The organism is Pseudarthrobacter ribosi (assembly GCF_055412865.1).
This window is the reverse complement of record NZ_JBVAYZ010000014.1, coordinates 1-56,728: the sequence shown is the minus strand read 5'-3', so window position 1 is coordinate 56,728 and position 56,728 is coordinate 1. Positions and strand designations below refer to the sequence as shown.

The 56,728-nt window shown below is 68.3% G+C and carries 49 protein-coding genes and 2 riboswitches (1 of these 51 cut by a window edge); of the genes, 30 read left to right on the top strand and 19 right to left on the bottom strand.

Annotation, left to right across the window (positions count from 1 at the left end):
* Positions 1-368 carry the 3' end of a dihydrodipicolinate synthase family protein gene (locus ACZYZ5_RS14220; protein ID WP_463902459.1) on the top strand. The gene continues 847 nt to the left of window position 1, outside the view, so only the last 368 of its 1,215 coding nucleotides appear in the window; its start codon lies off the left edge, out of view; the stop codon is at positions 366-368.
* Entirely contained in the window at positions 365-1,204 is an 840-nt protein-coding gene (locus tag ACZYZ5_RS14215) for a sugar phosphate isomerase/epimerase family protein (protein WP_463902457.1), read from the top strand. The genes ACZYZ5_RS14220 and ACZYZ5_RS14215 overlap by 4 nt, the downstream gene beginning before the upstream one ends.
* 112 nt (positions 1,205-1,316) lie before the next feature.
* Here ACZYZ5_RS14215 and ACZYZ5_RS14210 read toward each other — a convergent pair whose 3' ends face one another.
* Positions 1,317-1,847 (bottom strand): heme-degrading domain-containing protein, encoded by a 531-nt coding sequence (locus tag ACZYZ5_RS14210; protein WP_463902456.1) that lies wholly within the window; start codon positions 1,845-1,847, stop codon positions 1,317-1,319.
* 208 nt (positions 1,848-2,055) lie between these two features.
* Positions 2,056-2,199, top strand: a riboswitch (TPP riboswitch).
* A gap of 67 nt (positions 2,200-2,266) precedes the next feature.
* Between ACZYZ5_RS14210 and ACZYZ5_RS14205 the strand changes: the two genes are divergently transcribed.
* From ACZYZ5_RS14205 to ACZYZ5_RS14185, 5 genes are all read left to right on the top strand, one after another.
* Positions 2,267-2,956 (top strand): ECF transporter S component, encoded by a 690-nt coding sequence (locus ACZYZ5_RS14205; RefSeq protein WP_463902455.1) that lies wholly within the window; start codon positions 2,267-2,269, stop codon positions 2,954-2,956.
* Between the two features lie 16 nt (positions 2,957-2,972).
* A complete protein-coding gene (locus ACZYZ5_RS14200) occupies positions 2,973-4,625 on the top strand; it encodes an ABC transporter ATP-binding protein (protein WP_463902453.1) in 1,653 nt (550 codons plus the stop codon).
* On the top strand, positions 4,622-5,425 hold the full coding sequence (locus ACZYZ5_RS14195; protein ID WP_463902451.1) for an energy-coupling factor transporter transmembrane component T family protein: 804 nt from the start codon (positions 4,622-4,624) through the stop codon (positions 5,423-5,425). The genes ACZYZ5_RS14200 and ACZYZ5_RS14195 overlap by 4 nt, the downstream gene beginning before the upstream one ends.
* A 96-nt stretch (positions 5,426-5,521) precedes the next feature.
* Positions 5,522-7,045, top strand: coding sequence for a UDP-N-acetylglucosamine 1-carboxyvinyltransferase (locus tag ACZYZ5_RS14190; protein WP_463902450.1), 1,524 nt, complete (start codon positions 5,522-5,524; stop codon positions 7,043-7,045).
* 123 nt (positions 7,046-7,168) lie between these two features.
* A complete protein-coding gene (locus ACZYZ5_RS14185) occupies positions 7,169-8,362 on the top strand; it encodes a glutamate--cysteine ligase 2 (RefSeq protein WP_463902448.1) in 1,194 nt (397 codons plus the stop codon).
* An 18-nt stretch (positions 8,363-8,380) separates the two neighbouring features.
* Here the strand turns inward: ACZYZ5_RS14185 and ACZYZ5_RS14180 are convergent, their stop codons facing one another.
* The 4 genes from ACZYZ5_RS14180 to ACZYZ5_RS14165 form a co-directional block, all read right to left on the bottom strand.
* A complete protein-coding gene (locus tag ACZYZ5_RS14180; RefSeq protein WP_463902446.1) occupies positions 8,381-9,589 on the bottom strand; it encodes an O-succinylhomoserine sulfhydrylase in 1,209 nt (402 codons plus the stop codon).
* The gene (locus tag ACZYZ5_RS14175; RefSeq protein ID WP_463902443.1) at positions 9,590-10,000 is read right to left on the bottom strand and encodes a rhodanese-like domain-containing protein; all 411 of its coding nucleotides are present in this window, start codon (positions 9,998-10,000) and stop codon (positions 9,590-9,592) included. It abuts the gene before it with no gap.
* Positions 9,997-10,224: a DUF1737 domain-containing protein gene (locus ACZYZ5_RS14170; RefSeq protein WP_463902527.1), complete on the bottom strand. Its 228-nt coding sequence runs from the start codon at positions 10,222-10,224 to the stop codon at positions 9,997-9,999. Before ACZYZ5_RS14170 ends, ACZYZ5_RS14175 begins: the two co-directional genes overlap by 4 nt.
* Positions 10,225-10,318: 94 nt before the next feature.
* Positions 10,319-10,432: riboswitch (SAM riboswitch) on the bottom strand.
* Between the two features lie 153 nt (positions 10,433-10,585).
* Positions 10,586-11,545 (bottom strand): aminodeoxychorismate lyase, encoded by a 960-nt coding sequence (locus ACZYZ5_RS14165; protein ID WP_463902442.1) that lies wholly within the window; start codon positions 11,543-11,545, stop codon positions 10,586-10,588.
* 93 nt (positions 11,546-11,638) lie between these two features.
* Here ACZYZ5_RS14165 and cls point away from each other — a divergent pair, with 93 nt between their 5' ends.
* Complete coding sequence (cls, locus tag ACZYZ5_RS14160; protein WP_463902440.1) at positions 11,639-13,114, top strand: cardiolipin synthase; 1,476 nt, start codon at positions 11,639-11,641, stop codon at positions 13,112-13,114.
* 62 nt (positions 13,115-13,176) lie between these two features.
* Here the strand turns inward: cls and pabB are convergent, their stop codons facing one another.
* The 4 genes from pabB to ACZYZ5_RS14140 all read right to left on the bottom strand — a co-directional run bounded on the left by pabB (position 13,177) and on the right by ACZYZ5_RS14140 (position 17,136).
* Positions 13,177-15,240 (bottom strand): aminodeoxychorismate synthase component I, encoded by a 2,064-nt coding sequence (gene pabB, locus ACZYZ5_RS14155; RefSeq protein WP_463902438.1) that lies wholly within the window; start codon positions 15,238-15,240, stop codon positions 13,177-13,179.
* On the bottom strand, positions 15,237-15,806 hold the full coding sequence (locus tag ACZYZ5_RS14150; RefSeq protein ID WP_463902437.1) for a low molecular weight protein-tyrosine-phosphatase: 570 nt from the start codon (positions 15,804-15,806) through the stop codon (positions 15,237-15,239). Before ACZYZ5_RS14150 ends, pabB begins: the two co-directional genes overlap by 4 nt.
* 148 nt (positions 15,807-15,954) lie before the next feature.
* Positions 15,955-16,578 (bottom strand): LysE family transporter, encoded by a 624-nt coding sequence (locus ACZYZ5_RS14145; protein WP_463902435.1) that lies wholly within the window; start codon positions 16,576-16,578, stop codon positions 15,955-15,957.
* 69 nt (positions 16,579-16,647) lie between these two features.
* Complete coding sequence (locus ACZYZ5_RS14140) at positions 16,648-17,136, bottom strand: hypothetical protein (RefSeq protein WP_463902433.1); 489 nt, start codon at positions 17,134-17,136, stop codon at positions 16,648-16,650.
* A gap of 173 nt (positions 17,137-17,309) precedes the next feature.
* On the opposite strand from ACZYZ5_RS14140, the gene opgC reads away from it, so the two are divergent.
* Positions 17,310-19,799, top strand: coding sequence for an OpgC domain-containing protein (opgC, locus tag ACZYZ5_RS14135; protein ID WP_463902432.1), 2,490 nt, complete (start codon positions 17,310-17,312; stop codon positions 19,797-19,799).
* A gap of 2 nt (positions 19,800-19,801) precedes the next feature.
* Here the strand turns inward: opgC and ACZYZ5_RS14130 are convergent, their stop codons facing one another.
* Complete coding sequence (locus ACZYZ5_RS14130; RefSeq protein ID WP_463902431.1) at positions 19,802-20,617, bottom strand: methyltransferase domain-containing protein; 816 nt, start codon at positions 20,615-20,617, stop codon at positions 19,802-19,804.
* A gap of 99 nt (positions 20,618-20,716) precedes the next feature.
* On the opposite strand from ACZYZ5_RS14130, the gene ACZYZ5_RS14125 reads away from it, so the two are divergent.
* Positions 20,717-22,021 carry an APC family permease gene (locus ACZYZ5_RS14125; RefSeq protein ID WP_463902526.1) on the top strand — a complete coding sequence of 435 codons (1,305 nt, stop codon included), beginning with the start codon at positions 20,717-20,719 and terminating at the stop codon, positions 22,019-22,021.
* Here ACZYZ5_RS14125 and ACZYZ5_RS14120 read toward each other — a convergent pair.
* Positions 21,924-22,451, bottom strand: a complete 528-nt coding sequence (locus ACZYZ5_RS14120) for a MarR family winged helix-turn-helix transcriptional regulator (protein WP_463902429.1) — start codon at positions 22,449-22,451, stop codon at positions 21,924-21,926. The two genes, ACZYZ5_RS14125 and ACZYZ5_RS14120, sit on opposite strands and share 98 nt — an antisense overlap.
* A gap of 216 nt (positions 22,452-22,667) precedes the next feature.
* Here ACZYZ5_RS14120 and ACZYZ5_RS14115 point away from each other — a divergent pair, with 216 nt between their 5' ends.
* The gene (locus tag ACZYZ5_RS14115; protein WP_463902428.1) at positions 22,668-24,893 is read left to right on the top strand and encodes an MMPL family transporter; all 2,226 of its coding nucleotides are present in this window, start codon (positions 22,668-22,670) and stop codon (positions 24,891-24,893) included.
* A 157-nt stretch (positions 24,894-25,050) separates the two neighbouring features.
* On the opposite strand, the gene ACZYZ5_RS14110 is transcribed toward ACZYZ5_RS14115, so the two are convergent.
* Together ACZYZ5_RS14110 and ACZYZ5_RS14105 are read right to left on the bottom strand one after the other, a co-directional pair.
* A complete protein-coding gene (locus tag ACZYZ5_RS14110; protein ID WP_463902427.1) occupies positions 25,051-27,150 on the bottom strand; it encodes an FG-GAP-like repeat-containing protein in 2,100 nt (699 codons plus the stop codon).
* Positions 27,151-27,997: 847 nt separating this feature from the next.
* Positions 27,998-28,957 (bottom strand): NAD-dependent epimerase/dehydratase family protein, encoded by a 960-nt coding sequence (locus tag ACZYZ5_RS14105; protein ID WP_463902425.1) that lies wholly within the window; start codon positions 28,955-28,957, stop codon positions 27,998-28,000.
* Between the two features lie 219 nt (positions 28,958-29,176).
* Between ACZYZ5_RS14105 and ACZYZ5_RS14100 the strand changes: the two genes are divergently transcribed.
* The 11 genes from ACZYZ5_RS14100 (at position 29,177) to ACZYZ5_RS14050 (ending at position 39,623) form a co-directional block, all read left to right on the top strand.
* On the top strand, positions 29,177-29,542 hold the full coding sequence (locus ACZYZ5_RS14100) for a hypothetical protein (protein WP_463902423.1): 366 nt from the start codon (positions 29,177-29,179) through the stop codon (positions 29,540-29,542).
* Between the two features lie 274 nt (positions 29,543-29,816).
* Entirely contained in the window at positions 29,817-31,679 is a 1,863-nt protein-coding gene (gene dnaK / locus ACZYZ5_RS14095) for a molecular chaperone DnaK (RefSeq protein ID WP_463902421.1), read from the top strand.
* Positions 31,680-31,681: 2 nt separating this feature from the next.
* Positions 31,682-32,356, top strand: coding sequence for a nucleotide exchange factor GrpE (locus ACZYZ5_RS14090; RefSeq protein ID WP_463902419.1), 675 nt, complete (start codon positions 31,682-31,684; stop codon positions 32,354-32,356).
* Positions 32,357-32,450: 94 nt separating this feature from the next.
* On the top strand, positions 32,451-33,437 hold the full coding sequence (locus tag ACZYZ5_RS14085; RefSeq protein ID WP_463902417.1) for a DnaJ C-terminal domain-containing protein: 987 nt from the start codon (positions 32,451-32,453) through the stop codon (positions 33,435-33,437).
* A 15-nt stretch (positions 33,438-33,452) separates the two neighbouring features.
* On the top strand, positions 33,453-33,875 hold the full coding sequence (locus tag ACZYZ5_RS14080; RefSeq protein ID WP_463902415.1) for a heat shock protein transcriptional repressor HspR: 423 nt from the start codon (positions 33,453-33,455) through the stop codon (positions 33,873-33,875).
* Between the two features lie 278 nt (positions 33,876-34,153).
* On the top strand, positions 34,154-35,419 hold the full coding sequence (gene urtA / locus ACZYZ5_RS14075) for an urea ABC transporter substrate-binding protein (protein ID WP_463902414.1): 1,266 nt from the start codon (positions 34,154-34,156) through the stop codon (positions 35,417-35,419).
* A 45-nt stretch (positions 35,420-35,464) separates the two neighbouring features.
* On the top strand, positions 35,465-36,349 hold the full coding sequence (gene urtB, locus ACZYZ5_RS14070) for an urea ABC transporter permease subunit UrtB (protein WP_463902412.1): 885 nt from the start codon (positions 35,465-35,467) through the stop codon (positions 36,347-36,349).
* On the top strand, positions 36,346-37,470 hold the full coding sequence (urtC, locus tag ACZYZ5_RS14065; RefSeq protein ID WP_463902411.1) for an urea ABC transporter permease subunit UrtC: 1,125 nt from the start codon (positions 36,346-36,348) through the stop codon (positions 37,468-37,470). Before urtB ends, urtC begins: the two co-directional genes overlap by 4 nt.
* Positions 37,467-38,270 carry an urea ABC transporter ATP-binding protein UrtD gene (gene urtD / locus ACZYZ5_RS14060; protein WP_463902410.1) on the top strand — a complete coding sequence of 268 codons (804 nt, stop codon included), beginning with the start codon at positions 37,467-37,469 and terminating at the stop codon, positions 38,268-38,270. The genes urtC and urtD overlap by 4 nt, the downstream gene beginning before the upstream one ends.
* Positions 38,270-38,962 carry an urea ABC transporter ATP-binding subunit UrtE gene (gene urtE, locus ACZYZ5_RS14055; RefSeq protein WP_463902409.1) on the top strand — a complete coding sequence of 231 codons (693 nt, stop codon included), beginning with the start codon at positions 38,270-38,272 and terminating at the stop codon, positions 38,960-38,962. Before urtD ends, urtE begins: the two co-directional genes overlap by 1 nt.
* 262 nt (positions 38,963-39,224) lie before the next feature.
* Positions 39,225-39,623 carry a hypothetical protein gene (locus ACZYZ5_RS14050; protein ID WP_463902407.1) on the top strand — a complete coding sequence of 133 codons (399 nt, stop codon included), beginning with the start codon at positions 39,225-39,227 and terminating at the stop codon, positions 39,621-39,623.
* Positions 39,624-39,653: 30 nt separating this feature from the next.
* Here the strand turns inward: ACZYZ5_RS14050 and ACZYZ5_RS14045 are convergent, their stop codons facing one another.
* Positions 39,654-43,142 carry a DEAD/DEAH box helicase gene (locus tag ACZYZ5_RS14045; protein ID WP_463902405.1) on the bottom strand — a complete coding sequence of 1,163 codons (3,489 nt, stop codon included), beginning with the start codon at positions 43,140-43,142 and terminating at the stop codon, positions 39,654-39,656.
* Between the two features lie 228 nt (positions 43,143-43,370).
* Between ACZYZ5_RS14045 and ACZYZ5_RS14040 the strand changes: the two genes are divergently transcribed.
* Entirely contained in the window at positions 43,371-44,237 is an 867-nt protein-coding gene (locus ACZYZ5_RS14040; RefSeq protein WP_463902404.1) for a DMP19 family protein, read from the top strand.
* A 32-nt stretch (positions 44,238-44,269) separates the two neighbouring features.
* Here the strand turns inward: ACZYZ5_RS14040 and ACZYZ5_RS14035 are convergent, their stop codons facing one another.
* Complete coding sequence (locus ACZYZ5_RS14035) at positions 44,270-44,809, bottom strand: COG4315 family predicted lipoprotein (RefSeq protein WP_463902403.1); 540 nt, start codon at positions 44,807-44,809, stop codon at positions 44,270-44,272.
* A 186-nt stretch (positions 44,810-44,995) separates the two neighbouring features.
* On the opposite strand from ACZYZ5_RS14035, the gene ACZYZ5_RS14030 reads away from it, so the two are divergent.
* Together ACZYZ5_RS14030 and ACZYZ5_RS14025 are read left to right on the top strand one after the other, a co-directional pair.
* The gene (locus tag ACZYZ5_RS14030) at positions 44,996-45,496 is read left to right on the top strand and encodes a sigma-70 family RNA polymerase sigma factor (protein ID WP_463902401.1); all 501 of its coding nucleotides are present in this window, start codon (positions 44,996-44,998) and stop codon (positions 45,494-45,496) included.
* Positions 45,493-46,197: an anti-sigma factor family protein gene (locus tag ACZYZ5_RS14025; RefSeq protein WP_463902400.1), complete on the top strand. Its 705-nt coding sequence runs from the start codon at positions 45,493-45,495 to the stop codon at positions 46,195-46,197. Before ACZYZ5_RS14030 ends, ACZYZ5_RS14025 begins: the two co-directional genes overlap by 4 nt.
* A 199-nt stretch (positions 46,198-46,396) precedes the next feature.
* Here ACZYZ5_RS14025 and ACZYZ5_RS14020 read toward each other — a convergent pair whose 3' ends face one another.
* Positions 46,397-47,203, bottom strand: a complete 807-nt coding sequence (locus tag ACZYZ5_RS14020) for a DUF1206 domain-containing protein (protein WP_463902524.1) — start codon at positions 47,201-47,203, stop codon at positions 46,397-46,399.
* A gap of 161 nt (positions 47,204-47,364) precedes the next feature.
* Positions 47,365-48,288 (bottom strand): tRNA (guanosine(46)-N7)-methyltransferase TrmB, encoded by a 924-nt coding sequence (gene trmB, locus ACZYZ5_RS14015; protein WP_463902399.1) that lies wholly within the window; start codon positions 48,286-48,288, stop codon positions 47,365-47,367.
* On the opposite strand from trmB, the gene ACZYZ5_RS14010 reads away from it, so the two are divergent.
* The 3 genes from ACZYZ5_RS14010 (at position 48,205) to ACZYZ5_RS14000 (ending at position 51,527) form a co-directional block, all read left to right on the top strand.
* Entirely contained in the window at positions 48,205-48,507 is a 303-nt protein-coding gene (locus ACZYZ5_RS14010) for a class I SAM-dependent methyltransferase (RefSeq protein WP_463902522.1), read from the top strand. The genes trmB and ACZYZ5_RS14010 overlap by 84 nt on opposite strands.
* A 55-nt stretch (positions 48,508-48,562) precedes the next feature.
* The gene (locus ACZYZ5_RS14005; protein WP_463902397.1) at positions 48,563-49,870 is read left to right on the top strand and encodes an MFS transporter; all 1,308 of its coding nucleotides are present in this window, start codon (positions 48,563-48,565) and stop codon (positions 49,868-49,870) included.
* 232 nt (positions 49,871-50,102) lie between these two features.
* Positions 50,103-51,527, top strand: coding sequence for an MFS transporter (locus ACZYZ5_RS14000; RefSeq protein ID WP_463902396.1), 1,425 nt, complete (start codon positions 50,103-50,105; stop codon positions 51,525-51,527).
* Here ACZYZ5_RS14000 and ACZYZ5_RS13995 read toward each other — a convergent pair.
* Together ACZYZ5_RS13995 and ACZYZ5_RS13990 are read right to left on the bottom strand one after the other, a co-directional pair.
* Complete coding sequence (locus tag ACZYZ5_RS13995) at positions 51,524-53,008, bottom strand: amino acid permease (protein ID WP_463902395.1); 1,485 nt, start codon at positions 53,006-53,008, stop codon at positions 51,524-51,526. The genes ACZYZ5_RS14000 and ACZYZ5_RS13995 overlap by 4 nt on opposite strands.
* Before the next feature lie 415 nt (positions 53,009-53,423).
* On the bottom strand, positions 53,424-54,098 hold the full coding sequence (locus ACZYZ5_RS13990; protein ID WP_463902393.1) for an SAM-dependent methyltransferase: 675 nt from the start codon (positions 54,096-54,098) through the stop codon (positions 53,424-53,426).
* A 207-nt stretch (positions 54,099-54,305) separates the two neighbouring features.
* On the opposite strand from ACZYZ5_RS13990, the gene ACZYZ5_RS13985 reads away from it, so the two are divergent.
* Both ACZYZ5_RS13985 and ACZYZ5_RS13980 read left to right on the top strand, forming a co-directional pair.
* The gene (locus ACZYZ5_RS13985; RefSeq protein WP_463902392.1) at positions 54,306-54,728 is read left to right on the top strand and encodes a hypothetical protein; all 423 of its coding nucleotides are present in this window, start codon (positions 54,306-54,308) and stop codon (positions 54,726-54,728) included.
* Positions 54,729-55,048: 320 nt separating this feature from the next.
* Positions 55,049-56,728 (top strand): DEAD/DEAH box helicase (locus ACZYZ5_RS13980; RefSeq protein WP_463902391.1); only part of this gene is annotated, 1,680 nt, incomplete at its 3' end.

Below are 56,728 nucleotides of genomic sequence, written 5' to 3'. Positions count from 1 at the left end.
GCACCCGCCACTCGGACGCGCTGCTGGGTATTTTCGCTGCGATCTACCCGGCAGCGTCCGCCGCGCTGCAGGCCTACGACGCCGGAGACGCCGCCCGGGGTCGCGCCATTCTGGATTCCACCCGGGAACTGGGCAAGCACATTTTCAGTGCGCCCACGTTCTACTACAAAACCGGCATCGCGTTTCTGTCCTGGCTCAACGGGCAGCAGCCGGGCTTCCAGATGGTGGGCGGGCTGCATTCCGGCCGCTCAGTGGTCCATTTGGCGAAGACCTTCGAGCTGGCTGACCAAGCCGGACTGCTCCAGCGCCCGGCCCTCGCCGCGTTCCGGATGTCCGATTTCCTTCGAATCAACGGAGTAACACGATGAGCGACTTTTCCCGGCTGTCCCTGAACAGCGCCACCACGAAGAGATGGACCCTGGCCGAGGCGGTCGACGGGTGCGTCCGGGCCGGTATCCCCGCGATCGGCCCCTGGCGGGACATCGTCGCTGACGCCGGGCTGGACGAGGCTGCCAGGCTGATCAGGGACGCCGGCCTGCGGGTGTCCTCGCTCTGCCGCGGCGGGTTCCTCACCGCGGCTGACCGGGAGGGCCAGGCAGCGGCCCTGGCCGATAACCGGGCGGCCATCCTCGAGGCAGTGGCTCTCGACACCCGGGAGCTGTTCCTTGTGGTGGGCGGACTGGCCCCGGGCGAAAAGGACGTGGTGGCCGCGCGGCGGCGCGTTGCCGACCGCCTGGCTGACCTGGTGCCGTTCGCCGCCGAAAACGGTGTCCGCCTGGTGCTCGAGCCGCTGCATCCCATGTACGCCGCGGACCGCGCCCTGATCTCCACCCTGGGCCAGGCCCTCGACCTCGCCGCTCCCTTCGACACGAGCACCGTCGGCGTCGCCGTCGACACCTTCCACGTCTGGTGGGACCCGGAACTGAAGGCGCAGATTGACCGTGCCGGCCGGGAACACCGGATCGCGTCCTATCAGGTCTGCGATTTCAACCTTCCCATCGCCACCGACGCACTGCTGTCGAGGGGATACATGGGCGACGGCGTCATCGACTTCGCCACGATCGGAACCTGGGTCCGCGACGCCGGCTACACCGGCGACATCGAAGTGGAAATCTTCAACCAGGAAATCTGGGACACGGACGGCGACAGCACGCTGGAGACCATCAAAGCGCGTTACGCCGACCTGGTCCTGCCATACGCCTAGCGGGCGCCGGGCGATGCGGGTCCTGGCCGCGGAGGGCGCCCCGGGGGCGGCCCCCGCAGGGGAAGCGCCAGCAGCGTAGCGAGCATGTCCTCGATGCGGTGAGCGGCTGGGTCTAGTCCGACGGCGCGGCGCGGCCCAGGATCTCCGAGAGGGCTTCCACCACCAGCTCGTGGTCGGCCTTCTGCGGCAGCCCGGAGACCGTGACGGTGGCGACCATCCCGGTTCCGCGCAGGTAGATGGGGAAGGCGCCGCCGTGCGCGGCGAACTCCTGCTGGTCGAACCAGGCGTTGTCCTCGATCCTTCCCCCGGCTGCCCGTGCCCGGAGGCCGACCAGCAGCGAGGGGACCTCGTACCGCACGGCAGTGCGCTGCTTGGCCCTGATCCAGCGTTCGTTGTCCGGGGTGGCGCCCTCCAGCGCCGCGTGGAAAAGCACCTGCTCACCTTTGGTGATATCGATGGCGATCGGGTGGGAACGCCGCCGGCCCAGTTCCACCAGGAGGAGTCCCAGGTCCAGGGCGTCATCCTTGCTGAACGACCGGAACTGCAGCTCATTCATTTCGGCCAAAATGCGGCCGATGAGCGCACCCAGGGACCCGTGCGGCTGCGGTTCCGCGGCGTCCGGGTCGTAGTCGGGGGAAGTCACTGGTGAATTGTTCAATTGATTCAGCTTCCGTTTGTAAGCCGCCGCTGTGGCCGGCAGGCCCCGGCGTCCGGCGTTCCCATGCTTTGTGCGACTCTACCAAGCCGGCCGCTGCGGGGCGCGGGCGCCGAAGCCGGCGGATTGTGACGGCGGGCCCGGGAAAACAACCCTTCACGGGTGTAAACTGGTCCACGCCCACAAGGGCGATATTTAGATACGACAGGGGAGCGCCGCCGTCGGGCATCACCGGAGGAATCCGGGGAAACCACAGGTGGGCGCTGAGAGTGCGGACAGCCGCAGACCCTCGAACCTGATCCGGTTAGTACCGGCGCAAGGGAGTCGAGTTCTCAGAGTGCGCGGGACGGCGGCGGAAGCTGTGGGCCCCCGGGTCACTCTCCCCTCCTGTTCCTCAGGAGGACGATATGACTGACACATCAGCCGAGCACACATCTGCCAAGCAAGAACCTGCCAAGCAAGAACCTGCCAAGCACCAACCATCCCCGACGCCCGCCAAGCGCAGCCACAACTGGCGTGTGGTGGACATTGTGGTGGCCGCGTTGATCGCGGTGGCTGGCGGCGTCATCTTCTGGGCCTGGTCCCAGGGCGCCAACCTCATTTCCGCCCCCGTCAACGCGTTCTACCCGCCGCTCACCGGGCTCTACGCCGGCGGCTGGATGATCCCCGCGGTACTGGGCATGCTCATTATCCGCAAACCGGGCGCCGCACTGTTCTGCGAAACCGTGGCCGCCACCGGCGAGCTGATCATGGGCTCGCAGTACGGCACCACCGTACTCATCTCCGGCATGCTGCAGGGCCTTGGCGCCGAACTGGTTTTCGCCGCCTTCATGTACAAGAAGTTCAACCTGCCGGTGTCCCTGCTGGCCGGTGCCGGGGCGGGCCTGTTCTGCGGTTTGAATGATTCGTTTTTGCCCTGGGGCTGGAACATCGCGTACGCCGGCGGGGACAAGCTCGCGTACATCATTTTCACGGCCATCTCGGGCGCCGTGATCGCCGGCGGGCTGTCCTGGCTCGCCACCCGCGGCCTGGCCAGGACCGGTGTGCTGAGTTCCTTTGCCTCCCGCAAAGCCGCCACGGAGCCGGTCTTCTCCTGACGTCCGAACACCGATCATGACATCCTCCGATACGGTCCGCCCGGCCACGGTCACCGCCCGGGGCTGGGGCTGGCGGCACGCCGGCCGGTCCCGGCCCGCGGTGAGCGGCCTAGACCTGGACATCCGGCCCGGGGAGCGCGTGCTGCTGCTGGGACCCTCGGGTGCCGGCAAATCCACGCTGCTCCACGCCCTGGCCGGTGTGCTCGGCGACAACTCCACGGGCGGCGCTCACCCTGCCTCCGGCGCCGCGGCGGAGGCCGAGGATGCGGACGAGTCCGGCAGCCTGCTGATCGACGGTGCCCCGCCGCGGTCCCGGCGCGGCCGGGCCGGGCTGATGCAGCAGGACCCGGAGACCCAGGTGGTGCTCTCGCGCCTCGGCGACGACGTCGCGTTCGGCGCGGAGAACCTGTCCGTGCCCGCGGCGGATATCTGGTCACGGGTCGCGGAAGCGCTCGACGACGTCGGGCTGGGCCGGCTGCCGCTGGACCACCCGACGTCGTCGCTCTCCGGGGGGCAGAAGCAGCGCCTGGCGCTCGCCGGCATCCTGGCGATGCGCCCCGGACTGATCCTGCTCGACGAACCAACCGCGAACCTCGATCCCGCCGGCGTCTTGGAGGTCCGCGACGCCGTCGGCCGCTGCCTGGATAAGACCGGCGCCACCCTGGTGGTGGTGGAGCACCGGGTCTCGGTCTGGAAGGACCTCGTGGACCGGATCGTGGTGCTGCAGCCCGGTTCCGCCACGGACTCCGCCGTGCTGATCGACGGGCCGCCGGACCAGGTCCTGGCGCAGGCACGGGACATGCTCACCGCGGCGGGCGTCTGGGTGCCCGGTTACGCGCCCCCGACCCGCGCGCGCGGCACACGGGACGCCGGGGCATCCGGGAGAACCGCGCCCGGTGCCGGCACCGCGGGGCGGCTGCTGCTGGCCGCGGAGGACCTGGCCGTTTCGCGCGAACGTCCGCGGCGGGCCGGTCTCCGCGGCGGCTTCCGGCCCATCCCGCCGCAGCCCGTGCAGGCCGGCATCACGGCCCAGGTCCGGGCCGGGGAGGCCCTGACCGTCACCGGGCCCAACGGCTCGGGGAAGTCCACCTTCGCCCTCACGCTCGCCGGGCTGCTCGCGCCCGTGTCCGGCAGGGTCTCTGCCACCGTGGAACTCAGCGCCGGCGCCGGGATTGACCCGTACCGGTGGAAGGCCCAGCAGCTGATCGCCAGGATCGGCACCGTGTTCCAGGAACCCGAGCACCAGTTCGTCACCGGCCGGGTGCTCGACGAGCTGATGTTCGGGCCCCGGCACCTGGGCCGCGGCGAGGATCGTGTGGACGAGCTGCTGGAGCGGCTGCGGCTCACGGAGCTCGTGGACGCCAACCCCTACACGCTCTCGGGCGGCGAAAAGCGGCGCCTGTCGGTGGCCACTGTCCTCGCCGCCCATCCCCAGGTGCTCGTCCTGGACGAACCCACCTTCGGCCAGGACGCCAACACCTGGGCCGAGCTCGCCTCCTTCCTCTCCGAACTGCTCGACGACGGCACGGCCGTTGTGTCCGTGACGCACGATGCCGAATTCAGCGCGGTCCTGGGCGGCACCGAGCTGAGCCTCCGGGCCCCGGAACGCCGGGAACCGGGACATCCAGAACCGAGACACCGGCAACCGGGGAAGGTCCCCGCGCCATGAGGCAGGAACTGACGCTGCGCGGCAACCATGCCCTGCTGACCCGCGCCAACCCGCTGGCGAAGTTCGCCGCCGTGATGCTCATTACGATGGTGCTGGCGCTGTCGATCGACTGGGTGTCCGCCTCGGTGGCCCTCGCGTTCGAGCTGGCGCTTCTTCCGCTGGCCGGACTGACCCTCGGCCTGCTCTGGCAGCGGGGCTGGCCGCTGATTCTGGCCGCCGCGCTGGGCGGCTGGAGCACCACGATCCTGGCCCCCGACAGCGGGAGCATCCTGCTCGACGCCAGGATCTGGTCGATCAGCGAGGGCTCCCTCGAACTCGGAGTGGGGTTCATGATCCGCGGCCTGGCCATCGCGCTGCCGGCGGTGCTGCTGATGAGCTGCACAGACCCCACGGACCTGGCGGATGCCCTCGCGCAGAAGGCGAAGCTGCCGCACCGTTTCGTCCTCGGGACCCTTGCGGCGATGCGGCTCGTGGGGCTCATGGGCGAAGAATGGCAGACCATCGGCATGGCACGCCGCGCTCGCGGCGTGGGCTCCCACGGGAATCCGCTGCAGCGGCTCCGCGCCACCCTGGGGCAGAGCTTCGGGTTGCTGGTGCAGGCCGTCCGGCGCGCCTCCCGGCTCGCGGTCACCATGGAGGCCCGGGGCTTCGGCGGCGCACACCGGACCTGGGCCCGGAAATCGAGCTTCAGCGGGGTGGATGCCTGGGTGCTGCTGGGCGGGGTGCTGATTGCCGGTACCGCCGTCGCCGCCTCGCTGGCGGCGGGTACCTGGAACATGGTCTTTCTCGCCCGGCAGTAGCTGCGGTTATCGCACGGAACGGGTATTCCTGTGAGATTGGCGGCATTGCGACCGGAATGCCGCGTGTTGGTAGATCATTCGTGATATTTTCTGGGTATGACTCAAGAGACTGCTGAAGAAGTTGGCGCCCTGCTCCGCGACGCCCGTGGCCAGAAAGGCTGGACCCAGGGGCAGCTCGCCGCCGAGCTGGGCACCAGCCAGAGCGCGATTGCCCGAATGGAACAGGGCAAGCAAAACCTGAGCCTGAAAATGATCCAGCGGCTCGAGTCCATCTTCGGCCGCAGCATCGTCAAGGTGGGCCGGCCGGCCATGACGCACCTCCGGGTCGAGGGCGGCCGCACCCTGTCCGGCTCCGTCGACGTCAACAGCAGCAAGAACGCCGGCGTCGCCCTGCTCTGCGCCAGCCTGATCAACCGCGGCACCACGACCCTGCGGCGGCTCGCCCGGATCGAAGAGGTCAACCGGATCGTCGAGGTGCTGACCAGCATCGGCGTCGAATGCACCTGGCTCAACGCCAGTGACCTGCAGATCCGCCGCCCCGCCGTGCTGGACCTCGATTCGATGGACGTCGAGGCGGCCCGCCGGACCCGCAGTGTCATCATGCTGCTGGGCCCGCTCCTGGATGAATCCAACGCCTACCGGCTGCCCTACGCCGGCGGCTGCGACCTCGGCACCCGCACCGTGCAGCCGCACATGCAGGCGCTGCGCCAGTTCGGCCTCAGCGTCGACGCCAAGGCCGGCTTCTACGCCGTGCAGGCGCCGCCGTCGGACCGGCACGACCGTTCCTTTGTGCTCAGCGAACGCGGCGACACCGTCACCGAAAACGCCATCATGGCCGCCGCACACCGCAGCGGCACCACTGTCATCCGCAACGCCAGCCCCAACTACATGGTGCAGGACCTCTGCTTCTACCTGCAGATGCTCGGCGTCGGGATCGAGGGCGTGGGCACCACCACGCTGAAGATCACCGGCCGCCCCGCCGTCGACGCCGACATCGAATATTTCCCCTCCGAGGACCCGATCGAGGCGATGAGCCTGATCACCGCCGGCATCGTCACCAACTCGGATGTGACCATCCGGCGCGTCCCGATCGAGTTCATGGAAATCGAACTCGCGACGCTGGAACAGATGGGCCAGCGGCTGGAGGTGTCCGGCGAATACCTGGCCCGGAACGGGCGCACCCGGCTGGTGGATGTCACCACCCGGACCTCGGAACTGCGGGCCCCCGAAGACAAGATCCACCCCATGCCCTTCCCCGGGCTGAACATCGACAATCTGCCCTTCTTCGCGGTCATCGCCGCGAATGCCGAGGGCCAGACAATGATCCACGACTGGGTCTATGACAACCGGGCGATCTACCTGACCGAGCTGAACAAACTCGGCGCCAGGGTGCAGCTGCTGGACCCGCACCGGATCTACGTCAACGGACCCACCAAATGGCGCGCGGCCGAGGTGGGCTGCCCTCCGGCTCTCCGCCCCGCGGCCTGCCTGCTGCTGGCAATGCTCGCCGCCCGCGGCGTCTCGGAACTGCGCAACATCTACGTGATCGAGCGCGGCTACGAGGACCTGGCCGAGCGGCTCAACACCATCGGCGCGAAGATCGAGTACTTCCAAGACTGAATCCTCTGGACATTTCCAGGCCACGGGGGTCACTCCGCGCCCATCGGGAGACGCCGCATGCGGTGCGGAGTGACCCCGCGTTGAGGTAGAGCGTTTCGTTGGATCCTGACGCACAATAGAACCATGCGCACCTTCGGCGTGGAGGAAGAACTGCTGATAGTGGACCCCGAAACGGGGATGCTGCTGGCCCTCGCCGACGTCATGCTGCCCAGCCTGGTCCCGCCGAAGCAGGACGCGGGCCCGGTCGACCCGGCACGGCTGCACGACGTCGGCGTCGGCACCGATTTCAGCTACGAACTCAAACTGGAACAGATCGAAACCCAGACGCGGCCGTGCCTGGACTACACCGAACTGCTCCGGCAGCTCAATCAGGGCCGGGCCCACGCGGACCGCGCCGCCCGGGTGCACGGCGGCCGCGTCGCCGCCCTCGCCACCTCGCCGCACGGTTCCGCCACGCACCTGACGCCGAACCAGCGCTATCTGACCATGCAGCAACGCTTCGGACTCACGGTCCGGAACCAGCTGACCTGCGGCCTGCACGTCCATACCTTCGTGGAGTCTCCGGAGGAAGGCGTGGCCGTGATGGACCGGATCCGCGACAAGCTCGCCGTGCTGATCGCGCTCAGCGCGAACTCCCCCTACTGGAACGGCGCGGAGACCGGGTTCGAAAGCTACCGCACGCAGGCCTGGAACCGCTGGCCCGGGTCGGGTCCCACGATGATCTTCGGCAGCCTGCCGGTCTACCGGCGGGTGGTGACCCGGCTGATCGAAAGCGGCGTCCTGATGGACGAAGGGATGGTCTACTTCGACGCACGGCTGTGCCGGCAGCATCCCACCGTGGAGATCCGGGTCGCCGATGTCTGCCTCCGCGCCGAGGACGCGGCGCTGATCGCCGTGCTGGTGCGTGCGCTCGTCGAGTCGGCGTCCCGGGAATGGAACGACGGCGTCGATCCCGCCCCGGTGCCGACCCTGCTGCTGCGGATGGCCGCCTGGCAGGCCAGCAACTGCGGACTCGGCGGGCAGCTGCTGGACTTCGGCACCTTCACCCCGGCTCCCGCCGCGGAAGTGGTCCATGCGCTCGTGGACTTTGTGGCCCCCGTGCTGGAGGAGCAGGGTGAGCTGGAGCTGGTGCGGGCGGGCGTCGGCCGGATCCTGGCGGAGGGCACCGGGTCGCAGCTGCAGCGGGAGCCGTTCCACCCAGGAGGGCTGGCCGCCGTCGTCGAACGGGCCGCCGACGTGACCATTCAGGGAACCGTTACGGGGGACCCTGCGGACCAGGGCTCCTCCCTGGGCCGGGTCCGCCGCGGCCGGCCCTGACGGCGGACCGGCACAGCCCTAGACCTGCTTGAGCGCCTGGCCGAGGTCGCGGACCAGGTCCTCGAGGTCCTCAAGGCCCACGGAGAGGCGCACGACGCCGTCGCCGAGCCCGATCGCCGCCCGGCCCTCGGGCCCCATGGCCCGGTGCGTTGTGGTGGAGGGGTGGGTGATGAGCGATTTCGAATCGCCCAGGTTGTTGGAGATGTCGATGATCCGCAACGCATCGAGCAGCGCGAACGCCGCCTCTTTCGCCGAACGTCCGGCGGACGGGGAGAGCTCGAAGGTCAGCACGGTGCCGCCGGCCTTCATCTGCCGGGCGGCCAGCTCGTACTGCGGGTGGGACGGCAGGAGCGGATACCTGACCCAGCTGACGGCGGGCTGCTCCTCAAGCCATTCGGCCAGCCGCAACGCGGACGCGGAGGAGTGGTTCACGCGCAGGGCCATGGTCTCCAGCCCCTTGGTCAGCACCCAGGCGTTGAACGCGGAGAGCGCCGGTCCGGTGTGGCGCATGAGCTGCTTGACCGGGCCCTCGATGAACTCCTTGGTACCCAGGATCGCCCCGCCGAGCACCCGGCCCTGGCCGTCGATGTGCTTGGTCCCTGAATACACGACCACGTCTGCGCCGAGCTCCCCGCAGCGCTGCAGCAGGGGGGTGGCGAAGACGTTGTCGACGACGACCGTCGCCCCGGCGGCGTGCGCGAGGTCGCTCACGGCGGCGATGTCCACGATTTCCTGCATCGGGTTCGACGGCGACTCGAAGAAGACCGCCGTCGTCGGTTCGGACAGCGCCGCCCGCCACTGCTCCAGGTCCGGGCCGTCCACAAAGACCGTCTCGACGCCCCAGCGGGGAAGGATTTCGTTGAGGATCACGAAGCAGGACCCGAACAGCGAACGGGCCGCGACGACCCGGTCGCCGGCGGCCAGCAGGGCGCCGAGGGCAGTGAAGACCGCGGACATGCCCGAGGCGGTGGCGAAGCAGGCCTCGGTGCCTTCGAGCAGCCGGAGCCGCTCCTGGAACGTGGCCACCGAGGGGTTTCCGTAGCGGGAGTAGACGAAGCGCTCGTCCTCACCGGTAAAGGCACGCTCCGCGGCGGCCGCGGATTCGTACACGAAACCGGAATTCAGGAAGACCGGTTCGGAGGTTTCCTGGAAGCCGGTGCGGTCGAGTCCGCCGCGGACGGCCTGGGTGTCGGCGCTCCAGCCCGTGGCGTCGGGGTTGAAGCTCACTTAGTGCTTTCCGAGGTTGGTGGGCAGGCCCCGGTTTTTCCAGCCGTTGACGGTGCGTTCGCCGTAGCGGTCCGGCTCGCCTTCAAAGCCCTCAAGGACGTTGTAGGAGATGAACCCGGCCTCCGTCGCCGCGATCGCCGCGGCGATGGACCGGGCGCCCGAACGGCACAGGAAGACCAGTTCGGTGCCGGCATTCTCCGGCGTCTGCTGCTTGAGCTGCTCAACGAACTGGGAGTTGGGAATGCCGCCGGCCAGGTTCCACTGGATGAAGAGCGGGTCATTCTCCGTTTCCTTGGTGTCCGGGATGCCGATGTGCGCCCATTCGCCCTCGGTGCGGACGTCCACCAGGATGGCGCCGTCTTCCAGCTTGGCCCAGGCCTCCTGCGGGCTGAGGTCCCCGGCGTAGCTCACGCGTGGCCCTCGCCGTCGAACTCAAGGTCATCCACGGCATTGGCGACGGCGGCATCGGCGCTGGCGACCGCGGCCGGCAGCACGACGGCCTGGGCCACGATTACGCGGCCGCTGTTGGACGTGGCGGCAGGGCCGCCGTGCAGCACATAGCCCTCCGTCAGGGCGGCCGAGACGCGCTCGCAGAAGGCGCGGTCATCGGCGCCGGTGAACAGGCGGTACGCCAGTCTCTCCTCGGCGGCACCGGGGACTGCGGGGGTCGGGGCGGGTGCTGTTACGGGGACAGCGGGGGCGGACGCGTCAGGCACGACGGATCTCCTTCTTTCACGCTTGCAGCTCGAGTGGTCGATATGCCGAGTATTCACCTGAGGCACCCCGCCGCGGAAGGAGGGTTGCCGACCGGCCAGTCAGGGCTTGGCGCCGGTTCTCATTACTCACCAAAAACGTAACACCTGCGACGCCGGCCCGCACCGCCGCCGCCGTCATGTTAAGTAACGGTCCGTCCAGTAACGCGAGGTCGGCTACGGCGCAATTCCGGCGCCCGGCCGGGCGCTAGGCACCCCGCGTTGCCGTTGGGGGCGGGGAAGATCACTGGATCGTGGCGTACAGCGCGTTGAGCTCCGCGGTGAGCTGCCGGCGCAGCTCCGGGGTGCCGATTTCCTTGCCGTCAATATGGTTGACGGGCGCCAGCAGCCGGATGCTGGAGATCAGCCACACGGCGTCGGCGTCGTACAGGTCGCGGGGCTCCAGCGGGCCGTAGCCCAGCTCCCAGCCGGCGGTCTTCGCCGCGGTGAACAAGGCGCCCTGCGAGGTGCCGGGCAGGATCCCGCTGTCGAGCTGGGGCGTGATGAGCCGCCGGACGGTGCGGACCCCGCCGGCGCCGTCGTGGGTCGTTTCCAGGTGCGCGAGCAGCACGGTCGCCGTCGGACCCTCCAGGACCCGGCCGTCCGCGGAGGTGAAGATGACGTCGTCCGCGCCCTGGGCATGCGCGTAGCGCAGCGCGGCCATGTTGACGGCGTAGGAGAGGGTCTTGGCGCCCAGGAGCAGCCACGGGGCCCGTTCCCCGATCTCGCTGTCGTAGCCGCGGTCCAGCAGGATGACGTCGATCCCGGTGTCGCGCTGGCGCCTCCCGGCGGGTCCGGGGGCGGAGGCCTGGACCCAGCAGGTGGGCCCGGAAGCACCTTCGACGCCGCGGGTCACCAGGAGCTTGACCACAAGTTCGTCGTCCGCGACAGTTGCGGCGCCCGGCACGTGCCGGCGCCGGTATTCGCTGATTGCCGTCGCGATGGCCCGGCGCCAGGTTTCCTCGGCCGGGATGTCCAGTTCCAGCAGCCGGGCGGACCCGGCCAGCCGGTCCAGGTGCGCCTGGAACTTGCGGGGCTGCCCGCCCACGGCCAGCAGCGACTCGAAGACCCCGTCGCCGCGGGTGGCGCCCTGGTCCGTCGCCATCAGCTGCGGCCTCGTCGCATCGGCCAGCCGGCCGCCGTCGAACGAGGGATCGAGGAAGACCAGCACCGGGACAGGGGCGGGGGCGGCAGGAGAAGTCATGGCTTCAGCTTAGTGCGGCGGGCTGCGGGATAGGATTTGACGGTTGCCCGTACCGGAACTGTTCCGCGGGTCTGGAACTTGAGGGGTTCGTCTGTGTTGTGGCCTTTTTCCCTGGCGGAATCTCTCCCGTCCTGGGTGCTCCTGATCCTCACCGTCGTTGACCTCGCCATCCGCGTGCTGGCCCTCGGCATCATCCCCGGAAACCGGCGGCCCACCACGGCCATGGCCTGGCTCCTGGTCATCTTCTTCGTCCCGGCCGTGGGCCTGGTCCTCTTCCTGCTCTTCGGCAACTTCCGGCTCTCCCGCAAGCGCCGGGCGCAGCAGGACGCCGTGAACACCCGGGTACGCGCCGGCACCTCCGATCTGGCGATGCTGGAAAGCCGCTACGAGGGCCCGCAATGGGTTTCCTCCGCGGCGGAACTGAACAAGACACTGGGCTCGCTGCCGATGGTGGACGGCAACCACGTGGAGCTCCTGCCCGGCTACCCGCACTCGATCAAGGCGATGGCCGCCGCCGTCCGGGACGCCAAAGAATTCGTCAACGCCGAGTTCTACATCCTGAGCTCGGACCACGTCACGGACGAGCTGTTGACCGCGATGGAGGAGGCCGCCGAGCGCGGCGTCGAAGTCCGCCTCCTGTTCGACCACTTGGGGACCCTGCGCATCAAGGGCTACAGCAAGCTGATCGCCCGGCTCAAGGCCAGCAAGATCCGCTGGCGGCCCATGCTGCCGCTGAACCCGCTGCAGGGGCAATGGCGCCGGCCGGACCTCCGCAACCACCGCAAGATCATGGTGATCGACGGCGAAATCGCCTTCACCGGCTCGCAGAACCTGATCGAGCCCTCCTACAACAACCCGCGTCACCGCAAGATGGGCCGCGAATGGGTCGAGCTGATGGCGTCCCTGCGCGGGCCGATCGTCACCACGCTCAACGTCGTCTTCGCCACCGACTGGCTCAGCGAAACCGACGAATCCCTGGAGGACCAGCTCGCGCGCCGGCCCGAACTCCACGCCGGGCACGTCACGGCCCAGGTGGTGCCCAGCGGGCCCGGCTTCATCACCGAGAACAACCTGCGGCTCTTCAACACGCTGATCTACTCGGCGCAGCGCAAGATTTCGATCTGCAGCCCCTACTTCGTCCCCGATGATTCGCTGCTGTACGCGGTGACGACGGCAGCCCAGCGCGGCGTCGACGTCGAGCTCTTCGTCTCAGAAAAGGGCGACCAGTTCCTGGTCCATCACGCCCAGCAGTCCTACTACGAGGCGCTGCTGGAGGCGGGGGTGCGGATCTACCTGTACAAGGCACCCTTCGTGCTCCATGCCAAGCACTTCACGATCGACAACGAGGTGGCCGTGCTGGGTTCCAGCAACATGGACATGCGCTCCTTCTCGCTGAACCTCGAGGTCTCGGTGATGCTCCTGGGGGAGGACATCGTGCAGCGGATCAGCGCCGTGGAGGACACGTACCGGGACATTTCGCGCGAGCTGAAGCTCGAGGACTGGATGAAGCGGCCGATGGGGGTCAAATACGTGGACAACGTCGCCCGGCTGACGGCGACGCTGCAGTAAGCCTGCGACGCCCGCCGCAGCCCGACGCCCGCCGGCGCCGCGCCGTTGCGGCGGCGCCCGCGTCAGCCGGGCGGGAACTCCGCGCCGAGCGCCGAGAGGACCCCGAAGGCCTTGGTCCGGATCTCCTCGTACTCCTCCTGCGGCGAGGAATCCGCGGTGATCGCGCCGCCGACGCCGAGGCTGAGTCCGGTGCCGCCTCCGGGCAGCTCCCTCAGAACGAGGGTGCGGATCGCGACCGCCAGGTCGGTCGCGCCGTTGAGCGAGAAATAGCCGATCGCTCCGGAGTACACACCCCGGGGGGCGCCCTCGAGCCGGTCCAGGATGTCCATGGTGCTGACCTTGGGGGCGCCGGTCATCGAGCCGGCCGGGAAGCAGGCCGCGACGGCCTCGGCCCGCGGCATCCCGGGCCGCAGCCGGGCATCGATGGTGCTCACCATCTGGTGGACCGTGGCGTAGCTTTCGATCGCGCAGAGCCGGCTGACCGACACCGAGCCGGGCACGGCAAAGTGGCTGAGATCGTTGCGCAGCAGGTCCACAATCATGATGTTCTCGGCGCGGTCCTTCGGGGAGGACACCAGCTCATGCCGCAGCAGCGCGTCCCGTGCGGGGTCCGCGTCCCGGTGCCGGGTGCCCTTGATCGGCTCGGCGCGCATGCCGCCGTCGGCCGTGATGCGAAGGAACCGCTCCGGCGAGGTGCTCGCCACGGTGAGGTCCCCGAACCGCAGGTAGCTCGCGAACGGCGCGGGATTCCTCCGGCGCAGCGCCAGGTAGGCCCGCCCGGGGTCCAGTGCGGCGGGGAGTTCCGCTGCCAGCACGGTGGTCAGGCAGACCTCGTAGGTGTTGCCCTCAGCGATCTCGTGCTGGGCCTGGGTGATTTTGGATTTGTAGGAGACTTCCGAGTCCCGTGCTGCGAAGTCCGGGCCGGGGGCCGGGGCGGACGGTTCGACGGCTCCGCTGCCGCTGGCTCCGCTGTCGGCGGCCCCCGCGGCCGGCCCTGAGCATGTCTCGGTGGCGGTGCGGGCCGTCTGCAGCCAGCCGACGGCGTCCGCGCTGTCCAGGGCCAGCAGCCAGACCGTGCCGTCCACATGGTCCAGCACCACCGCGCGTCCGGCGAACAGCAGGCAGGCGTCGGGGGATTCGGCCGTGACGTCGCTGCCGCCGGTCTCGCGTTTGAGCTCGTAGCCGAGGTAACCCAGCCAGCCCAGGGTGAACTCGCAGGGGTAGTCCGCCGGGGCGCGGAGGTCAGGGCGGCCCCAGACCCCGTCGAGCCAGCGGAAGAACGGCCCCTCGGTCCGGACGCTGGCGTTGCCGACGCTGACGCGGGTGGCGCCCGAACTGTGCCGGACCGACTGGCCGAACGGGCCGCCGTCGTCCGCCAGGATGCTGAAGCGGCTCCGTTCCGCCCCGGCGCTGCCGTCCGGTGCGAGGGAGGAATCGAGCCAGACGGCATTGGCTGAGTGGCCGAACAGGGATTCGAACAGCCGGGGCGGATCCGGGGTGGCGTCGATCCGTTCGGCGCGGAGCTGGAGGGCGCGGCGGGCACCCAGCTCGGGAAGAAGCGCCGGGGCCAGCGCCGGCAGGTATTGGAGCGCCTGCAGCACTTCCGCGGGAGCGGCACCGTCGGCAAGGTTGAGCACCCGGACATCGGCGCGGGCGGGAACGTCGTCCCCGGCCAGCCACGCCAGCTCCTGGGCGGCCCACTCATCCCAGTAGGGTTCGTAGCTTGCGCCGTCGCGGGCCAGGGCCCTGCTGCGCCGGTCGTGTTCGGGCGAATCGGCCCAGACCACCGCGGTGAGGAAGGGGCGGGCGGCCTCCGCGGCGGCGCCCACGCCTTCCACCAGCACGATTTCGGCCGGCTGGGTCGTGCGCATGTCGCCGTCGTAGTGGGCGTTCCAGTCCCAGCTGACCCATTCGGCCGGATCGCCGCGGCGCAGCGGGGCCAGGACGGTCGAGACGTAGCGTTCAATGCCGGCCGCGAGGCCGTTCCAGCCCGGGTAGATGTCCTCAAGATGGAAGAGGGAAACCTTGTGGTGTTCGCGGAGCCGTGCCGCCAGTTCGATCGCCAGGGTGGTCTTGCCTGCGCCGGAGCGTCCGTCGATGGCGATGATGACGGGTGCGGGACTCATGAAATAGAGCGTACCGGCTGCCCTGCGGTGCCGGGGTGCTGGCCGTCCGGCCGTGGACGCCCGGCGAGCTCGGCCAAGACGTGCGCCACGATCCCGGGAAGCGCGGCGTGGATCAGCTTCCAGGTCAGCTCGAAGTCCGCGTGGCCGCCGTACCAGGGGTCTTCGATGCCCTGGTCCAGGGGATCCTTGCCCGCGACGGCCGGGTCAAAGCTGCGCAGCATCCGGATCTTGGACAGCGATTGGCGGTCCGGCGCAGCCTGCTGCAGCCAGCCGAAATGGTCCACGTCCAGGGCCAGGATGAGGTCGCGGGTGTGGAACCATTCAGCCTGCCATTCGCGGGCCACATGGCGGTCCGAGGAGATGCTGTGGGCGGTGAGCTTACGCGCGGCCCGCGGGTCAATGGGGCGGCCCACCTCATAGGCCGTGGTTCCTGCCGAATCCACGACGGCGCCGGCCAGGCCCTCGGCGGCGATGGCCTCCGCCAGCATCAGCTCGGCCATCGGCGACCGGCAGATGTTACCGGTGCAGACCGCGATGATCCGGTACTGGCTCGACGTTGAGGTCATAGTGCAAGCATGAATCATGCGGGTCCTCTTGGCTAGTTTCCGGGCCGCGGATATTACAGACTTGTCACACTTGTATTTCCGACTGTCATGAGCGGGCGGGCGGGGACCTGCGGCCAGCGCCGTGACCAGGGACTGCTGGCCGCAGCGGTCAGTGAATGAGGGCCAGCAGGACGCCGACTGCCATGAACAGCACGCCGAACGTCCGGTTGAGGATCCGCTGCCCCCGGGCATCATGCGTGAAGCGCTGGAAGGACTTGGCCGCGGCGGCGAAGAAGAACCACATGACGAGGACGTCGATCACGATCACGGTGGCGGACAGGGCCAGGTACTGCGGCAGCAGCGGCGCCTCCGGACGGATGAACTGCGGCATGAAGGCCAGGAAGAACACGATCGCCTTGGGGTTCAGCAGGTTGACCCACAGGCCACGGCGGAACATGGCGACGGCCGGCTCGTTGCGCAACGCGGCCGCCTTCTCCTGATCCAGATCGGGTTTGTGCCGGAACTGCTGGATGCCCAGGTAGACAAGGTAGGCGGCGCCGGCATACCGGATCACGTTGAACGCGACCGGCGAGCTGGCCACCAGCACCCCGACGCCGAGGGCCACGATCACGATGTGCACCACCAGCGCGGCCTGCTGGCCAAGGATGCCCCAAATGGAACGCCGGAAGCCGGAGTTCAGGGAATTGCTCATGGTGTTGATGGCGCCCGCACCGGGCGTGAAGCTGATCAGGACGCCGGCGCCCGCCAGGGCCAGCCACAGGGAGGGTTGCACTGATTCAGTGTACTGGCGGGGGAGGGCCTCTTTGGCGGTAACTGCACGAGGAGTCGCCTCGCAACGCCGTCACCCCCCGGCCGTTCCGCATCCGGGGTCACTCCGGGCGCAGACGCACCGGTCCAGCTCCGAATGGGACCAGTGGAGCATGGTCCGGGGAAGACCGTCGTGACTTGGATACTGGTCAAAGTACATGCGCGCGCGGGCCGACATGTACCCCGTTTCGTCGATGGCGATGTGATCGATCAGCTGCATCGCCGCCTTCCATTCCAAGATGCGGGCCTCGTCCAGAACCGGATCCGAGCAACCGAACTCTTCACTGAATCTGCCAGGGTGGGCGATCGCAAAATACCTGGTGTATTCCCGGTCCAGCGCCGTCAGGACAGCATCGTGGAACGGGGCCAGGAAGCCCGCGAAATCGTCGGCGATGACCTCCACGCTGTCCAGCTGCATTTCCGCATCCAGGGCAATCAGCACGAGCCTGGGCGTGAGTTTTCCGTCCTGGACGATGAGCGGGTGGGCGAGTATCACGAAGTCAAAACCTGCTTGGATGATCATGTCTTGATGCTAGAAAACCCGGCTTTGGAGGTCTAGGGCGGAACGCCGCTTTGTGGACAACGGGCGGCCAGATACGCGCCCCGCAAGTCAACCGCTGCTGGTTTCGCCAAAGCTTCCCGGCTGCCCCGCGTCCGAAAGGGGCTGCCTGACGCCGGGTCGCTACTATTGCGACTGTGAAATTGCGCCGCGCGTCAGCCCTCCTGTTGTTCCTGCTGGTCCTGGCGCTCACGGCCGTTTCGGGCGCATCGGCGCAGGCCAGCGCGCCGGGTCCGGTTCCTGTCGCAGCCGGGGCAGGGGACCGCGAACCTCAATCGGAGCCTGGGGCAGGGCCGCTGTGGGGAGTGCAGCTTGACTGGTCGAAGGACTCGGCCGCCGAGTATGCACGGCGCCTGGGGCAACCGGCCGCTCTCTATGCCCACGAAATGTCGCTGCCGGTTCAGGAGGACGAAAAGACCTTCATCCCGCAGTTCCTGGACCAGACGGGGTCCGCCGGCGCCGATGCGCTGATTACAGTCAATCCGAGGGTTCCCTTGGCAAAGGTCGATGCGGAGACCTCGAAAAGGCTGGCGCAGGACCTCAACGTGATGGCTGAGGGGTTCAGCGGCCGGCTGTTCATCCGCTTCGCCCCCGATATGAATGCTGGCTGGGCGGCCTGGGGTCAAAAGCCGGTGGAGTACATCGCGGCGTTTCGTGCCGTGACTTCCGCGATGCGTGGAGCACTGGAAGAGCCGGTGATGGTCTGGTCGCCGTTCCAGGGAAGGGACTACCCCTTTGTCCGGGCTCCGGACGTTGCGCAGCCCGGCAGCCCGGGCTTCGACGCCCTGGACACGAATTCCGACGGCGCCTGGAACCTTGGGGATGCGGCCTACTCGCCGTATTACCCCGGGGACGACGTGGTGGACTGGGTCGGGCTGTCCGCGTTCCATGACGACTCTGCGGGCGGGCCGCCGGTCAACTCCCTCCCTGCAGCGGATGGCCTGACCCGTATGCTGGGACCCGCGCAGCCGGACCGGGCCGCTGCGGACGCGGACTTCTATGCCAGCTATGCCGTCGCCAGGGCCAAGCCGCTGCTGCTGGAAACCGGGGCATTCTTCAGCCCGGCAAGCGGTGGGCCCACTGAAGGGGACATCAAAAGTGCGTGGCTGAGCCAGCTACTCGCGTCCCCGGCTGCCGGGTACAACAACGTCCGGGCAGTGCTGTGGAAGGAAACCGTTGAACTGCGAGCCTCCGGTGAGGTCGCCATCGACTGGCGCCTGACGGCCGACGCGGGCACCGCTTCGACGCTGGCCACCGGGCTCGGCGACGCCGACTTCCTGGCGGGCAGCCCGACGGCGGCGGCGGGCGGGGACGCGGCCAGCAGCCCGTCGGGCGGCAGGGTCGTCGCCGGTGGCTGGGCGTGGCTGGCTGCCGCGGCGGGACTGACGCTGGCCGCCGCTTTGTGGATACTCCCCTTCCGCTGGCCGGCAGCGCGGTCCTGGACCTATCAGGAAGAGCACGTCAGGGACCGGCGAGTGGACATGCTGCGCGGCATGGCGATCCTCTTCGTGGTCGTGAACCACGTAGGCCTCAGCTCCTTGTTTCAGCTGCTGACCCAGGAAACGATTGGCGCGGTGTCCGGCGCGGAATTCTTTGTCCTGCTTTCCGGAGCGGTGCTGGGCATGGTCTACGGGCCAAGGATCAGGAAAAACCCCGGGGACGTGGTGGACAAAACCACCGGCCGTTCCTGGAAGCTCTACGTGACGGCCCTGACCGTCGTCATGACGGTCTTCCTCATCAGTCTCATCCCGCTGATCCAGAGCTCGGTCCTGACCTCCTTCACCGACCAGGGGACCGGTGCGGCAGGTACCGCGGCGGCCGGCCGCAGCTATGACATGTATTCGGAGTTGGAGGGGCTGCTGCAGTTTCCGGTCCCGGCCTGGCTGATCCCGAAAATCCTGCTGCTGGAGTTCGGCCCGTGGCAGTTCAACATCATGGGCCTGTACGTCGTGCTCCTGCTGCTCAGCCCCCTGATCCTGTGGGCGCTGTCCCGCAAGTTGGCATGGCTGGTTCTGCTGGTGAGCGCCGCCCTTTACACGGCGGGGGCCCTGTCCCGCATCCGTCTCCTGCCTTCCCAGTTCGAAGATTCCTTTCCCTTGATGGTCTGGCAGATCCTCTTTGTCCTTGGCCTGACCGCCGGCTACTACCGCAGACCCCTCGTGGAGTGGTTTTCCCGCCACAAGAGCGTGCTGGCCTTCTGCGCGCTGCTGACAGTCCTTTTTGCGCTGTTCGCCTCGTCCAACCCCTACCTGTCCAACGCCTACGATGTCCGCCTTGCCCTGCTGCCGGATGCCCTGCATCAGACGCTTTACAGCGGCTATTTCGGCAGGACGTATCTGGGCGCGGGCCGGCTGATCAATGTCGTGGTGGTCGTCATCACCGCCTACACCCTGTTAACCGCCTACTGGAAGCTGCTGGAGCGGGCACTGGGCTGGTTCCTGATCCCTTTGGGGCAGGCCACCCTGTATGTTTTTATCGTCCACGTGTTCCTGATCCTGGCCCTGGCCAACATCCCCGCGCTGCAGCGGGGCAATATCTGGCTGAACACGGGTGCCTACGTGCTGGTGCTGGGCCTGGTGTGGACGATGGTCAAGACGAAGTTCTTGTTCCGGATCATCCCCCGCTGACCTCACGCCCGGGCGATCACCTCGCCGTTGGGGATCAGGAACCAGCCGTCGTCCGTGGAGCCCCAGCGGTGCCAGCCGGCGGAAATCCGGGCCAGGTCCGCGGCGTTGGCGAAACCGTACTCGAGCGCCTGCTCCGCGAAGGCCGAGTGCAGCACCCGTTCGCCCCAGACCCGCGCCTGCCAGCGGCGCTGCTGGCCGGTGGCGTAGAGCCAGTTGCTGCTGGAGGGGGCGACGTCGGTGAACCCGGCGGACTGGGCCCACGAGACCAGGCGGCGGCCGGCGTCGGGCTCGGCCCCGTTGCGGCGGGCGATCCGCTGGTAGAGCTCCATCCATTCATCCAGTTCGGGGAGGGCGGGGAACCAGCTCATGCCGTGGAAATCGGCGTCGCGCACCGCCACGATGCCGCCGGGCTTGGCGACCCGCCGCATTTCCCGCAGGGCGGCGACCGGGTCCGTGAGGTGCTGCAGCACCTGGTGGGCGTGCACGACGTCGAATGTTTCGTCCTCGAAGTCGAGGTCGTAGATGTTGCCGGCGACGAACTCGGCGTTCTGCACGCCGCGCTCGGCCGCGAGGGCAGCCGCCTGGCCGATCACCTCGGGCGAGCGGTCCAGTCCGGTGACCTTCCCGGGGGAGACGAACCCGGCGAAATCGCAGGTGATGCTGCCCGGTCCGCAGCCGACGTCGAGCACCGACACCCCGGGGATGAGGTGCGGGATCACAAACGCCGCGGAGTTCTCCGCTGTCCGGGAGGCGTGGGCGCGGACCACCGACTCGTGGTGGCCGTGCGTGTACACATCTTCAGGCTGCTGCGCACTCATAAGGAAACGCTACCGCTTTGCGCCGGCAAATCCGCGAAAGGGGAAAGGGCGCAGCGGGGAAGACGGCAGGATTTCGCGTGCGGCCGTCAGTTTTGGGCGATCCTCGGCTCGGGAATCCTGGTGCTCCCGGCCATCGCCGCCAAGGAAGCGGGACCGGCGTCGCTCCTGGCCTGGGCCCTGCTGCTGGTCTTCTGCACACCCGTGGCCTTCAGTTTCGCGGAGATGAGCCGCCAGCAGCCCGACGCCGGCGGGATCGCACACTTCGTCACGCGCGCCTACGGGCGGCGCGCCTCAGCCGTGGCCGGCTACCTCTTCTACTTCGCCATCCCCTTCGGCGCTCCGGCGACGGCCGTGATCGGCGGGAACTACATCGCCCATGCCCTGGGCGGCGGGCGCGGGACGGCGTTGGTCGCCGCCGCGCTGCTGCTGGCCGGCGCCTTTGCGGGCAACGCCGTCGGGATCCGGATGTCCAGCGGCATCCAACTCGTGCTCATGGTGCTGCTGGCCTTGGCCGTGGCCCTGGCTGCGCCGTATGCCAGGGCGGAGAACTTCGAGCCGTTCGCCCCGCATGGCTACTGGGCAGTGGGCGGGGTGGCCAGCCTGCTCTTCTTCTGCTTCGCCGGCTGGGAGGCGGTCACGCATCTCGCGGGCGAATTCCGCCACCCCGAACGGGACCTCAAACGGGCCACCTGGCTCACGCTGGTCGTCGTCGGCGTCGTCTACCTTGGGGTGGTCGCTGCCTCGGTCGCCGTGCTGGGCCCGGCCCTCCCGGGCAGCGATGTGCCGATCGCGCGGCTGCTGGAAAAGGGACTCGGCGGACTCGCGGCCCCGCTGACCGCCGTCGCCGCCGCGGTGCTGACCTTCGGCCCGATCAATACCTTGTCGCCGGCGCCAGCCGGCTGGCTGGGTGCGAGCCTGGCGTCCGACGGCGTGCTTCCGCGGGCGCTCGCGCGGGGCGCCGGTGCGGGCCAGGTGCCCACGGCCAGCCTGGGACTGCTGGCGGTGATGACGTTCCTTTCCTTCGCGGTAGCCGCGGCCGGGCTGAGCGGCCTGCAGTTCCAGATCGCGGCGGCGTCGGCCTGCTTCACCGCCGTGACGGCGTTTGGCCTGGTTGCCGGGATTCGGCTGCTGCCCGCCCGGACGCCGGCCTGGTTCGGCGTGATGGTGGCCGCCGGGGTGATGCTGGCGGTGCTGCTGTTCAGCGGCTGGGCGCTCGCGGTCCCGCTGGGGCTGGCCGCCGCCGCCCTCTGGGCGGGCCGCCCGGCCGGCTGGAGGGTGCTGCGGTCCGGACGTTCGGGAACGTCAATTACCGCGGTGCAGTGGGAGGCGGTCCAGTTGGAGACGGTGCCGTCTGCGCCGCCTCCTGCCCGGCCCGGACCGTGGCATCGATCATCGAGCTCATGAACCGGGTGGCGATCTCCAGTTCCTCCGGGGTGAATTGGGACATCGCGGCGGCCATGTGGCGGGCCAGCGGCTGGAACATGGCGCCGCCGTCGCGGTAGGCCTTGGGGGTCATCCTGAGCTGGACCTGGCGCCGGTCCGCGCCCTGCCGCTCGCGGACCACGTGCCCGGAGTTGTGCAGCCGGTCGATCAGCGCCGTGGTGGCGGGTGAGCTCAGGTGGAGTTCCTTGCGGAGCACGCCGGGCGTGACGATCTGGTTCCTCGCAGTGTGCTGCATGATCACGGCCAGGGCATTGAGGTCAGTCCGGTGCATGTCGTTCCGGCCGCCGGCGGAATCGACGTAGCGGTTGGCCTCCAGGCTGAACTCCTGCAGCAGCCGGACCAGCGGCGGCGGTCCGGAAGATTCCGGGCGTCCCGGGGGATTAACTGTCACGGTGCACCGTCCTCTCTCCCGTGGCCTGTGGCGCCTGCTCCGCAGATGGCGCCCTCCGGAGTTTACTTCAGCGCCACCCGGCCCGGTCTCGGGGACGCCGCGCGGAATTCCCAAGTCTGAGCGGCGGAGGGTTATCCACGTGCATTTATCTCTATCATGGAGATAGTCTATTATGGACTCAATTCTACTCCTCCGAGGCAAGCACCAGAAGGAATCATGAACAAGACTCCACACACCAGTGCCCGTGCCCCCTTCTGGCTGCGCTGGCTGGTTCCGGTCCTGCTCGTCATCACCTGGCTGGCCATCGCCGGGATCGGCGGACCGACCTTCGGCCGGCTGGAGGAGGTTTCCTCGAACGACCAGGCCTCCTTCCTGCCGGCCGGGGCCGAGGCCACAGCAGTCCAGGACTGGCAGGCCAAGTTCCGGGACACCAACGAGATCCCCGCCGTCATTGTCATTGAGAGCGAATCCGCCTTCACTCCGGCCCAGCTCGGCGAGGTGGCCGCACTGAAGGGCGAGCTGGAGGCCGTGGGTGGCGGCAGCACCGTCATCGGCCCCATTCCGTCCGAAGACACCAGAGCCGTGCAGTTTGTGGTCCCGATCGATTCGGCCGGCGAAGTGAAGGAAATCGTCAAGGAACTCCGCAACGAGGTGCAGGCCTCCGCCCCGGCGGGCATGCAGACCTTCGTGACCGGTCCGGCCGGACTGACGGCGGACCTCGTCAGCGCCTTCGCCGGCATCGACGGCATCCTGCTGCTCGCGGCTCTGAGCGCGGTGTTCGTGATCCTGCTGATTGTCTACCGCTCGCTGCTGCTGCCGATCGCCGTCCTCTTCACCTCGGTCTTCGCCCTCTGCGCCGCCATCCTGCTCGTTTTCGGCATGGCCAAGCTCGGCTGGATCCAGCTCAGCGGCCAGAGCCAGGGCATCCTGTCCATCCTGGTGATCGGTGCCGCCACGGACTACGCACTGCTCTATGTGTCCCGGTTCCGCGAGGCGCTGACGCACACCACCAACCGGACGGCCGCCGCGCTGACGGCGTGGAAGAATTCGTGGGAACCCATCATCGCCTCCGGAGCCACGGTCATCATCGCGCTGCTCTGCCTGCTGTTCTCCGATCTCAACTCCAACAAGGCCCTCGGCCCGGTGGCGGCCGCGGGCATCCTCTGCGCGCTTTTCGCGGCGCTCACCCTCCTGCCGGCGATGATGGCGCTGCTGGGCCGCGCCGCGTTCTGGCCGTTCCTGCCCAAGCTGCTCCCGGAGACCGAGCGTGAGCCGGAAATCGTCACCGGACTGGAAGGACAGAAGGGCGTCTGGCGCGGCACCGGCTCCCTCGTGTCCCGCCGGCCCCGGACCGTCTGGATCGCCTCCGTGCTGCTGCTCCTGGTGGCCTCCGCCGGCGTCCTGCAGCTCAAGGCCAACGGCGTCCCGCAGACCGACGTCATCCTCACCGCCTCCAACGCCGTCGACGGCCAGGACGCCCTGGCCCGGCACTTCGACGCCGGCTCCGGCAGCCCTGTGGTGATCGTCGCCGACGAGGCGGCGGCGCAGGAAGTGCTGGAGGAAACCAAAGCGACCGACGGCGTCGGGGACGCCTACCTGCTGGCCGACGGCGGCGTGCCGATCATCACCGGCGCACCTGCTGCCCCCGGCGCACCCCCGGCTCCCGCGGCTCCCGCCGTTCGGGACGGCAAGGTCCTGATCAACGCGACGCTGAACTTCGCCGCGGACTCCAACGACGCCGAAAACGTTGTCGTCGTTCTCCGCCAGGAACTCCAGAAGGTCGACGACGGCACTCTGGTCGGCGGAGTGACCGCCACGGCGCTGGACACGAACACGACCGCCCAGCGTGACCTGGTCACCATCATCCCGGTGGTCCTTGCGGTCATCCTGGTGATCCTGATGCTGCTGCTGCGTTCCGTGCTGGCCCCGGTCCTGCTGGTCGCCTCGGTGGTCCTGTCCTATGGCGCCGCGCTCGGCGTCGCCGCCTTCGTGTTCAACAACATCTTCGGGTTCCCGGGCGCCGATGCCACAGTGCCCCTCTTCGGCTTCGTCTTCCTGGTCGCCCTGGGCGTGGACTACAACATCTTCCTGATGAGCCGGGTCCGGGAGGAATCCCTGAAGCACGGCACCCGGCCCGGCATCCTGCGCGGCCTGGGCGTCACCGGCGGAGTCATCACCTCCGCCGGTGTGGTCCTCGCGGCGACCTTCGCGGCCCTGGGCGTCATCCCCATCATGTTCCTGGTGCAGCTGGCGTTCATTGTGGCCTTCGGGGTCCTGCTGGACACCGTTCTCGTCCGGTCCCTGCTGGTCCCGGCCCTGGCCTACGACATCGGCCCGCGGATCTGGTGGCCGAGCAAGCTGGGGCGCCCCGAGACGGATGCCTCAGTCGGCGCCTTTTCGTCCACTCCGGAGCCGGAAGCTGCAGACGCCGGCATCCGGTAGCCGGCACGCCCGGACGCAGCCCCCAAGCCAGCAGGGTCGTGGTGGTCCTGAATCAGGTTGACATACTCAAAGAGCCCGGGTGATCTGCAGGATCCTGCAGATCACCCGGGCTCGCACTACCCCGCTGCTGCGGGGGTCTTCCGATTGTTGTTGCTGGCTAGAGGATGGCAGTCATCGGGGTCCAGCCCGAGCCCAGGTCGATCCGTTTGAACCAGTCACCGGTCCCATTGTTCGGGTAGAGCCAGAGCCGGCCCGCAAGGTCGCGGGCGATGACGTCGGGCCGTCCGTCGCTGTCCATGTCACCGGGGGCGGTGATGGAGTTCATCGTGTTCCAGCCGCCGCCAAGGTCGACGCGTTTGAGCCACTCATTATTGCCGTTACCGGGGTAGAGCCAGAATTCACCGCTGGTGTCACGGGCCACGAGATCCACGTTTCCATCGTTGTTGAAGTCCCCCGGGGCGGCGATCGAGTTCATGATGTTCCAGCCGCCGCCCAGGTCAACGCGCTTGTTCCAGTCGCCGGCCCCGTTGTTCGGATACAGCCAGAGCTCACCCGAGGAATCCCGAGCGATCAGGTCCGGCTTGCCGTCGCCGTTGAAGTCCCCAGGCGCGACGATGGAGGTCATCACGTTCCAGCCGCCACCGAGATTCTGCCGCTGCTGCCAGTCGCCGGTCCCGGTGCCCCGGTAGAGCCAGAGCACACCGCTGGTGTCCCGGGCGATGACGTCGGCCTTGGTGTCGCCGTTGAAGTCGCCGGCGCTGACGATCGAGGTCATCACGTTCCAGCCGCCGCCGAGGTCGATCCGGGTGGCCCAGTCACCCGTCCCGGTGCCCGGGTACAGCCACAGCCGACCTGAGGCGTCCCGGGAGATCAGATCAGTCTTCCCATCCCCATTGAAATCATTCAACCGTTTCGGCGCCGTCGGAACAGGCGTCGTCCCTGCGCTGAGCTCCAGCATCTCCATGTTGTCCACGTAGGCCGTGATGCCGGTCCCATCGACGATCACCTGGAGCCTGGCCTTGGCCACGTTCGTCGAGCTCGGCGTGTAGGTGAAGTTCATCGACTCCACCCACCGCGAGCCCTCCCGCTTGAGGTACCGCCCGGAGAGCCAGGTTCCCGCCGCGTCGTACTCGTCGACGTAGTACCCGATCTCGCCCGAGGTCAGCGCGGAGACGTTGAGGAAGGTCTTGTACAGGTAGTTCGTCCCCGGGGTGACGGCGACCTGCGGTGAGAACAGGTGTGACGGGGTAGCGCCGGAGACGAGCTTCACCGACCGCGTGGGGTCGGGGTAGCTGCCGTTACCGCCGGTGTCCGCCGTGATGGTCGCGGGAGCGTCGGTCAGCCATCCCTCGGCGATGCCCGAGTTGAAGCTGGCGTTGGGCATCTTGTTGGGGCTTCCGTTCACGAGGCCCTTGGAGACGTTGACGTTCTTGATCTGGCCGGCCGCCACCTTGGTCTGCACGTACGCGGCCAGCTGGTCCAGCTCCGCCGTGCCGTACTCGTAGTCATCCGGGACCTGGCTCGGCGTCGGCCTGATGTCGTGGAAGGTGAACACGGCCCACGTCTTGTTCGTGATTGCCTGGTCGACCTGCGCCTTCAGGGCGGCGACCGGGGTGGTGACCTCCTGCACGGGAATGTCGCGGAGCAGGTAGTCACCGAGCGGCCACGTGTTTTGGCCCGTGTCGGCGAAGCCGCGCATCGAGCTGTAGTGCTTCGCCACGCTGGCCAGCACCGCCGGGTCGTAGTCGCCATACGGCGGAGCGAAGGCGGTCGCGGTGATGCCCTGCGCCGCCAGGGCAGACTTGCTGTTGGCAAGTTCGGCATCCACCTGTGCGGTCGTCAGCTTCGCCGCCTGGCAGTCGCCGCCGACGGAGGTGAGGCACTGGTGGCTGGCCGTGTGCGACCCGATCTCCCAGCCGTACTGGGTCTGCAGCTGTTTGATCTGCGCCCAGGTCATGTACGGGACGTCAGTGTTGGCGCGGCAGGTGTTCGGCACTGCCGTCATGCCGACGCAGTCGGTGACGACGTAGCTGGTGCCGGTGAGCCCGTACTTTTGGAGGGTCGGAGCGGCCAAGTTGAGGGCGCTGGTGTTGCCGTCGTCGAAGGTGAATGAGACGAGTGCCGACGGCGCCGGGTTCTCCACCGCGGCGTTCGCCACCCCGGGAGTCAGCAGTGTGGCGGCCATGGCCACGACCGCCACCCCGATGGTCACGAGCTTGACGCGCGCCCGCGCCAAGCTGGATCTGCTTCTGGTCATGAGTTTTTCCGTTCTTTTCGGGTGGCTGACGGCACCTGGTTACACCGCCGAATGGTGATCACGGTCCCTGCAACTGCTTGAACGCCTGCGCGACCGGCTGGACTTCGATGCCGCTTTCGTCGATGAGCTGCAGCTGGGCGGCGAGGAAGTGGCTGGTGATGGTGCTCCGGTCCGCCGCAGGGGTGCGTCATCGGAGGCCCTCCCCTGCCGCACGCCTGAAAGCCGCTGCGGCGCGGCACCCAGCGCCGTCAGGCGAACCAACGGCAGCGCAAGTAAACCCGCAACGCAAAGCCTCAGGAACCGGTTCATGTGTCAGCCCTCCCGCCCAGTGGTCAATTCACGCCCCGTCGGCGGTCCGGGATTTCACCTGTGGACCGAGTGGTGAGGGTGCGCTAGCACACGGTACTGCCCGGGACCTTGGAAAACCTTGAGAGGTCCATGGGCGGAGGCTCCGTGAGGTATTCGGCCATCGTGATTCCGATGCGGCCAGTGACCTGCCGCGGCCGAGGCAGCGTGCGGCCTTGTCCACCCGGGCCCGATTGTCAGCACCCTTGGCCCCGGCGACCAGGACCAGTACGACGCCGTTAACCAGCAGTGCCGCAAGGGCGACGGCAACGACCGTCGACTGGACGGGCCACGGCACCGGGCCCTTGACCAGCCCGGCGATCAGATCAATCGGGGGCGCGGCAATGCCGGCCATCACGATCCGAGGTGAAACCCAGAGCCACCCCCAAGGACGACAACTTCGACGATGGCCAGCCAGATTTCCAGCCCGTCGCTGAGGCCGGTTCCTTTGCCGTTCGGGGCACTCATGCGGCTCCTTCTTCCCGGATCGGAGCCGGCGCGTTCAGCAGGGTTTCTGCCACCAGGCAACCGTGGCCGCGGCTGCCTCTGTAAGCGGGGTGGGCTGCAGCCCTAGGGCAACCTCGCTGGCGCGCGAGTCCAGCACGAAGGGGCGGTCGAACTGGTACAGGGTCTCGGACAGTTCCCGGGCGGCCGGGGAGAGGACGGCCATCGTCCGCAGCACCCAGCCGGGGATCCCGGTCACCCGCGGGGTCCGCGCGTCGGCAGCGGCGGCGAACGCCTCGGCGATCTTCCGCTGGCTCAGCGCAGGGCCGGTCGGTGCATGCCACACCCGGTTCCAGAGCCCCGGATCCTGCGCGCCCCTGATCATGGCCGCGGCCAGATCCGGCACATACGTGAACGAATGCGGCAGCCCCGCGTCGCCGATCACCATCAGGGATTTGCCTGCCAGGACCGGCTTCACCATGCGCTCGCCGGCATGCGAGGTGCGGACCCTGGGACCGAAGAAATCGCTCGCCACCACACTCACCGTGTCCGTCGCGGACGCCGCCCGGGCCTTCAGTAATTCGGTGCGGATGCCGCGCTTGCCGCCGCGGGCATCGCGCGGGCCCTCCTCGGTCATCGGCCGGTCCGGCTCGCTGTAGGAGTACAGGCTTTCCGGGAAGGCGACGACGGCGCCGGCCTCGCCCGCCGCGGCCAGAACGGTGGCCTCGGCACGGGGGAGCTCCTCCGCCCAGGTCCTGGCGCTGTACTGCGAGCCGTGGATGCAGTGGAACACGGCCTTGGCGCCGCGGAACAGCCCGCCGAGCTGCGCCGGGTCCGACACGTCCGCGGCCTCCTTCTCGACGCGCGGGTGGTCGGGGCCGCCGCCGGAGCGGGTGAGCACCCGCACCCGGTGGCCCGCCGCGGCGAGCTGTTCGGCGACCGTCCAGCCGACCGGGCCGGCGCCGGTGACGACGTACAGGGCCGGGGCCTGGACCGCTCCGGATTCGGACTGGGGCATGGTGTGCTCACTTTCGCTTGTCCAAAGGCGTGCGGCTGGGCTGGGCCTGCCCTCGCCGGCACTGCCCTGCGGTGAGGGCAGGGCTCCCCGAGACCAGCATGCAGCCAGTCCCTCTGCGCGGTCTACCGCTGTCCGACCCCCTGTTGCCTCCCGGCGGCGCTCGATAGACTGCCCGTGCGCCTGCCTGGGCGCGCCGAGGCTTCCAGGAAGGATCCAACCATGTCCGAAAACAACGAGTCTGATCGAGCGGCAGCGGAATCCGGCGACGAGGCCGCCGAGGGCCAGTACGCCGAAGGTGACTACGGCACGGCCGGCACCGCCGGGGAGAACCCGCCCGAGGCCGCGGAAGGCGAATACCCCACCGGTGACTACGGGGCAGCGGGCGTCAGCGGCACCACCGCCGTCGGCGCGGAGGAGGGCGACTACCCCGAGGGCGATTACGGCGTGGCAGGGGCCGGCACGACGCCGCCGGCCGCCGTCGAGGGCGAATACCCCGAAGGTGACTACGGAACCGCCGGCGATGCGGGCGAAAAGGCGCGCAAGCGGGACGACTCCACCGGCGAAGCGGACCGCCGGGACCGGTAAGCGGCGGACTTCGCGCACAGCGAAATTGGCGGCGGCCGGCGTGGCCGCCGCCTGAAGAGTGCCGGAATTCCGGGGGAACGGGCCATTGCGATCGGCCGCCCGCTCCGCTTGTCATCCAAAGTTGAGCGTACGGCGCTCAACTTTGGATTGACTTTGAAATGCGTCTGAGTAAAGTTGAGTGCAGATCGCTCAATAACGGTCGGACCCATGCGGTTGATACCACTGCGGTCCGCAGCCATCTCAGCAAGTTTCCACGGAAAGAAGGACGCAACACATGTCACGTGCAGTAGGTATTGACCTCGGAACAACCAACTCCGTCGTCTCCGTTCTCGAAGGTGGCGAGCCCACCGTCATTGCCAACGCCGAGGGTGGCCGGACCACGCCGTCGGTTGTTGCATTCTCCAAGTCCGGCGAAGTGCTGGTTGGCGAGATCGCCAAGCGCCAGGCCGTCAACAACATTGACCGCACCATCGCTTCCGTCAAGCGCCACATGGGCACCGACTGGAGCGTCGCCATTGACGACAAGAAGTACACGGCGCAGGAAATCTCCGCCCGTATCCTCATGAAGCTCAAGAACGACGCCGAGTCCTACCTCGGTGAAAAGGTCACGGACGCCGTGATCACCGTTCCGGCGTACTTCAACGACGCCGAACGCCAGGCCACCAAGGAAGCCGGCGAAATCGCGGGCCTCAAGGTCCTGCGCATCGTCAACGAGCCCACCGCGGCCGCACTGGCCTACGGCCTGGACAAGGGCAAGGAAGACGAGCTCATCCTTGTCTTCGACCTCGGCGGCGGAACCTTCGACGTCTCCCTCCTCGAGGTGGGCAAGGACGAAGACAACTTCTCCACCATCCAGGTCCGCTCCACCGCAGGTGACAACCGCCTCGGCGGCGACGACTGGGACCAGCGCGTCGTCAACTACCTGCTGAACCAGCTCAAGGTCAAGGGCATCGACCTGTCCAAGGACAAGATCGCCCTGCAGCGTCTGCGTGAGGCAGCGGAGCAGGCCAAGAAGGAACTCTCCTCCTCCACCAGCACCAACGTCTCCCTCCAGTACCTCTCCGTCACCCCCGACGGCCCGGTGCACCTGGACGAGCAGCTGACCCGCGCGAAGTTCCAGGACCTCACCAAGGACCTGCTTGAGCGCACCAAGAAGCCCTTCCATGACGTCATCAAGGAAGCCGGGATCCAGCTTTCCCAGATCGACCACATCGTGCTGGTCGGCGGCTCCACCCGTATGCCCGCCGTCTACGACCTGGTCAAGGAACTTGCCGGCGGCAAGGAGCCGAACAAGGGCGTGAACCCGGATGAGGTCGTCGCCGTCGGCGCCGCCCTGCAGGCCGGTGTCCTGAAGGGCGAGCGCAAGGACGTCCTCCTGATCGACGTCACCCCGCTCTCCCTCGGCATCGAAACAAAGGGCGGCATCATGACGCACCTGATCGAGCGCAACACCGCCATCCCGACCAAGCGCTCCGAGACCTTCACCACGGCGGATGACAACCAGCCGTCCGTGGCCATCCAGGTCTTCCAGGGCGAGCGCGAGTTCACCCGCGACAACAAGCCGCTGGGCACCTTCGAGCTGACCGGGATCGCTCCGGCCCCGCGCGGCGTCCCGCAGGTCGAGGTCACCTTCGACATCGACGCCAACGGCATCGTGCACGTCTCCGCGAAGGACAAGGGCACCGGCAAGGAACAGTCCATGACCATCACGGGCGGTTCCAGCCTCTCCAAGGAAGACATCGACCGCATGGTCAAGGACGCCGAGGAGCACGCAGCAGAGGACAAGGCCCGCCGCGAGGCAGCCGACACCCGCAACACCGCCGAACAGCTCGCCTACTCCGTGGACAAGCTGATCGCCGACAACGCCGACAAGCTGCCGGAAGAGGTCAAGACCGAGGTCAAGGCCGACGTCGACGCGCTCAAGGCCGCCCTCGAAGGCACCGATGACGCAGCCGTGAAGACCGCGTTCGAGAAGCTCCAGGCTTCCCAGGGCAAGCTCGGCGAGGCCATCTACGCCCAGGCAGGTTCCCCGGACGGCGCCACCGGCGCCCAGGGTGACCCCGCCGGTGAGCAGGCCGCCGGCTCCGACGAGGACATCGTCGACGCCGAGATCGTTGACGAAGACGAGAAGAAGTAATCATGCCGCATCACGGTAACGAAGAAGAGCACGGTTCTTCCGAGAGCCGACGCGACGCTGAGCAGCAAGAGAACGAGCCGCAGAAGCCGATCATCCACGACAACCGCAAGGTTGATCCGAAGACCGGCCAGGCCCGCCACCCCGACCAGGAGCGCGCCGCCGCAGGGGACACGGACTCCGGGGACGCCCTGTCCCAGGCGGAGGACATCCTCAACAGTGTTGAGGTGCCGGCCGTGGAGTCCGTGGCCCAGGGTGCCGACGGCGCGGAGGCGGAGGAGCTCAGGAATGACCTGCGCCGCCTGCAGGCCGAGTACGTCAACTACCGCAAGCGCGTCGAACGCGACCGTGCCGTGGCGGGGGAGATGGCCGTTATCGGCGTCCTGAACTCCCTGCTCCCGGTACTGGACGACGTCGACGCCGCACGCCAGCACGGCGACCTCACGGACGGACCGTTCGCCGCGATCGCCGCCAAGCTGGAGAACGCGCTGAAGACCTACGGCCTGGTGCGCATCGATGAGACCGGCGTGGAGTTCGACCCCACGATCCACGAGGCCCTCATCCAGCAGCCCGGACCGGATGTCGACATCGACACCGTCAGCCAGGTCCTGCGCTCCGGCTACAAGTCCGGGGACCGGGTCCTGCGGGCAGCCCAGGTTATCGTGGCGGTTCCGGCGTAGCAGTACCCCATCGAGGTGACAGTTCGCGCCAATGTTTCGACCAAACATTGGCGCGAACTGTCACTTCGGCACACAGATTTGAAAGGAAACGCCATTGGCTAGCCAGGACTGGGCGGACAAGGACTTTTACAAGATCCTTGGAGTCGCCAAGGACGCTTCCGACGCCGACATCAAGAAGGCTTACCGGAAGCTCGCGCGGCAGCACCATCCGGACACCAACGCGGGGAATGTCGCCTCGGAGAAGAAGTTCAAGGACATCTCCGAGGCCTACTCCGTGCTCTCCGACGCCGACGAGCGCCAGCAATATGACGCCATCCGGGCCATGGGCGGCGGTGCCCGGTTCGCCCCGGGCGGTGGCGGCGGCGCCGGCGGGGCCGGCTTCGAGGACCTCTTTGGCGGTCTGTTCACCGGGGGCGGCGGACGCCAATCCGGCGGGTACGGCACGTCCGGCGGCATCCCGCCGGAGTTCGCCGACCTCTTCGGCGGAGCGGGCGGCGGCTTCGGCGGCGGCGGACAGTCGTTCCAGCGGGCCCCGCAGAAAGGCGCGGACCGGACGGCGTCGACCTCCATCTCCTTCGCCGGATCCATCCGCGGAACCACCATCGGCCTGCGTGAACCGGACGGCGAAGTCATCGACGTCCGCGTCCCGGCCGGCATCAAGGACGGCCAGAAGGTGCGTGTCCGCGGCAAGGGCCAGTACGGTCCCGCCGGAAACGGGGACCTCATGGTCACCGTCTCGGTGAAGCCGCACGATTTCTACGTCCGCGACGGCGACAACCTGCGCATCCACGTGCCGGTCACCTTCCCGGAGGCCGCCCTGGGCGCCGACATCGAGGTTCCGACCATCGACGGCGACAAGGTCAAGGTCCGCGTCCCGGCCGGCACACCGTCCGGGCGCACCCTTCGCGTCAAGGGCCGCGGCGTCAAGCACAGCAAGGCCACCGGGGACCTGCTGGTGACGATCGACGTCGCCGTCCCGCGGAAGCTGAATAAGGAAGCCGAGGAGGCCGTCAAGACCTTCGCCGCGGCCACCGCCGGCGAGGACGTCCGCGCCGAACTGGCAGCCAAGGCCCGGCTCTAGGAGCGGACGCCTGCCATGGCCATCGACTACGAGCAGCCGATCTTCGTCATCTCCGTCGCCGCGGAACTGGCGGACATGCACCCCCAGACGCTGCGGCAGTACGACCGGCTGGGCCTCGTCTCGCCCAGCCGCGCCCCCGGCAAGTCCCGCCGCTATTCGCAGCGGGACATCACCATGCTCCGCGAGGTGCAGCGGCTCTCGCAGGAGGGCGTCTCCCTCGAAGGGATCAAACGGATCCTGCAGCTGGAGAACCAGGTGGCAGCCCTGCAGCGGCGCGTCGCCGAGCTGAGCGAGGAACTCGAACGTCGCCCCCGCAGCCTGGAGTCCCGCATCTTCGCCGCCGGAGCCGCGGGCGACGTCGTCAGCCTGGCCCGCGGCAAGCGTCCCCGGGCCCGGTCCCAGGCCGTCGTGGTGTGGAGGCCGCGGAACGGCGAGTGACGCCGCCTGCCGGCCAATGTGTCGCCGTTCCTGCCAACATGACGGCAGGAAAGTTTCCTGCAGGTTAACTTTCCTGCCCGTACTTTCCGCCGTTTTGACAGCGAACTTACCGTTCCCGCACGCCCGGCCGGGGGAGCAGCCCCGGTCCGAAATGGTGCGGAAACGAAGCGTCACGCCTGTTGAAACAATTCGCTCCTAGATTGAGGCCGATGGGTCCCGTCAGGGCCCTGGAGACCAGCCGCTGCCGCGAGGCAGCGCGGAGCGAGAAGCAGGTAATCATGAGGGTTGCACTAACTAAGCGCGCTTTAATCCCCCTGGCCGCGGCAGCGATGGCAACAGCCCTTGCCGGCTGCGGCAGCCAGGTTTCGGATCCGGCCTCCGCTAATTCCACCGCCAGCGTCAGCAGCTCCTGCGTGGACACCTCGGGCAGCAGCGTCAAGGTCGGTTTCATCAACTCGCTCTCCGGCACCATGGCCATCAGCGAAAACACCGTCTTTGATTCGCTGAGCCTGGCCGCGGAGGAAATCAACGCCGCCGGCGGCGTCATGGGCAAACAGCTTCAGGTGATCAGCGAGGACGGCGCAAGCGAACCGACGAAATTCGCCGAACGTGCCGGGAAACTGATCCAGCAGGACTGTACGGCAGCGGTCTTCGGCGGCTGGACGTCCTCCAGTCGCAAAGCCATGCTCCCCGTTTTTGAAGCCAACGACGCCCTGCTGTTCTATCCGGTCCAGTACGAGGGCCTGGAAGCCTCCAAGAACATCTTCTACACCGGGGCCACCACCAACCAGCAGATCATCCCGGCTCTGGACTACCTGGCCGAGCAGGGCACCAAATCCATTTTCCTGGTGGGCAGCGACTACGTCTTCCCCCGAACGGCCAACAAGATCATCCAGGCCTATGCCGCCGCGCACGGCATGGAGGTCCTGGGCGAGGAGTACGCGCCGCTGGGCTCCACGGAGTTCTCCACGATCGTGAACAAGGTCCGCGACTCCAAGGCGGACGCCGTCTTCAACACGCTCAACGGCGACAGCAATGTGGCGTTCTTCAGGCAGTACAAGAGCGTCGGCCTGACCGCGGACTCCATGCCGGTGGTCTCGGTATCCATCGCGGAAGAGGAAGTTCCCGGCGTCGGACTGGAAAACGTGGAAGGCCAGCTCACGGCCTGGGACTACTACCAGACCCTCGACACACCGGCCAACACGAAGTTCGTGGCCGCGTTCAAGGCGAAGTTCGGCACTGCGCGGGTCACGAGCGACCCGATGGAAGCGGCGTACACCTCGCTGTACCTGTGGAAGGCCATGGTGGAAAAGGCCGGCTCCTTTGCCGTCGACAAAGTCCAGGCAGCGGCCGGTGGAGTGACTTTCGAGGCGCCTGAGGGCACAGTCACGGTGAACGGCGAGAACAACCACATCACCAAGACTCCCCGCATCGGGAAGATCAACTCCGAGGGCCTGATCGACACGGTGTGGGCCTCACCGGAAGCTGTAGAACCCGACCCGTTCCTGACCAGCTACGACTGGGCCAAAGACCTGGCCAAGTAGCAGCTTCCACCACACCTGCAGATAGCTGAGGAAAGGCCCGCTGGAATGGAACTGCTGATTGGACAGATGTTTGCCGGACTCAGTCTCGGCTCGGTGCTGCTGCTGGCCGCGCTGGGGCTGTCGCTGACCTTCGGCCAGATGGGGGTCATCAACATGGCGCACGGCGAGTTCATGATGGCCGGTGCGTACACGGCCTTCGTTGTGCAGCGAAGCATCTCCGATGCGGGGGTCTCGCTGCTGGTGTCCATTCCAGTGGGTTTCCTCGTGGGTGGTCTGCTGGGGCTGGTGCTGGAGACCGTACTTCTGCGGCGGATGTACCACCGCCCCCTGGATACCCTGCTGGTCACGTTCGGGGTGGCACTGATCCTGCAGCAGGCCGCTCGGGATATCTTCGGCGCCCCCAGTGTGGACGTCCGGGCGCCCGCGTGGCTGCAGGGCAACATAGAGCTGCTGGGAGCCCCCATTCCCTTGACCCGGCTCTTCATCCTGCTGCTGTCGCTGGTGTGCCTGGCGGGACTTGCGCTGGTCCTCAAAGCCACGCCGCTGGGCCGCCGCATCCGGGCGGTGGTCCTGAGCCGGGACCTGGCCGAAACCAGCGGCATCTCCACCCGGCGCACGGACCAGCTGACGTTCTTCATCGGATCGGGCCTCGCCGGGGTGGCGGGCGTGGCCGTCACCCTGATCGGCTCCACCGGCCCTTACCTTGGCACCAACTACATCGTGGACGCGTTCCTGGTGGTGGTGGCCGGGGGAGTCGGACAGATCAAGGGGGCGGCAATCGCCGCCTTCGCCCTGGGCGTGCTGCAGTCCGTCTTCGAGTTTTCGACGACGGCCAGCATCGGCAAGGTGCTGGTCCTTGTCCTGATCGTGGTCTTCCTGCAGTTGCGGCCGCAGGGCATCTTCAGCCTCAAGACAAGGAGCCTGGCATGAGCGTTTTCCTGCAATCCCGGTGGGGTGTCCTGGCAGGTTTCGCCGCAGGCGCGGTGCTGCTGCTGGTGGCGGCGCCCGCCGCGCTCTCGGCGTTCAACCTCGCCCTCTTGGGGAAGTTCCTGTGCCTTGCGATCGTGGCCGTGGGAATCGGGCTGGCCTGGGGACGCGGAGGCATGCTGACCTTGGGCCAAGGCGTGTTCTTCGGGCTGGGCGCCTACATCATGGCCATGCACCTCAAATTAGCGGACGCCTCGCTCTTCGGCGGGTCCGGCGTGCCGGACTTCATGTCGCTCTACGGCAGCGGCGAGGTCCCCGGCTGGTGGGAGCCGTTCCGGAGTCCCGTGGTGACCCTCGCCGCCGTCGTCCTGGTTCCCGGGCTGGTGGCGCTCCTCCTGGGGCTCGCCGTCTTCAAACGGCGCGTCAAGGGAGCCTATTTCGCCATTCTCAGCCAGGCGCTGGCGGCCGCCTTTGCTGTTTTCCTGATCGGCCAGCAGGCCACCACCGGCGGCTCCAACGGCCTCAGCGGCTTTCGGTCCTTCTTCGGTTTCGACCTGAAGGACCCCTCCAACAAGCTCATGCTGTATTCGATCGCCGCCGTGGTGCTGCTGCTGGCACTGGCGGCGGCCCGGCAACTTATGCACTCCCGATTCGGTGAACTCCTCGAAGCCGTCCGTGACCAGGAGGAACGGGTCAGGTTCCTGGGGTATGACCCCGCCACCATCAAGACGGTGACTTATGTGATCGCCGCGGTCATGGCAGGGATCGCCGGTGCCCTGTTCGTGCCCATCGTGGGGATCATCTCGCCGGCCGATGTGGGCGTGATCCCGTCCATCGCCTTCCTGATCGGAGTGGCCATTGGCGGCAGGGCCACGTTGCTGGGGCCAGTGCTGGGAGCCCTGAGCGTGGCTATCGCCCAGACCAGCCTGTCTTCGACCTTCCCGTCGTTCTGGGTCTATTTCCAGGGTCTGCTCTTCGTGCTGGTGATCGGGTTCCTGCCCGGCGGCCTCGCGTCGCTGCCCCGGCTCGTCGCCGGGCTGAAGACACGCCGGAAGGAAGCGCACAGCACGCCGCCGGCGCCCGTCCCCGAACCGACCGCCATCCCGGAAGGGGCAAGCCGATGACAACCCCCACGCTGCTGCCCGAGGGCGAGCCCCGGGCCGGCGGGCTCCGCCACGGCCGGCCCAAGTACCTCGAGGTCCGCGACCTTACGGTCACGTTCGACGGTTTCGTTGCCGTGGACAAGGTCAACCTGGACGTCACGCAGGGCGACCTGCGGTTCCTGATCGGACCCAACGGGGCCGGCAAAACCACGATCATCGACGCGATCACAGGGCTCGTTCCGGCCACCGGGTCCGTGAACCACACCGGCACCGAGATCCTGGGCCGGAAGGTGCACAAGATCGCACGGCTGGGAGTGGGCCGGACGTTCCAGACGGCGAGCGTCTTCGAGAACCTTTCGGTGCTACAGAATCTTGACATTGCCGCTGGGCCCGGCCGGAAAGCCCGCGAGCTGTTGCGGCGCCGGCAGGGCGTGGATCCGGCCGTTCAGGAGGCTCTGGAAATCATCGGGCTGGACAAGGCGGCGGACAAGCAGGCCGGGACGCTGGCGCACGGGCAAAAGCAGTGGCTGGAGATCGGCATGCTGCTCGTCCAGAACTCGGACGTGCTGCTGCTGGACGAACCCATCGCCGGGATGAGCCAGGACGAGCGTGCCGAAACCGGGCGGCTGCTGCGCCGGATCGCAGCAAGCCGCATCACCCTGGTGATTGAACACGACATGGATTTCGTTCGCGAGTTCGCCACCTCGGTGACCGTCCTCGCGGCCGGCAAGGTGCTCAGCGAGGGCAGCGTGGCGCAGGTGCAGGCCGACACGAAAGTGCAGGAAGTTTACCTGGGCACGGCCGGAATGGAAGGGCACTGATGCTGGAAGTCAAAGACCTGCAGACCGGCTACGGGCGCACCCAGGTCATTTCGGGAGTGGACCTCACGGTCCCGGACGGCTCGCTGGTTTCCGTCCTCGGCCACAACGGCGCCGGAAAAACCACGTTGCTGCGCGCCGTCGTCGGGCACTTGAAGCCCACCCGCGGCACTATCACCCTGGACGGGGAGGACATGTCCTCCCTCCGCCCTCACCAGCGGGTGGCGCGCGGCATGGCGTATGTTCCGCAGGGACAGCAGTCGTTTGGGCAGCTGACGGCGCTGGAGAATCTCCAGCTCGTGGCCGACGGCCGCCGGAACGGCAAGGAACGTGTGGCTGAGGCACTGGACATGTTCCCGGCGCTCCATCCGCTGCTGGCCCGCCGGGCAGGCCTCCTGTCGGGCGGGCAGCGGCAGCAGCTGTCCATTGCCCGGGCGCTGATCACCGAGCCCACCCTGCTGATCCTGGATGAGCCAACGGAAGGGATCCAGCCCAATGTGGTGGCTGAGATTCAGGAGACCATTATCAAGTTGTCCCAGCGCAGCGGAATGCGTGTCCTGCTGGTGGAACAACACATCGGCTTCGCGCTGAACGCCGCCGACAGCTACTACGTGCTGGCCGCAGGACAGGTCAGTTCGCGGGGTGCGGGTGGCGCCGGATCAGCACAGCAGGTGCGCGAGGCGATGCTGATCTGATGCGCCCGACACTGTCCGCGCTGTCCCAGTAGTCGGCGGGCCCGGGGCAAGTAGCCGCACAGGCGCCCGGGTGGTACCCGGCCGGAAAGACGGGTACAGGGTTTGCGTGACTTCAGGGCCGCCCGGCCGTTTGAATTGTCCTGGCAGGAAAGACTGGCATCACCGCCAGCGAAACAGCGAGGACAGCCGGGGGGCACCGCATGTTTGATCCATCATCGCCGGGAAAATCGGCACCTGGACCCGCACTGATCGCGGGCAGGTCATGAACTCCGGGCTCCACGCCCTGGCCATGTTCGCAGGATCCCTCACAGGCTCCATCCTGTTGACCCTGGGCCAGACGGTCGTCGTCATCTGCGTCTGCTTCGACATGGTCCGCGCCCTCTCGGTGCCGCGGTCCCACCGCCGCTACGTGGCCAACACCGTCTTCACCACACTGGCCTGGCCCTCGATCCTGATCTGCGCCGTCAGCGTGCTCATCGATGCCGCCAGCGGGACGTGGCGGGACGTCGCCGCCGGGGTCTTCATCATGGTGATGGTGATCTACCGGTGGCGCCACGGCGGCGATGAGGACAGCTGGTGGAAGGGCAAGGGCAAGAAACTGGCCACCTGGTTCAGGAAGCAGACCGCCTCCCGGTCCGTGACGGCGCCGGCCGCGGCATGACCCCGCGCCGCAGTCAGGGGCGGCGACGCGTCAGTCGGTGAACAGCGCGGCCAGGTCCTCGGCCGTCAGCGCTCCACCGGAGAGGGCATCGCCTTCCATGACGTCTGCGAACAGCTGGGACTTCCTGGCCTTGAGCGCCATGACCTTCTCCTCGATGGTGTCCTTGGCGACCAGCCGGTAGACCATAACGTTCCGGGCCTGGCCGATCCGGTGCGTGCGGTCCACGGCCTGTGCCTCGGAGGCCGGGTTCCACCACGGGTCCAGCAGGAACACGTAGTCCGCCTCCGTCAGGTTGAGGCCGAAGCCGCCTGCCTTGAGGCTGATCAGGAACACCGGCGCGGCGCCGTTCTTGAACTCGTTCACGACGTCGGTGCGGTTGCGGGTGCTGCCGTCGAGGTAGCAGAACTCGATGTTCTCCTCGACGAGCCGCTCGCGGACCTTGCCCAGGAAGCCGGTGAACTGGCTGAAGATAAGGGCCCGGTGTCCCTCCGCCACGAGGTCCTCCAGCTGCTCGAAGAGCACATCGAGTTTGCTGGACCGCACCCCGGAGAGCGAGGGGTCGATCAGCGAGGGATCCAGGCTGAGCTGCCGCAGCAGGGTGAGGGACTGGAAGATGGTGAAACGGTTCTTGTTGACGTCGTCGATCAGGCCCAGGATCTTCTGCCGTTCCCGCTGCAGGTGCGTCTGGTAGACCTTCTGGTGCCGCGGGTTCAGCACCACCTCGAGGATCTGCTCCTGCTTCGGCGGCAGGTCGTGGATGACCTGCTCCTTGGTGCGGCGCATCATGAGCGGACGGACCCGGCGTCGCAGCTTGTCCAGCTGGGCCTTGTCGCCGTTCTTTTCCACCGGCTTCTGGTAGTACTCGGCGAACCGCTTCGGGCTGGAGAAGAGCCCGGGCGCGACGATCGAGGTGAGCGCCCAAAACTCCATCAGGTTGTTCTCCAGCGGGGTGCCCGTGATGGCGAGTTTGAACACCGCCGGAAGTTTCCGGGCGCACTGGTAGGCCTTGGACTGGTGGTTCTTGACGAACTGGGCCTCGTCCAGGACCAGGCCCGCCCATTCCTTGGAGGCATACGCCTCATAGTCGATCCGGAACAGGGCGTACGAGGTGATGACGATGTCCGCCCCCGCCATGGCCTCGGCAGGGCTCGAGCCACTCTTGGCAAAGGTCTCGCCGACGGCGCGCACCGTGAGGCCGGGGGCGAACCGCGCGGTCTCGGCCTCCCAGTTGCCGACCACACTCGTGGGGGCAACGACGAGGAACGGGGAAGTGCCCGGCGCAGCGCCGGGCACGGCGCCGGCCACGGTGGCGGCAGCACCGCCGTCGGGCGCTGCGGCGGGCCCGGAGGCCAAGTCTTTGGCGGCGCAGATCAGCGCCAGCGCCTGCACGGTCTTGCCCAGGCCCATGTCATCGGCCAGCACCCCGCCGAGTCCGTGCCGGTAGAGGAAACTGAGCCAGTTGAAGCCTTCCAGCTGGTATGGGCGCAGCTCGGCGTTGAGAGTTGCGGGCAAGGGCAGGCCCTTCACGCCGCCTTCCAGCAGCCCGCCGACAGCCTCACGCCAGGCCGCGGCCTGCTCGTCCACGATGCCCAGCTGCGCGAGTTCGTCCCAAAGCCCGGCCTGGAAGCGGCTGATTTGCAGCGGCGCGTCCTTATTGTCCTGCAGTTCCCGCGCCTCTTCAATCAGCGCCCGGAGCTGGTGCAGTTCGGGCAGGTCCAGGGAGAAGTAGGCGCCGCTGGGCAGCAGCATCTTCGTCTGGCCGGCCGCGAGGGCGGAGAAGACGGCCGCGAAGGACACCGGCTGGCCCTCCAGGGAAATCTGGATGCCCAGGTCGAACCAGTCCCGCTGCTCGGTGGCTTTGGTGGAGATGGACACCACCGGGGCCTCCTCGGCCTCGCGGTAGTCGGCGATCTCGCCGGCCGTGTCCACGCTGACGCCGGAGACCTCGCGGAGCGCAGGGAGCAGCTCCTCGGTGAAGGCCAGGGTGTCGAGGCCGCTGAATTCGGCCGAGGCTGCCAGCCGCGGAGTTCCCCAGCCGCCCGTGGCCGACTCGCCCAGCGCCGGCACCACGTCCCAGGGCTGTCCGAGGGCTTCGAGGATGCGGGCCTCGGCAGGGTCGTCCCGGTAGCCGTGATCGCCGGGGTGGCGCCACAGCGGCTGCGACGTGACGAGCGTGCCGGACTTGTAGTGCCACTCCCAGTGCAGCCGGACCCGGTGGTCGGCGCCGTAGTTCGCGAGCAGCGACAGGGTGGGAACGGCCAACTGGGGCAGCACAACGGACTCGTCCGAGGCCGTGACCCGGGCGCTCTGCTTGAGTTTGGGGTAAAAACCGGTCAGGAAGCGGGTCTCGTCCCGGGCCGGAATGTGCAGCGTGGTCCCCGCCGTGACGAAGGTCAGGAGCTCCTCGCTGAGCCCGCTCTCCAGCGGAGCGAGCGTGATGGCGGAGTCCGTCGGTGCGACTCCCGGCAGGGCGTCCGCCCCGGAGGTCAGGAAGATCCCGTGCGCCGGCCGCCCGATGGTCCCGACGGTTGCCGGATCAACCACTTCCCCCTCCACGGTGATGCTGGGGGCCAGGGACAGGCCGCCGTCGTCCCCGCCGGCGGCGTCGGGCACTACGGCGCCGTTCCCCTCGGCGGGGGCCGGCGCGGTACCGAACCGGGTCAGGTTGAGCCCGACGGCGGCTGGCTGTTCAACGAGCCGCACGGGCTCCGGGCCGCGGCTGTGGACCAGGGCGACGCCGATCTTCCCGGCCTGGGCCAGCAGGCTCCACAGGTTCTTCCCGGCATAGGTGTTCAGGCCCAGCCACAGCCCGGTTCCGGCGTGCTGGCGGTTCGCCTGGGCGGTGTGCGACGCGAGGAACTCCTGCATCCACTCGACGTGCGCCTCATTGCATTCGCGCCGGTAGCTCAGATAGCTCAGGGTGTTCCAGGAGACATCGCCGCGGATCCATTTGCCCTTGGCGCCCATAATCACGGGACGGGCCTTCAGCTGGCGCACGCTGCGCAGCGGATCCCGGCGTCCGGTGTAGGAGAAGTGCGGGGCGGGTTCTTCAATCTCGAACTGGAGCGCCAGCGGCACCCCGCTGGTGGACTGCGTGATCCCCGGCTGGGCGATCAGCGGGTTGAGGGCCTGTTCCCAGTCCGGGACCTCAAGCACCGGGGCACGCCGGGACAGCCGGCTGACGTCGGCGGGGGCCAGCAGCTGAACCCGGATCGCCGGGTTGTCCTCGGCCGCGAACAACAGCGCGGCCACATGCTTGCAGTCCTTCCGGACCGGGCAGCTGCAGACACCCACGGTGCAGCTCCAGCCGCCCGCCTTCCGGACCAGCTTCGCCGTCGTCGAATACGGCACATCGGCGCCGCCCCGCACCTTGCCGAGCATGAGGCCGGTGGCGGCGTCGAAGGAAATACCGGAAACGCGGCTCCCCATGGCGTAGGCAAGCCCGGCCGCGAGGGAACGGTCGTTGATCGCGGGAGTCTGTATTGCCAGTGCCGCACTATCGTCCGGATGGGATGGCATGTGCGCACTACTTTCGGCAGTTGGTCATCGGATCCATCTTAGCGAGCCTGGCAGGGCTCCCCGTACTGGGTGCCCGGCTAAGTGGATATCTGGCCGGGGGACGTGCCGGGTCCGTGGACACCCAAACTTCGCCGGACGTTCAGCTGCGGCTCAACCCCGCTGCCGGCGACCCCACGTAGCGTGGAAAGGGTTCGGAGCGCCACCCGATTTCAGCAGTGAGGATTTTCCATGAGCACCAGCCCTTCCACCACAATTTCCGCCACCGGCTACGCGACGGTCCTGCCGCGGGAGATCATCAACGGCAGCGACGCCGACGTCGTCGACGCGAACGTGGACGTGGTCAACACCATGTACGCGGAGCTGCTCGACGTCGGGGAAATCGCACCGAACGCGCTGCGCAGCTACTACGTCGACTTCTACCTGACGCAGGCGCTGGGCGGCGGGTTCGCCCAGTACGTGTTCACCGCCCCCGAACGCGAAGACATCGACGCCTACATCCGGGCCGGGCTGGAGACCATGGGGGCCGCCGCGCACCTGGACCTCTTCAACCGCACCGTGGCCGCTTTCGACGCCCTCTCCGGGGAGGAGGCAGAGGCGTATCTTGACGGCGACGCGGATCTGGACGGCGGAACGGACCACCCCGCCGCGGTCCGGCTCCTGGAGGAGCTCGACGGCGAGTTCGAGGCGCTGCTAAAAACCGAGGACATTACCGCGCTCAACGCCGCCTGGGTGCGGGGCCAGGCGGACCTCCTCGTCCTGGACGAGGAGGACCTCGACCGCCACATCGCCGAGCGGGTGTCCCGGATCCCGAACCTGGCGGAGCGGCAGGCCGAGACCGCCGAGGTTGACCTGCTGGACACCCCGGAGTTCGAGGCGATCATCCGCGAGCTCTGCGACGTGGCCGGCCACACGCTCCTGAAGATCACCATGGGCGACCCCAACTATGACCACGACGGCCAGAGAACCCTGGCGTGGCATTTCACCACGGACCGGGGCGAGTTCCTCATGCTGGACGGCGACGAGGAAGCGGTCATGATCCACTCGGACACCAAGGAGATTGTGGCCGCCGTCGAGTTCGAGGCCGCGGACGACTGACCCGGACCGTCCGCCGCCGCGACTGTCATTCGCTAATACCCGGCGGCCCCGGTGATCATTTCACCGGACGGGGCGACGAGGTACCAGACGCCGCCGACGCCCTGGCCCAGGATGTCCCCGGCAGCCAGATCCTTGGCGTAGTAGTACACGGGCATCCCATTGACGGTGAGCTGCTTCTGGCCGTCGGGGCTGGCAATGGTACCCACGGTGCCGGTGACGCCGTCGACGGTGGGGGTGTCGGCGGCGGCGAGGACCGGGGGCCACGCGTCGAGGCAGCCGCCGGTGCAGGCGCTGGTCCCGGAGTCCTTGACGTCCTTCGTGTAGTAGTAGACGCTCATGCCCTTGCCGTCGACCACGATCCTGCCGGCGGCCGAATCCGCGACCTTGAGGTCCGGGGCGGCCGCGGCGGGCGCTGAGGGCGACGCCGGAGCCGACGTTGCCGCGGCGCTGCCGGGCGGCGTCGTGGCGGCGGCCGACGTCGGCGACGTGGCGGTCCCGCTGGTGCCGGCACAGCCGGAGAGCAATGCGGCGAGGGCGAACGCGGACAGGCCGATGCTGAGGTGCTTTTTCATCTGCTGCTCCTTGACTCGGACCGGCCAACTGGCCAGGCCGGCGCTATCCGTTACGACGGCCCCGGGGGAAGAATGGTTCACAGCAGGCTTTTGGCGGCGCCCCGGACTCCGCGAACGTGAACCGTTCCGGCCGTCCGCGCGTCATAAGGGGCAGCAGGGGAAACCCAGGGGCCAGGGAGGACGCTCATGTCGCTGGACGAAGACGTGGTGGCGGCGATTTACCGCGACCACGGGCCGGCCCTCCGGCGTTTCGTGCTCAGCGCCTCCCGCGACCCGCAACTGGCCGATGACGTGGTGCAGGAGACCATCCTGCGGGTCTGGCAGCAGGCCCCCCAGATCACCGGGAACCTGCGCAGCTACCTGTTCAGGACGGCCCGCAACATCATGATCGACAACTACCGCAAGGCCCAGCGCCGGCCCCGCGAGACGTCGGACCGGGAACTGGCCGACCCGGCCGACGGCGAGGAACGCGTTAACGAACTCCTCAACCGGGTGCTGATGGAAGAGGCGCTGCTGCGGCTCAGCGCCGAGCACCGGGACGTTCTCGTGGCCCTCCATTACCGCCGCTACACCGTCCAGGAGGCATCGGTCAGCCTGAAGATCCCGGGCGGAACAGTGAAGTCCCGGGCGTTCTACGCCGTGCGGGCCCTCCGCGCGATCCTCGATGAGATGGGGGTGGAACGGTGAGCGGCACGGAGCTGCACCGGCTGCTCGGCGCCTACCTGCTGGGCGGCCTGGAACCTGATGAGGCGGCCGCCTTTGAGCAGCATCTGGGCAGCTGTGCGGACTGCCGGCAGGAACTGGACGAACTGGCCAGCCTCCCCGCGCTGCTGGACGCGCTCCCGGTCCCCGACGCCGTGGCCCTCGCCGCCGCTGCTCCTGCCGCTGCCGGGCGGGAACCGTCGTCGTTGGATGGCGCGACGTCGGATCCCGTGCCGGCCGCCGTGCCGCGGCGGATGCTCGAGGAACTGTCCACGCGCCGCCGGAACGCCCGGCGCCGCTGGACCGCGGCGCTCGCTGTGGCGGCCGCGGCGTGCCTCGCCCTCGGGGTGCTGGCCGCGCCGCTGTTCAACCCGCCGCCCAAGCCGGATGCCAGCTACTCCATCCAGGCCAGTGACGGGCTGCAGATTACGGTGGGCCTGGTGAAGAAGACTTGGGGCACCGAGCTCGCGGTCGACGGCCGGAGCCTGCCGGTGGACGGCACCTTCTCGCTCTGGGTGAAGGACAGCGACGGCGTCGAAGACCGCGCCTGCGCCTGGACGGCGACGCCCAGTGGCAGGGTCAGGATCACGGGAGCCACGCCCCTGCAGCTCGCCAACATCGCCAGCGTCGAGATGCGGGACGGGCAGCAGCAGACCATGGCGGTCATCGCCGTACCCCGGGGATAACCGCGTCCGTGATTTCCCGTGCCCCGCGGAAGCCCGCGGCGCCGAACTTCGCCCGGGCCCGGCATAGGCGATCCGGCCGCCGGCCACAGCGACCGTGGCATCGGCGGTGGTGTGCCCGTCCGTGATCAGTGTCCCGGACAGGGCATAGGAGGACTCCGGGGCGGATGCGCGGAGGTCCGGGCCGGGCATGATGGGGCGACTACATCTTGGCGAGTTTTGCCCGCACCATCATGAAGATGCCGTAACAGATCAGGCCGATGCCCACGGCTGCCAACATGTACACGCCGAAGGGCTGGTCGCGCAGGCCCTTCAGCCCGCCGTCGAGCCCGGTGGACTCCTCGGGGTGCACTGTGACGGTGGCGATGATGATCAGCAGGCCGGCCAGCAGCAGGGCGATGCCCTTGGCGGTGTAGCCGACGACGCCCAGGACGGTCACCGCCGTCCTGGCCTTCGCCGAAGCGGGGAGCCGGAGGTGTTTGGCGAAGGACTGCCGGATGCCACGGATGGCATAGACGATGCCGGCCACTGCGATCCCCGCGCCGACCGCGAGCAGGAGCAGATAGCCACCGGGGGCTTTCATCACAGCGATGGAGAGGTCGCTGGTTGAGCTGCTGTCGTCCTTGCCCGCTCCGATCGCGAAGGATGCCAGGGTCACCGCGAGCCCGGCATAGACCACGGCTTGGAGAGCGGCTTTGGCCTTCTTCGCAACCTTTTTCTTCGTGGGAAGGTGCTCAAAATCGAAGATGGCATCGCTGGTCTGCCACAAGGCGAGGGCCACACACGCCGCAAAGGAACTCCACAGCAGCACCGGCCCGGCCGGCTGCTGGGCGAGTTGCGCCACGGCGCCGCTGACGTCGGCATCGCCCTGGCCGCCCATGGCAAGCCGGATCGCGACGAGGCCGATCAGCACGTGCAGCACGCCGCTGACGGCAAACCCGGCCCGCGCGGCAAGCTCCAGCGTCCGCGAGTTGGTGATGTCCTCGGCCGCGTCCGCGGCGTCATTCAGTTCTCTTTTGATGATGGATCCTTCAACTGACTCGGTGGTTCTGCCGGACCGCCGTTCCGCCCGGTTCGTGCCTCTGAGGTAATCGTGCCACGCCGAGCCCGCCGGGAACAGCACTACCGCCGGTCCGGATCCTGCGACGGTAACTCACCTCAGCCGGGCGCTCAGCGGCGGCGGTAGCTGAGGTCGAAAATGAGCCGGCCGGCCTCGTGCGCCTTGTTCTCGAAACTCGTCAGGATCCGGCCGTCAAACCGCGGCGCCCAGCCGCCCGTCTCATCGATGCCCTCGTTGGGGCCGGTGTGTTCGGTGCTCACGGGTGCGCGGCCCTCCTTGACGGGGGCCCCGCCCACGAGGGACTCGACGCCGGATTCCCACACCTGGGTGAGGGGGCTCTCGGCGCCGCTGCGCTCGCCGTCGTGCAGGTTCTCGAAGTCGGCGGAGTCGGCCATGACCTCGCGCACGTGGACGGCGTAGTTGGACCAGTCCGTCGCGATGCGCCAGAGTCCGCCGGGTTTGAGGGCCCGGGCGGCGAGGTCGGCGAAGGCAGGTTGGATGAGGCGGCGTTTGTGATGGCGGGACTTGTGCCACGGGTCCGGGAAAAAGACCCACAGTTCCATGACGGAACCGGCCGGCAGCATGGTGGCGAGCACCTCGGGGGCGTTCGCCTCCACCACGCGGACGTTGTTCAGGCCGCGGCTGTTGATCTTGATCAGCGTGTTGGCCAGCCCCGGGGTATAGACCTCGACGGCGAGGAAGTCCTTGTCCGGGTTCTCCTCGGCGGCGTGACACACGGCGTCGCCGAGCCCGGAACCGATCTCCACGATCAGCGGGGCCTTCCGGCCGAATTCGGCCTCGGCGTCGAAGACGTAGTCCGGGTGCACGGAGGTGTTGGCGATGTGGCGGGGCACCTCGACGGCCCAACGGTCAGAGTGTTCGTCCCAGGCCACCTGCCGGCGGCCGTGCAGGCGGGTGCCGCGGCGGACAAAACTGACCGGACGGCCTCCATAGGTGCCGAAGGAGGCCTGGGTGCCGGGGGTTACCGGGCGCGAAGGCTGCGGCGTTTCGGGGGATTCTGGGGATTCACTCATCCCTTCCAGAATAGTGGAGTCCCCGCGTCCGCCCGGGCGGGCAGCCGCCAGCTTCCCCGTCGGGGGCCCGCGGCTGCGGAGTTACTGCAGGGTGATGCCTCGGAACCGCCGTACCCTCCGGCGAGCTGCGATGTCGTGCTCGCCCGCCACGTCCTCTGGGCACTCCCCGATCCGGATGCCGCCCTCGGCCAGTGGACGAGGCTATTGCTCCGGAGCTGACGGAACCGTCGACAGCGACGATGTTGACACCGCCGCCTGCACGGGGCCTGCCAGAATGGGGTCCGTGACCATACCAACAAGCTCCCAGGACTCCACCGTCAGCGGCGCCGGGTCGGGGGACCGGCCGGGCCTGCTGGTGGACGCCGAGATCGACGACGTCCCCGCGGCGGAGCCCACCCGGGTCGGCAGCCGCCGCACCCTGGCCTACCTGGGTGTGTGCCTGGTCCTGATCGGGCTGAACCTCCGCACCGTCTTCTCCAGCTTCTCCGCGGTACTGCCCGAAGTGACGGCCGACGCCGGACTGCCGGGCTGGGCGGTCGTCGTCCTCACCACGGTCCCGGTCACGCTGCTTGGGGTGTTCGCCCCGCTCGCTCCCGTCCTGGCCCGCCGCTTCGGGGCCGAGCGCGTCCTGCTGGGCGCGATGGCGGTTCTCACGGCCGGACTGTTGCTGCGGCCGCTCGATGCCGGGGACGCAGGGCACCTTCCTGCCCTGCTGGCCGGGACGGCGGCCTGCGGTGCCGCGATCTCGCTCTGCAACGTGCTGCTGCCCGGACTGGTGAAGCGTGACTTCCCGCACCGGCTCGGCCTGATGGGCGGGCTCTACACCACCGCGATCTGCGCCTCCGCAGCCCTCGGCGCCGGGTTCACTTACCCGGTCTTCAGTGCGACGGGGGACTGGACTGCGGCGCTGCGGTTCTGGGCGCTGCCCGCCGGCGTCGTTCTTCTTCTCTTCCTGCCGCTGGCCCTCCGGCAGCGCCACGGCCGGCACCAGAGCGCGCACGGCGGAGTGAATGTGTGGCGCTCGGCGGTCGCCTGGCAGGTGACGATGTTCATGGTGCTGCAGGCGATGATGTCCTTCAGCGTGTTCGCCTGGTTGGCCCCGATCCTGCGCGAACGCGGGGTGGACGGCGGCACGGCCGGGGTGATCGTTTCCGTCTCGATCCTGCTGCAGATGCTGGGGTCCCTGTTCGCCCCGGCGCTCGCCACCAGGTTCCGGGACCAGCGCGCGATCAACACCGTGGTGGCGCTCATGACCGGCGGCGGCTTCGCGCTGAGCATCTTCGGCCCGCTGGAGCTGATCTGGGTGTGGACCGGGCTGCTGGGCCTGGGCCAGGGCAGCCTGACCGCCGTCGCGCTGACCATGATCATGGTCCGCACCCGGGACGGCCACACCGCCGCGCACCTGTCCGGGATGATGCAGGGCGTCGGCTACGGGGTGGGTTCCACCGGAACCCTGATGGTCGGCCAGCTGCACCAGGCCACGGGCTCCTTCGCGGCGGCGGGGGTCCTCTTCCTTGTAGTCGGATCGCTGGCCGCGGTCTTCGGCTACCGGGCCGGGCGGAACCGCTTCATCGGCGGCTGATCCAAAGGAAACGACTGTGGGCAGGGACCCAAGGGCGCCGGACCTGCAGATTCTGGTCGGGGAGGAGGATGGAACCGGAAAGCATGATGCGCCCCGCCCGCCGGCTGTGGCATGCTTCCCCTTGAGCCAACATTCCCGTTCCGCCAGGAACCGTCGACCGGCCAGAGGCCTGGACCTCACCACCGGTTGAGGTTCCACGGTTCCGTCCACAACTATCGATCAGGCCACGACCTTGCCCCGTACCGCCCCCGCTCCGAGCCTGGATTCAGCCGGCATCTTCCACCGCGACTATGTGCTGGTCACGCTGGGCGCATGTGCCCTCGTGTTCCTGGCCGCCTTCGAATCTCTGGCCGTGACCACGATCATGCCGCTGGTCAGCCGCGAGCTGGACGGGGCTTCCCTGTACGCCCTGGCGTTCGCCGGCCCGCTCGCCACCGGCGTCATCGGTATGGTCGCCGCCGGCAACTGGTCCGACCGGCGCGGCCCGGTGGGGCCGCTGTACGCCTCCGTGGCCCTGTTTGTGCTGGGGCTGCTGATCGCCGGAACCGCGGCGACCATGCCCGCCCTGGTGGCCGGCCGGCTGGTCCAGGGCCTGGGCGGCGGCGCGATGACGGTGGCGTTATATGTGGTGATCGCCCGGGTCTATCCGCCCGTGCTGCACCCGAAGATCTTCGCCGCTTTTTCCGCAGCCTGGGTGATCCCCTCGCTGGTCGGTCCCTTCGCCGCCGGGATTGTGGCGCAACTGGTCAGCTGGCACTGGGTGTTCCTCGGTGTAGTGGGACTCGTGGTGCCGGCCCTGCTGATGGTGGTGCCGGCCCTACGCGGGCTGCACGGCACGCCCGACGGCGGCACCCGGAAGCCCGCCGCGCCGGGGGACGTGTCCGCTGAGGCTCCGCGGAAGTCCTCGGGCTCCGGCCGGCTGGCCTGGGCCGCGCTCGCGGCGCTCGCCGTGCTCGGCCTGAACCTCTCCGCCCGGCTGCCGGTCGCCGGCGGGATCGCGGCGGTCGCGGCCGTCGCCGTGGCCCTCATCGCCGTCCGCCCGCTGGTGCCGCGGGGAACCCTGACCGCCCGCCGCGGCCTGCCCAGCGTCATCCTCACCCGCGGGCTGGCCTCTGCCGCGTTCTTCGGCGCCGAGGTGTACCTGCCGTACCTGCTGGTGGAACGCTACGATTTCTCGCCCACCTTCGCTGGACTGGCGCTCACCGGCGGAGCCGTCTCCTGGGCCGCGGGCTCGGCGGTGCAGGGCCGGCTCGGGGCTCGCCTGGACCACCGCCGCGCGGTCCGGATCGGCGCCGCCCTCGTCCTCGGCGCCGTCGTCCTGGTGCTGGTGACCACGGTCCTGAACTGGCCGGCCGCCGTCGCGATCACCGCCTGGGTGTTCGCCGGAGCCGGCATGGGGCTGATGTATGCGCGCCTGAGCGTGATGACCCTGGCCCTGTCCAGCAGGCAGAACGAGGGTTTCAACAGTTCCGCGATGTCCATTTCCGATTCGCTCGGCGGGGCGCTTTCCCTCGCCACCACGGGCATCATCTTTGCCGCGTTCCCGACGGCGGCGGCGTCGTTCGGGGGCGTCTTCGCCCTGACGGCGGTGATCGGCGTCGCCGCGGTGGTCGTCGCCGCGCGCGTCGCCGACCACCGCGAGGCGGGTGCCGCCTAGCCCGCTACCGGGGCCAGTTCGGCGTCACGGACGGCCTTCCATTCCGCAATCCGGGCCTGCTGCAGCGGCGTCCGGCGGTTGAAATACCAGGCCGCGCCGAGGAGCAGGAACCAGATCGGTGCCACAAAGAGCGCCAGCCGGGTGTCGTCGGCCTGGCCCAGCGCCACCATCATGAAGCCGAAGAAGGCGAGCACGACGTAGGGCATGAAGCCGGAACCCGGCATTTTGAATGTCGACGCCGCATGCAGGGCGGGCCGGCGGTGGCGGAACACGATGTAGCTGATGAGAATCATGGACCAGACGAACATGGTCAGCACGGAGGCAACCGACGTAACGACGGTGAAGGCGCCGATAACGGAGTCGCCGGCATACAGCAGGACCAGCCCGGCCAGTAGGAAAATGCAGGAGAACAGCAGGGCGTTCTGCGGGACCTTGCGGGAGCTCAGTTTCGAGAAGGCTTTCGGGGCGTTGCCGTCCTGGGCGAGGCCGTAGACCATGCGGGAGGTGGAGTAGATGCCGGAGTTGGCGCTGGATGCGGCGGAGGTCAGCACCACCAGGTTAATGACCACAGCGGCGATGCCCAGGCCGGCGAGCGTGAACATGCCGATGAAGGGGCTGCCGGCGGCGTCAATGCTGCGCCAGGGGTTGACTGCCATGATGACCACCAGGGCGCCCACATAGAAAAGCAGTACCCGGATGGGGATGGAGTTGATGGCGCGCGGCAGGTTCTTCTCGGGGTCCTTCGTTTCAGCGGCGGCGGTGCCCACCAGCTCGATGCCGGCGAACGCGAAGATGGCGATCTGGAAGCCGAGGACGAAGCCGAACATGCCGTGCGGGAACATCCCGCCGTCGTTCCAGATGTTGGCCAGGCTGGCCACCGCTCCGTTGGGCGAGGTGAAGTGGGTGGCGATCATGACAATGCCGGTTCCGATGAGGGCGAGGATGGCCACCACCTTGATGATGGCGAACCAGAATTCCGCCTCACCGAACGCCTTGACGCTGGGAAGGTTCAGCACGATCAGCACGACGGGCGTGATCAGTGCGGGGATCCACAGCGGTGTGCCGGGCGCGAGCTTGTCCACGTACCCGGCGATTGCGACGATGTCGGCCACGCCAGTCACCACCCAGAAGAACCAGTAGGACCAGCCTGTGAAGAAGCCCGCCCAGGGGCCCAGGAGGTCGCCGGCGAAGTCGCTGAAGGACTTGTAGTTCAGGTTCGAGAGCAGGATCTCGCCCATGGCCCGCATGACGAAGAACAGCATGAAGCCGATGACCATGTAGACGAAGATGACGGAGGGTCCGGCCAGGGAGATGGTCTTGCCGGAGCCCATGAACAGTCCGGTGCCAATCGCGCCGCCGATGGCCAGCAGCTGGATGTGGCGGTTCCCGAGGGCGCGGGCCAGGTGGGGTTCCTGGCCGTGGCTGCTGGGGGAGGAATGTGGTGCGTTCTTGGGGACAGCCGTGGTGGTGCGTTCAGACATTAGGCTTCTTCCTTGTTACGGGCGGGCCTGGGCGGAGATTATGCCCGCCGGCGCCCGGCGCGGATCGATCGAGAGTGTGATGGAGGTAACACTTTGTCGTGTGAATTAAGCCTAGGGGCGGCATTCGGCCCTGCTCGCAACGTCCCGGTCCGCCGGGCCGGCGCCGTTCCGGACGCGTGGGCCGGCCCGCGGGTGTGGTGATGGAGGCCCCGGCCGCGCAGGGAAATTGCCTGCTCCGGCGCGAGCGCGGGAATTTTCGGCGCAGGCACCGGCCCGCCACCGCCGGTCCGGCCGATGCGGCGGAGGTGCCCTCCGTCGCATCCTCATGCTCGACAAGTGTCGACTAACCTTGCCTCAGCTGTCGTCCCGTGTCTGCTGCCGGGGCCGAAACCGTCGGCGGCCGCGTGGTTCTGCGTCAGTGGGCGGCGAGGCGGGTGGCGCGCAGCACTGCGTCCGTCAGCGCGGCAGCCTCGCCGTCGGGCCCGGTGGCGCTGCGGTGCCGGGTGTCTACGACGTCAAGCCGCCACTGGGGTGCCTCGATGCCCAGCTCGCCGGCCAGCTGCTCCGCCGTATAAAACCGCTCCGCCGCATGATCATGGTGCTGCCCCCAGGGCGGCAGCCCGGTGGGGTGGTGCCCCACGATCAGGAGCGTGCCGCCGGTCCGCACCGCCGCGGCGGCCAGCTGCAGGGCCTGCTGCCAGGGCATCACGGTGGAGTGCAGGAACTGGGCCGTGACCAGCTCGAAGAGCTCCCCGGGCACCCAGGTGGCGAGATCCTCCCGCACCCAGGTGATGTTCCCGCTCTGGCCGCGTTCCTGCGCATGCGCTGTTGCCCGCTCCAGTGCGACGGCGGAGACGTCGACGCCGGTGACCTTCCAGCCGCGGCTGGCGAGCCAGATGGCGTCCGCTCCCTCGCCGCAGCCCAGGTCAAGCGCGGTCCCGGGAGGGAGCTGCGCGGCCTCGGCAATCAGCTGCGGATTCGGCTCGCCGCTCCAGATCTTGGCCCGGCTGCGGTACTTCTCGTCCCACACTTGGGCCGCACTGACAGTGCTGTCGCGCTCGGGGTGCTCCGGGTGCTTGTGTTCCGTCATGGTTATCCTCGCCGGTCTCGGGGTTTGGGTCGCTTCCCACATCATGGCAGGGGAAGGCCCCGGGCGACACGGGAAAAGCGGCTGCACCCGAAAATCGACACACGAAGATCACCGCCCGGAAACGCCCGCGAAACCTCGGTGGTGGAGTCTGGAGCCGGAGAACGGAACGACGCTGGGGTGCATCCGGATCTGAGGAAGGAACAGGCCATGACGGTAGACGTTGGGCGGCAGGTTACATCGTGTGAGGAGCTGTCCGTGGGGGACAAGATTGAAGCGTGGCACAACGGCAAGCTCTTCCACCGGGGCGAGGTAATCCGGACGGTGGCGGCCACCGACCTTTTTTGGATCCTGGACGAGCGGACCGGAACCCGGCGGCTGATCGACGCCGAGGTGCTGGTGATCCGGCGGGTGGCGGTCCCGGCAGCCGTGTACGCCGCCGCCACCTGCGATTCAGAGCCCGGGCGCGGTTCCGCGGCCACGCACGGCTCAATGGCCACGCACGGCTCCACGGCCACGGACCGTTCAGGGGGCGCAGGCAGGGCGTCCGGACGGCGGGCGCCGGAACCCCCGGCGCCCGCCGTGCCGGCGTCGCACGTCCCGCTGTTCCAGTCCCCCAGCCTGGCGGACTGAGGGATAAAACGGCTCTGGCCTCGCCGGATGATAGACTGAAGGAACTTGATGTGCAGTGATGCCCACTTTGGTCTTGAATGATCGGTCCGGTTCATCAACCGGTTCCCCTGCGGATTCCTTTCGGATTCCTTCAGGGAGTGGGATTTTTTCATGTGAGAGGCACATCCTGCGTCGATGAACGCGTTCTATTTGGTCCCGGCCGCCGCCCCAACTGGCAGCTGGCCGGTTGATCACCTGACTTTTCTTCGGCGAACCCCTGGGCCAACCGGCACCGGGGGCCGATATCCGCACGGATACCGCCTGAAAGACCTTTGAAACATATGACTACTTTTGCTGCCCTCGGCACGCCCAAGGCCCTCGCCGACACCCTCACCGCTCAGGGGATCGTTGAACCGTTCCCCATCCAGGTCAAGACCCTGCCGGACACCCTGGCCGGACGCGACGTCCTGGGCCGCGGCCGCACCGGCTCCGGCAAGACCATTGCCTTCGCCATCCCGCTTGTGGCACGACTCGCCGAGCGGGAAGCCAAGCACTTCCGCAAGCCCGGCCGCCCCATGGGCCTGGTCCTCGCGCCGACCCGTGAGCTGGCCACCCAGCTGAACGCGACCATCGAGCCGATGGCCAAGGCCATGGGCCTGAACACGACCGTGATCTATGGCGGCATTTCCCAGGCCCGCCAGGAAAAGGCGCTGCGCGCCGGCGTCGACATCGTCATCGCCTGCCCGGGTCGCCTGGAGGACCTGATCCGCCAGCGCGTCCTGACCCTCGAAGGCGTCGAGATCACCGTGCTGGACGAGGCCGACCACATGGCCGACCTCGGCTTCCTCCCGGTCGTCAAGAAGCTCATGGACATGACCCCCAGCCAGGGCCAGCGCATGCTGTTCTCCGCCACCCTGGACAACGGCGTGGACAAGATCGTCCAGCGTTACCTGTCCAACCCGCTGACCCACGCGGTGGATGAATCCCAGGCCGCGGTCACCACGATGGAGCACCACGTACTCGTCGTCAACGACCAGACCGTCAAGAAGCAGCTGATCGTCGAGCTCGCCTCGGGTGCCGGCCGCCGGGTGCTCTTCCTGCGCACCAAGCACCACGCCCGCAAGCTTGCCAAGACCCTGACCGACGCCGGCATCCCCGCCGTCGACCTGCACGGCAACCTCTCGCAGAACGCCCGTGACCGGAACCTGGCCGAGTTCTCCTCCGGTGAGGTTCGCGTCCTGGTCGCCACCGATGTCGCCGCCCGCGGTGTCCACGTCGACGACGTCGAGCTGGTCATCCACGTGGATCCGCCCACCGAGCACAAGGCCTACCTGCACCGCTCGGGCCGTACCGCCCGTGCCGGTTCCGACGGCACCGTGGTCACGCTGACCCTGCCGGAGCAGCAGTCCGACGTCAAGAAGCTGATGAAGGCCGCCGGCGTCGAGGTCAACTTCGAGCGCGTCACCGCCAACTCGCCGCTGGTTGCTCAGCTGGTCGGCGAAATGGCCGACAAGATCGACCCGCGCACCCGCGCCGCGCTGCTGGCCGCCAAGTCCAACCAGGGCGGCGGCAGCTCCACCGGTGCCAACGCCGAGCGCAAGCGCGCCCGACGCACCACCCAAGCCGCACCCACCGCGGGTGGCCGGGGCGGCCGTGGCGGACGCGGACGGGTCGGAACCGAGGCTCCCCGCACCGACCTGCCCCGCGCCGAGCGCCGTGCCGTGGCCTACGAGGGCCAGGCCGCAGCGCGCAACGCCGCAGATCGTGTTATCGAGCGCAACGAGGACCGGCAGGATGCTGAGCGCGCCGAGCGCCGCAGCGTCCGCGCCCGCTCCACCTCCTACGGCACCCACCGGAACGATGTTCCGGCTGCCGGCGGCCGCGCTTCGGCCGGCCGTGGTTCAGACGGCCGCGCCGCAGAAGGGCGCAGCGACGCCCGGGGCGCTTCGGCTCCCCGCACCGGCGCACCCCGGAGCGGCGCACCGCGCAGCGGGGCTCCCCGCACCGGCGGCGCCACCGGC

Excerpts from the sequence above, each read along its gene's own strand:
- urtC (WP_463902411.1), top strand. The coding sequence starts at position 36,346 with ATGAGCGTTTTCCTGCAATCCCGGTGGGGTGTCCTGGCAGGTTTCGCC.
- ACZYZ5_RS14115 (WP_463902428.1), top strand. The coding sequence starts at position 22,668 with ATGAACAAGACTCCACACACCAGTGCCCGTGCCCCCTTCTGGCTGCGC.
- ACZYZ5_RS14190 (WP_463902450.1), top strand. The coding sequence starts at position 5,522 with ATGACTCAAGAGACTGCTGAAGAAGTTGGCGCCCTGCTCCGCGACGCC.
- pabB (WP_463902438.1), bottom strand. The coding sequence starts at position 15,240 with ATGAGTCCCGCACCCGTCATCATCGCCATCGACGGACGCTCCGGCGCA.
- ACZYZ5_RS13985 (WP_463902392.1), top strand. The coding sequence starts at position 54,306 with ATGACGGTAGACGTTGGGCGGCAGGTTACATCGTGTGAGGAGCTGTCC.
- ACZYZ5_RS14140 (WP_463902433.1), bottom strand. The coding sequence starts at position 17,136 with ATGATCATCCAAGCAGGTTTTGACTTCGTGATACTCGCCCACCCGCTC.
- ACZYZ5_RS14215 (WP_463902457.1), top strand. The coding sequence starts at position 365 with ATGAGCGACTTTTCCCGGCTGTCCCTGAACAGCGCCACCACGAAGAGA.
- ACZYZ5_RS14205 (WP_463902455.1), top strand. The coding sequence starts at position 2,267 with ATGACTGACACATCAGCCGAGCACACATCTGCCAAGCAAGAACCTGCC.
- ACZYZ5_RS14045 (WP_463902405.1), bottom strand. The coding sequence starts at position 43,142 with ATGCCATCCCATCCGGACGATAGTGCGGCACTGGCAATACAGACTCCC.
- ACZYZ5_RS14050 (WP_463902407.1), top strand. The coding sequence starts at position 39,225 with ATGAACTCCGGGCTCCACGCCCTGGCCATGTTCGCAGGATCCCTCACA.
- urtD (WP_463902410.1), top strand. The coding sequence starts at position 37,467 with ATGACAACCCCCACGCTGCTGCCCGAGGGCGAGCCCCGGGCCGGCGGG.
- urtA (WP_463902414.1), top strand. The coding sequence starts at position 34,154 with ATGAGGGTTGCACTAACTAAGCGCGCTTTAATCCCCCTGGCCGCGGCA.
- ACZYZ5_RS14090 (WP_463902419.1), top strand. The coding sequence starts at position 31,682 with ATGCCGCATCACGGTAACGAAGAAGAGCACGGTTCTTCCGAGAGCCGA.
- ACZYZ5_RS14200 (WP_463902453.1), top strand. The coding sequence starts at position 2,973 with ATGACATCCTCCGATACGGTCCGCCCGGCCACGGTCACCGCCCGGGGC.
- urtE (WP_463902409.1), top strand. The coding sequence starts at position 38,270 with ATGCTGGAAGTCAAAGACCTGCAGACCGGCTACGGGCGCACCCAGGTC.
- ACZYZ5_RS14150 (WP_463902437.1), bottom strand. The coding sequence starts at position 15,806 with ATGACCTCAACGTCGAGCCAGTACCGGATCATCGCGGTCTGCACCGGT.
- ACZYZ5_RS14100 (WP_463902423.1), top strand. The coding sequence starts at position 29,177 with ATGTCCGAAAACAACGAGTCTGATCGAGCGGCAGCGGAATCCGGCGAC.
- ACZYZ5_RS13995 (WP_463902395.1), bottom strand. The coding sequence starts at position 53,008 with ATGTCTGAACGCACCACCACGGCTGTCCCCAAGAACGCACCACATTCC.
- ACZYZ5_RS14165 (WP_463902442.1), bottom strand. The coding sequence starts at position 11,545 with ATGACTTCTCCTGCCGCCCCCGCCCCTGTCCCGGTGCTGGTCTTCCTC.
- dnaK (WP_463902421.1), top strand. The coding sequence starts at position 29,817 with ATGTCACGTGCAGTAGGTATTGACCTCGGAACAACCAACTCCGTCGTC.
- ACZYZ5_RS14130 (WP_463902431.1), bottom strand. The coding sequence starts at position 20,617 with ATGAGTGCGCAGCAGCCTGAAGATGTGTACACGCACGGCCACCACGAG.
- ACZYZ5_RS14030 (WP_463902401.1), top strand. The coding sequence starts at position 44,996 with ATGTCGCTGGACGAAGACGTGGTGGCGGCGATTTACCGCGACCACGGG.
- ACZYZ5_RS14185 (WP_463902448.1), top strand. The coding sequence starts at position 7,169 with ATGCGCACCTTCGGCGTGGAGGAAGAACTGCTGATAGTGGACCCCGAA.
- ACZYZ5_RS14110 (WP_463902427.1), bottom strand. The coding sequence starts at position 27,150 with ATGACCAGAAGCAGATCCAGCTTGGCGCGGGCGCGCGTCAAGCTCGTG.
- ACZYZ5_RS14005 (WP_463902397.1), top strand. The coding sequence starts at position 48,563 with ATGGGGTCCGTGACCATACCAACAAGCTCCCAGGACTCCACCGTCAGC.
- ACZYZ5_RS14035 (WP_463902403.1), bottom strand. The coding sequence starts at position 44,809 with ATGAAAAAGCACCTCAGCATCGGCCTGTCCGCGTTCGCCCTCGCCGCA.
- ACZYZ5_RS14105 (WP_463902425.1), bottom strand. The coding sequence starts at position 28,957 with ATGCCCCAGTCCGAATCCGGAGCGGTCCAGGCCCCGGCCCTGTACGTC.
- urtB (WP_463902412.1), top strand. The coding sequence starts at position 35,465 with ATGGAACTGCTGATTGGACAGATGTTTGCCGGACTCAGTCTCGGCTCG.
- ACZYZ5_RS14195 (WP_463902451.1), top strand. The coding sequence starts at position 4,622 with ATGAGGCAGGAACTGACGCTGCGCGGCAACCATGCCCTGCTGACCCGC.
- trmB (WP_463902399.1), bottom strand. The coding sequence starts at position 48,288 with ATGAGTGAATCCCCAGAATCCCCCGAAACGCCGCAGCCTTCGCGCCCG.
- ACZYZ5_RS14040 (WP_463902404.1), top strand. The coding sequence starts at position 43,371 with ATGAGCACCAGCCCTTCCACCACAATTTCCGCCACCGGCTACGCGACG.
- ACZYZ5_RS13990 (WP_463902393.1), bottom strand. The coding sequence starts at position 54,098 with ATGACGGAACACAAGCACCCGGAGCACCCCGAGCGCGACAGCACTGTC.
- ACZYZ5_RS14080 (WP_463902415.1), top strand. The coding sequence starts at position 33,453 with ATGGCCATCGACTACGAGCAGCCGATCTTCGTCATCTCCGTCGCCGCG.